The sequence below is a fragment of the Flavobacterium sp. UMI-01 genome, from assembly GCF_019656315.1.
In the GTDB taxonomy this organism is placed as follows: Bacteria; Bacteroidota; Bacteroidia; order Flavobacteriales; family Flavobacteriaceae; genus Flavobacterium.
Map to the genome: position 1 here is coordinate 57,672 of NZ_BPLU01000023.1, position 54,659 is coordinate 112,330.

Sequence of the window (54,659 nt, forward strand, 5' to 3'; positions counted from 1 at the left end):
GGAACTCCGATGCTAAAATCCAAAAACTTCACGACGAATTTATAGAAAACACGATAACTAATTTTTACATCCCACTTGGTGTTGCTCCCAATTTCTTGATAAATGGTCAATACAGCACCATTCCGATGGCTATTGAAGAAAGTTCAGTGGTAGCAGCTGCTTCTAAAGCTGCTAAATTCTGGTCCACACGTGGCGGATTTAAAACCACCGTCATTGGTACTGAAAAAATAGGTCAAGTACATTTTCTTTACCAAGGTGACGTTTCCAAACTAGATTTGTTTTTTGCTCAAACCAAAGCAAAATTTTATTCCGAAACTGAAAATTTAACGGCTAATATGCGTAAAAGAGGAGGCGGAATCCTGAATATTGAGCTCAGAGATATGACGAATGAAATGGATAATTATTTCCAATTGCATGCCACCTTTGATACAAAAGATAGCATGGGAGCTAATTTTATCAATTCGTGTTTAGAGCAATTTGCTACTACTCTAAAAAATGAAGCGCAACTTTTTGATTTATTCACTGAAACCGAAAAGAATATTCAGGTAATCATGAGCATTTTGTCTAATTATGTTCCCAATTGTATTGTTCGAGCCGAAGTTTCCTGCCCGGTGGAAGACTTGGCCGAAAAACACATACCCAATCCTCAAGAATTTGCCGAGCGTTTTGTACAAGCTGTTACCATTGCTGCAATAGAACCTTATCGCGCTGTAACCCACAACAAAGGGATTATGAACGGTATCGATGCTGTTGTTATTGCTACTGGAAATGATTTTCGTGCTGTCGAAGCTGGTATTCACGCCTATGCCGCACGTAAAGGACAATACTCGAGTTTATCACATGCCAAAATCGAAAATGGAATCTTCTCTTTTTGGTTAGAAATTCCACTGGCATTAGGAACGGTAGGAGGATTAACAAGTTTGCATCCTTTGGTCAAACTATCCCTAGAAATGCTACAAAATCCGTCTGCTGAAGAATTAATGCAATATGTAGCGGTAGCTGGACTAGCACAAAACTTTGCTGCATTGCGCTCTTTAACAACCTCAGGAATACAAGAAGGACACATGAAAATGCATTTGAATAATATATTAAACCAGTTTGAAGCAACCGAAGAAGAACGTCATGAAGTACGAAATCACTTCAAACACCATGTCGTATCGCATAGTGGTGTAGTTAATTTCATTGAAAGCTTAAGACAATAACAGTAGTAAAACATTCAGATGAAACAAACTTTTTATAGCAATGGAAAACTTTTAATCACTGGTGAATATTTAGTTTTAGATGGCGCACAAGCCTTTGCATTGCCCACACAATTAGGTCAAAACTTAATTATTGAACATGGCAACCCACAGGAAATAGCTTGGAAAAGTTATGATGCTGATGGAACAATTTGGTTTGAAGACATTATTTTATTTGAGGAAATCACCCATTACCAACCCACTGCGTCCGAGTCGGTAAGGAACACCTTAGTAACCATCTTACACCATGCTTATCTGCAAAACCCCGCTTTTGTAAAATCTGATAACGGTTATCGCATACAAACAGAACTTACTTTTTCGCGAAAATGGGGGCTTGGAACTTCATCCACCTTAATCAATAATATTGCACAATGGCTTAACATCAATGCCTTTGATTTATTAAATTCAAGTTTTGGAGGGAGTGGTTATGATATTGCCTGTGCACAAAATAACAGTCCTATTTTATACCAATTAGAAAATGGAAAACCTATTGTGCACCCCATTCCATTCCATCCTGATTTTACTAATCATATTTACTTTGTATATCTGAATAAAAAACAAAGTAGCAAAACAGCTATTGCAAACTACAACGTTAATAAAAATCAAGATTTAAACAGAAACATCAACAAAATCAACCTTATTACCACCGAACTACTGGAAGCAAACTCAATAGCTTCTTTTGCCCATGCCCTTGAAAAACACGAAGCCAAAATGAGTCTTTTATTAGAAACATGTACCGTCAAGGAATTATTATTCCCTGATTTCAAAGGGACCATAAAAAGTCTTGGTGCATGGGGAGGCGATTTTGTAATGGCTGTTTCTTCTACTAACCCCAAGGATTATTTCTTTGAAAAAGGATATAGCGTTGTCTTCACTTATGATGAATTGATACGCTCGTAATTTCCTTTTAACTCAAATAAAAAAGACCGATATTCTCATTTGAACATCGGTCTTTTTGTTGGATTAAATCTAACGAATTAGAAATTAAATTGTTTTCTATTGTCTTTTATTTCAGCAATGTCTTTAAGTGCTGGTAAAATACGGTTTGCATCACCCGCTGACTGCGCTTTTAATTTAGCTACATACGGAGCAAAATCTTTAATAGCTGGCGCTTTAGTGGTTTTGATATTTTTTACCACATATACCCCCATTGTTCCTTCTATAGGAGCCGAAAGTGCATTTGGCTTCAAAGCAAGGGCATTACCTACTACTTTAGGCTCTTGACCTACATTCTCTAACATGGGATTATCCAAAGTAACATCTGTAGCTTGCAATACTTTAGCACCTACCGCTTTTGCAACTGCTTCAATTGAGTTACCAGTCATTTTAGCTTTTAGCATTTCTGTCTTTTTCTTGTTTTTCAAAATAGACTCCACATAAGGTCTTACTTGACTTAATGGCGCTAAACCTGAATCATCTACTGATTTCACTCTAGCGATAACATGCCCTACATTGGCCACTTCAAAACGTTTCACATCACCTACTTCAGTATCACTATCAAATCCCCATCTTACAATAGCTCTTTGATTACCTAAAGCTCCAAAGTTCTCATCCATTGCTTTTACTGATATTCCAGAATTAACTGTTAATCCCATAGATTTTGCTACTTGATTGAAATCTTTATCGGCGGCACTCATTTCAAACTGAGTTGCTTTTGTAAATATTTTATCAGATGTTGCTTCAGATGGTTGAATTTTTTGAGCGATTGTAGCCAAACGAACTCCATCTTGCTTATCTGTAACTTTAATAATATGGTATCCAAAATCTGTTTCTACCAATCCAATTTTTCCAATAGCATTATTGAAAACAAAATCATTGAAAGGTTTCACCATTTGACCAGGCCCAAAATAACCCAAATCGCCACCTTGTTGAGCTGATGAATCATCCGAATTGGTATAAGCTAACATTAAGAAACTCTCCGGATTAGCATTTACTTGTGCCAATAAACTTTCTGCTTTAGCACGTGCTTGATCCTTGGATCTTTTCTCTTTTTGGTTAGGGACTTGAGTTCCTTCGTAACTAATTAAGATGTGACTAGCTTTGGCATTAACACCACTCTTTTTTCCCAATGATTTAGAAATACAGTAGTAATCTCCATTTACATAAGGACCATAAATTTCTCCTGGAGCCAAATTGTATAATTTATCAGCATCAACCGCAGGTAAACGATTTTTTGCGATATAGGTAGAATCATAAGGAACATCCGAATTTGAGTTTACAAATTCTACAATATTTTTAGTTGTTCTAAATCCTGCAACAGTATCATTTTTACCCGTTGCTTGGTTATACACTACGCTACCAGATAACAATCCTGTAATTTTAGCTTTAACCTCGTTGATATCTTCAGGAGATGGTTTGTCTTCTACTAATACGTATTCGATTTCACGAGATTCTTCTGATTTGAATTTTTTCTCGTTTTTCTTCATGTAGTCTGTAATTTCGCTATCCGTAATTTTTACATCACTGTCTTTGATAGTTGAAAACAATCCAGCCACATAAGCAAAACTTACTTTATCAGCTTCCATTTCGTATTTCAACTTTCCTTCGCTTTTAGTTGTGTAACTACCTGCTCTAACCAAAGTAGAATAGATTTGGAATTTAGCATTCAATTCCGCACTTTTTTCTCTTTCTTTTAAACTTTCAGCCAATGCAGGGTTTGATTTGAAAAACTCTTTAAATTTAGCTAAATCAAAAATTCCAGCTCCGTTTAAAAACTGTGGATTTTGACCGATATTTGGGTCTGCCTTCAACACTTCTATCAAGTGTTTTTCTCCCACTCGTAATCCTAATTTTTCAAACTCAGAAGTCAATAAGGCCACAGAAACTTCTTCTTCCCATACTCTATTAGCCGCAGCTGTAGCAGAGATTCCTTGACCGCTTTTTTCGACATTGCTTACTTTTATTCTAAAATCTTCAAATGAAATATCCTTTCCATTAACACTTCCTACATCTTTTGAAGTACTGCTAAAACTACCACTTTTGAATAAATCACCTATGATAAATGCAAATAAAGCCAATGCTATTACCGCAATCATCAATGCGGAACGTTGTCTAATTTTTGATAAAACTGCCATTTTATATTGTTGTTAATTTTATATTCAGTTTGCGAAAATACAATTATATGATTAATATTTACAATTGTGCCCTTTTATTTTGCAAAAAAATTGCAGGAATAAAAAAAATTACTCTTTTAAAGTCAATTTAACCAATTCTATTTTTTTATTTGTAGCTTCTTCAATCACAAAATGATAATCATCTATGATAATCACCTCCCCTTTTTGAGGAATATTTTTAGTAAAATCTACAATAAAACCGCCTAAGGTACCGTACGAATCACTCTCCGGAATGTCTAATTTATAGGTTTGATTCAAATATTCGACATCCAAACGGGTTGAGAACAAATATGTATTTTCGTCTAATTGTTTTTCAATCAATTCCTCATCTGAATCGTGTTCGTCTTCAATTTCACCAAAAAGCTCTTCGACAATATCCTCAATAGTAATAATCCCCGAAGTCCCTCCATATTCATCCAAGACCACAGCAACGCTTTTCCTTTTTTTGGTTAACAAATTCATTACATCTTTGATGTAAATGGTTTCCGGAACAAATTCTACAGGAATTACAATTGATTTTATATTTTTTGGTTTTTTGAACAAATCAAAAGAGTGTACATATCCCACAATATCATCTAAGGAATTTTGATACACCAAAATCTTAGAATAACCTGTTTCAATAAACAATTCTTTTAATTCATGGATAGAATCAAACAAATCGATGGCCACGATTTCGGTCCTTGGACTCATAATATCTCGTGCTTTTACACTCGAAAAATCTAGGGCATTTTGAAACATCTGTATTTCGGAGTCAATCTCTTCGTCATCTTCAACGGTACTCATTTGTTCCGTGATATAATCCCCTAATTCTACCTTGCTGAAATACATTTGAACTTGATCTCCTTCGGTTCTAAAAAATTTTCTCAAAATCAAATCCGAAACCCAAATAAAGAACGATGACAAATAATAGAACAACCAATAAAAAAAATAAGCTGGAATCGCAAAAAACTTGATTAAAGTATTGGCGTAAATTTGAAAAAAAACTTTAGGAAAAAATTCTGCCGTAATCAACACTATAATTGTTGACAACAGCGTTTGCAAAAACAAATTGGAAAAATTGGACAATGCAAAAGGGAGGGTATTTATCCAACCCATTAGTAAATCACCCATAAAAAAACCATATACTACCAGTGCGATATTGTTACCAATAAGCATGGCTGCAATAAATTTTGAGGGTTTTTCAGTAAGTTTAATTAAGATTTTAGATAAAAAATTATCTTGTTTTTTTTCTATTTCGAGGTAAATCTTATTGGAGGAAACAAATGCAATTTCCATTCCTGAAAAAAAAGCACTTAGTATTAAACACAATATTATAATACTAACTTCCATGTATTAAGATTTTTTATTTCGGTCATTCATTTTATTGGCAAAATTTCTTCTGAAGAAAAACATGAAAATTGCCATTGCGGCAATCATAAAATGCAACCAAGGTTTGTTTTCGGACACATTCCATTTCATGATACCATCATAAATAAAGTAGATGGCAAAAACAAGGTAAACGTACTGCGTATATTTTAAGTAATTCATTTTAGTGATAATTTTAATGTTTGGTTACCCCAGTTGGACAGTTGTATTATTCCGCGGATTCCACTTCTCCCGTAATTCTTTGTGAATTGATTATTTTAAAATCTTTGCTAAAATCAATTCCCTGACCATTAGAAACTCCTTTCAAATCTGTAAATTTAAACCTTTTTTCAGTAAAAAACCATTCGTTTTTTTGATCATAGAACAACTGTTCCGTTTCTAGCAATTGTCCATCTTGAGATTGAATCCTCACTTTTCCTTGCAAATCAATGATATTGGTCATTCCGTAAGAAACTGCATAATTGGCTGTAATGCGAGTAGTTTTGGCTTTAGCATCATAGACAGTCAAATCAATACCTTTGGGAAACTCAGTAAAGGGAAAATTTACATTAGAATAATCCAACATTTTAGGACTTAGCAAAATTACTTTTATCAAGCCTGAGTCAGTATACTTGAGATTTACAGCATCCGCATCACCTCCAGGAATAAACTCTGAATAATTACTCTTTTGAACCTCTTTAAAATTGCTTTCACAACCCCAAAAACATACCACAGCCAATACTGCGATAACCCAAAAGCCGTTGTTCCCTTTGTTACACATCATGATGTCCTACTGCTAAAAGCTCTCCTGATTTGGAATTAATTAAATTTACGCTTTTCAAACCATTTATCATTAAACGATAAACCAATACTTATATTAGCGTAATTTTCTTGAATCAAGCCTGAAGCTGTCGTACCTCTTTTTCCAAGTTCTAGTCCTAGATTAATATTAGAAAAAGATCCTGTGATAGGAAACCCTAACCCCATAGTAACGGCTAGATTATTGATTGACTCAGAATTGATAACCAAACCCGTTCTTTCGTATTTAAGCCCACCTCGATACACAATGCGTTTGGCATAATTAGTAAAGGAACTATACTCTGGAATATAATACCCTCCTAGACTTGCACTTCCATACGTTCCATAAGTCACATTGGCCGCTTTGTTATAACTATTAGACAAATCCGACGCTTGCTGATAAACCAATCTTCCACCAATCAACCATTTTTTTGGCTGACCAATTCCTGCACTCAAACTAATTTTGGATGCAAAAGAAATAGTTTCATCTGGCTGTTCAATTTCTGAAACCTCCGAAGCAGTCTCGATTACTCTTTCGTTTTTGGAATTCAAATCGTTGGCTATCGTATAATTCAAGCTACTATAAACACTTAGTTTTTTAGTTAACTTAGTTTGAAACATCGCCCCTACATTAAAATTCACACCTGACAATTTAGACGTATTGGTTTCACGGGTTCCGGATTCGACATTACTCTTACTTTCAGAATTGATAATTTCAATTGTTCCAAAGTTATAGTTAAAATCGGCGCCGACACTCCATTTAGGCGTAATAGCATACCCCACTCCAACAAACGCTTTATTCAAACCCCCAGAACTAGTCAAACTGGTCGTATTAGAATTTTCATCAGCTGCAATGGTTTGAATTTTGTACCCTACAGAAGAATACGGAATCAATCCAAAACCGACACCCAACTTACCTAATGGCAACCCTACTGCTAGGTAATCCAACGTAGTCCTGCTGGCTTTTTCCGATTTGGAATCATTCTTTAAAGTGGTCGAATTATAGGTTCCTCCTACAGCAAACGAAGTCAACTTCAAATTTGAAAAACTAGCTGGATTTTCTAAATTAATATGAATACTATCTTGTTCTACTGCAATTCCTCCCATAGCACGCACCTCAGCAGTCCCTTTGAATCGAACTTCACCTACACCGTAAAAAGAATAAGGAGACGAAGTCCCTTCCTGAGCAAAAGACAGTAGCCCTGTAAACAAACAAAGACAGATTAGAATTTTTTTAATCATTTTCGATTTTATATTGAAAAGTTTGGTTCAAACTCTCTAAAAGAAAATTTGAATTGGCAAATATGGTATTTTTTAATCGTTTAGCCAAAAAATCTGTATCGCCACCAGTTAAAATTATGATAAAGTTTGGGTTAATCTCCTGATATTGCTCTATAAATCCTTTTATTTCACAGACCAATCCATTGACTACACCCGAGTGTATCGAAGCCCCTGTTGATGCTCCTATAAAAGATTCAGGAGAACCCAACTCCAACAATGGCAATTTAGACGTATAATCATGCAAGGCTTTGTATCGCAATTGAATTCCGGGACTGATGGCTCCTCCTAAATAATGATCCTGCTCGTTAATAAAATCATAAGTAACACAAGTCCCTGCATCTATCACCAAACGATTGCACTTGGGGTACTTTAAAACAGCACCCGCCGCAAGAACCATACGGTCAATCCCTAAGGTTTTGGGCGTTTCGTATTTATTCACAAAAGGAAAAACATCATTAGAGGCCATAAAATGTATCGAAATTTGGTTTTCGAATGCTAAAAAGGTCTTTTTTTCGACATCTCCGACCGAAGCCACAACTAAATAAGTACAGTTTGGATATTTTTTTAAAATAAATTCAATTTTTTTTTGAAGCTCTTTTTTTTCAAAAACAAACAGCTCCAAAATAGTATCCCCCTCAAAGACAGCGCCTTTAATTCGGCTATTCCCCACATCAATTGTTAGAATCATATTTCAAAATTAGATAAGGCGAAGATACGAATAGATTTTTTTAAATAAATGTTTTGGTGAAACCAAAAAACATCCTATATTTGCACTCGCAATAAGCAAGGTACCTTAGCTCAGATGGTAGAGCAACGGACTGAAAATCCGTGTGTCCCTGGTTCGATCCCTGGAGGTACCACATAACCCACTCAAACGAGTGGGTTTTTTGTTTTTAATTCATTTCGGATGGCACACTTTCGGATCAAGTTCAAAAGTTGGGGATTAGGCAAAAAGATTGGATAATCTAAATAGGAAAAAAATAATGGATCAAGTTCAAAAGTTGGGGATTAGGCAAAAAGATTGGATAATCTAAACAGGAAAAAATCAATTTTTCTAACACCTCTAAATTGCGCTCTAAAAGCTTTGATTTTTGCCTGTGGCGGACATGTTTATGTTGAAAAACAATCCCTTAATGGTCTAAAAAAATCCCTTTTGCAGTCACAAAAGGGATTTCAATTAATAGATGATTACTATACTAAATATTCTTTAGATTGATAATTTCTTGCTCCGTTAACAATCGCCAATTACCACGAGGTAAATTCTTCTTAGTCAATCCTGCAAATGAAACGCGGTCGATACGCAATACATCATAATCCAAATGTTCAAAAATAGAACGCACCACTTTGATATTAGCCGAACGTAATTTTAATCCTATTTCGCTCTTAGGCTCGTTTTCAATATAACTCACCTCTTCCACATACACACGGTGTCCTTCAATTACCAATCCTTTGGTGATTTTTTCCAAATCCTCAAATTTTAAGTTTTTATCCAATGACACTTGGTAAATCTTGGAAGATTTTTGGTTAGGCAAACTAAACTTCCGAATCATATCGGTATCATTGGTAAACAACAACAAACCCGTTGTGTTCTTATCCATGCGACCTACAGCAGCTATTTTTGCCGTAGTTGAGCCTCTCACCAATTCCAATACATTTCGGTATTCCTGACCTTCATCAAGTGCCGTGGTGAAGTTTTTAGGTTTGTTCAATAAGATATATACTTTTTTCTCTGGTGTCAATTTCACTCCGTCAAAATTCACCTCATCACCAGGTTTCACTAAGTAACCCATCTCGGTTACAGGAACTCCATTTACTTTTACATTTCCTGATTGGATGTAAATATCCGCATCACGACGCGAACACACCCCTGAATTCGAAATGTATTTATTTAAACGCATTTCGTCTTTTGCTTTTTGTCTCTTAGGTGCTTGGTTTGGTTTTTTTGCCTTAGCCCCTTCCTCTTCAACAACTTTGGTATTTACTTTAGCTTTTTTAGGTCCTTGCGCCCTTTTTGGCATAGCGGGTTTAGTTGCACTCCGTTCGGCTCCGCCTCGGGTTGGCTTATTCGAATTCGTTCTGGAACCACCTGGTCTAGAACCGCCTCTATTACTGCCTTGCTTGTTATTCATAATCTTAATAATTTTCGCAAAGATACTATTTATATTATTGCAAACAGCTACTTCCAAGTCATTAAGTCACAACTAGTAAAACGGACTAATGAAGGAGTTACCCAATAATTTTTTCAAAATCATTTTTCTGGAGCTAATCCTGCCTTTCCTTTCAAGCTTTTAGCGCTAAAAGTTCTTAAAACCAATTAAGAAAATTCATATATTTGTTTAAAAAGCTATTCAATAGCATCATTAGAACTAGATTTACATAAATTTCCTCTATTATAAAGTGATTTAATAAAAGTTGGTCATAATTCTGAAATTGACAAAAAAAGTAAATATTTATACTAGTTATAAAAAACAATAGCTTAACATGGATGTACAAATAATTAAGAATTACTGCTCATCATGTCGAAATGAAACAAAGCACTCGGTTCTTTTCGAAAAAATACACCACGGAGAATGGGAAGAGTTTACAATATTCAAACAGGTCGTTGAATGTTTGGGGTGTGAAAATGTAAGTTTTAGAACAGAAGAACATGATTATTGGGATGTAGACCTTGAAGATGATGAAGAAATTGGTGAAAAACATAAAACTACTGTACAACTTTTTCCTCTGATTATAAAAGGACATTCTGAAATAAAAAATCTATATACAGTTCCTAGTAAAATTGCAGATGTTTACTCTCAAACAATCTTAGCTCTTAAAGGTAATAGTAATTTGTTAGCTGGAGTTGGATTTCGAGCAGTAATCGAAGCAATATGTATTCAAGAAAAAATAAAAGGAAATAATCTAGAAATTAAAATAAATAATTTAGCTAAAAACAGATTGATTACAGAAAGAGAAGCGGAACGTCTTCATACAATTAGGTTTTTAGGAAATGATTCAGTTCATGAAATGGAAATTCCGACGGAAAGCAAATTAATGTTAGTACTTGATATAATTGAAAATTTACTGAAAAATATTTACATTTTAGATAAAGAAGCTAAATCTATACTCGACACCTATATTACAGAATATTCTGAATTTGAAGATTTTTTATGGCGTTCTATACAAGCTTATCTAAAAGACGAAGAAAAAAACATAAAAGGATTTCTAGGAAAACATATAAGAAGAATTAAAATCGATTTAGAAAGTGCTGAAAAAATTCTAATAAATAAAATTAATAGTGGTAATATCGAATTTTTAAAGCTAGGCCAGATTATCAAAAATAGTGATAATACAGAAACACAATTATTCATATATACTGGCAAAGAATATGATGATTTACCGTTTTAAACTTTTATCTTTTAACGCTAAAAACTCGTCATCAAAGTTAGTAACAACTATAAGTACAGCAACTTTAGTCAATATCCTAAAATAAACATATTACAAAAATGTATTTAATTAATAGAGAAAATAACAGAATAGAAAAGCTACAAAACAAAACTTTTAGCGAATTAAAGATTACAGAAAGATATCATTTACAAGAATGGATTGCTAACAATCCATCTTCACTTGGTGAAGATTTTTTAATAATTCAGAAAGAATTTAATGGATTTAACGACACTAATGAAAGATTAGATTTATTAGCAATCGACAAATTTGGAAACTTAGTAATAATAGAAAATAAACTCGATGATTCTGGAAAAGATGTTACTTGGCAAATTATTAAATATGCATCTTACTGTTCGACTTTATCAAAGCCTGAAATAATAAAAATTTATCAAGACTATCTAGGAATAAGTGGAAAAGCAGAAGAAAAAATTTCACACTTTTTTGACAATAAAGATATTGATGAAATAAACTTAAATCAAGGAAACACTTCGCAAAGATTAATATTAATTGCAGCTAATTTCAGAAAAGAAGTAACTTCCTCTGCTCTATGGCTCATGAATTACAAAATGAGAATTCAATGCTTTAAAGTAACACCATTTTCATTGGAAGAAAAATTAATTTTAAGTGTTGAACAAATTTTACCAACTAAAGACGCCGAAGATTTCACAATAAGAATGGCATTGAAATCGCAAGAAGAATTAGTTGTTCAAGAAACGAGCAAAAACAGACATAATGTTAGAATTGAATTTTGGACTCAATTCCTAGATTATTCAAGTTCATTAAGCAATTTATTTTCAACCAATTCACCCACAAAAGAGAATTGGATAAGTAAAGGTTTAGGAATGCAGGGAGTAAATATGACAATCATAATAAGTGGAACTTATTGTGCCTCAGAAATTGGTTTTAACACTGGAAACAAAGATAATAACAAGTTTTTATTTGATAAATTATTTGAGCAAAAAGAAAAAATTGAAGAAAAATTTGGTCAAATGTTATTATGGGAAAGAATGAATGACAATGTTACAAGTCGAATAAGATTTCAAAAAAACGAAGTAAGTTATTTTGAAAAAAATGATTGGGCAAAAATGAATGAGTTTCTCTTTTCAAACGCAACAAAAATGGAAAAAACATTTGGAGAAATTGTAAAGAAAATTAACCGAGAAATTAAAAACAATTCTATTATTACACCACCCCTATAAACATTTGCACAATTAGTTGAACTACCTTTTTTTTTTCAGATTCTCATTTAGCAAAATACTTGTGGCTATAAATTACAAACGTCTAAAAATAATAAAACACTACTCCCTCTTATGCACCGTAATCACAACCGTCTTAGAAGCAGGCGTATTACTGATTCTGGCGGTAGATTTTAAAGGCACCAAAACATTGGTTTCTGGAAAATAAGTGGCGGTACACTGCCGTGGAATGCTGTACGGAATGACCAAAAATTGTTCGGCTCGGCGTTCTTGTCCTTCAAAATGACTAACCAAATCGACCAAATCATGGTGTTGTAATCCTGCGGCATTCATATCCTCTTGATTCATCAAAACCACCCGTCTTTCGTTTAGAATTCCTCTATAGCGGTCGTCTAAGCCATAGATAGTTGTATTGAATTGGTCGTGTGTACGAATGGTCATCATCAGGTATTGGTCTTTTTGCAAAACAATATCTGAGGGTTGGTTGATGGTGAAATTGGCCTTACCGGTATAGGTTTTTGTAAAATCGTTTTCACGAGCGTTGTTCGGCAAATAAAACCCAGATGGGATTCGGGCGCGTTGATTAAAATTCTCAAACCCAGGGATAGTCGCTTCGATAGCGTCCCGAATCAAATCGTAATTGCCTGCAATAGCCGTCCAATCCACATTTGAATTTTGTAAAGTAGCTGTGGCGATACCCGCCACGATAGCCGTTTCGCTCTTTAAATATGCTGACAAGGGTTCTAAATTTCCCACGGATTTAGACACCACGCCCATCGAATTTTCGACCGTCACAAACTGTTCGCCACTGGCTTGAATATCTTTTTCAGTGCGTCCTAAACAGGGCAAAATCAAAGCTTCTTTTCCATGAATCAAATGAGAACGATTGATTTTGGTCGAAATATGAACCGTTAAATCACAGTTGCGCAAGGCATCGGCTGTTAGTTCCGTATCAGGAGTAGCGGAGATGAAATTCCCGCCCATTCCTAAGAAAAATTTAGCCTTGCCTTGATGCATGGCTTCAATAGCATCGACAACATCCAAACCGTGTTTTCGTGGTGATTTGAAATCAAAATGAGAATCCAGCGTATCCAAAAAGGCTTCGGAAGGTTTTTCGTAAATCCCCATCGTTCTATCGCCTTGCACATTGGAATGTCCACGCACAGGACAAGTGCCCGCTCCGGGTTTGCCAATGCTTCCCATCAACAGTAATAGATTGACAATTTCTCGAATGTTATCGACTCCGTTTTTATGTTGGGTCAATCCCATCGCCCAGCAAACAATGATTTTTTTATTTTGCGCAATCATTTCGGCAGCGGTTTCGATTTCAGCAAAAGTCAACCCCGTTTGCCCCACCAAATCCACAATGTCATATCGCTCTAAATCCGCAATAAAAGCATCATAACCAAGGGTTTGTTTTTGAATAAATTCGGCATCAAACACTGTTCCTGGATGTAATTTTTCTTTTTGATGTAACAAAATCAAAATAGCTTTCAACAACGCCACATCACCGTTGATTTTTACTTGCAAAAACAAATCGGACAAATCATTCCCTTTCCCTAACCATTTCAAAGGATTTTGGGGATGAATATAGTTCTTCAAACCTACTTCAGGCAACGGATTCACACTGATAATTTTTCCACCGTGCTCTTTGGTTTCGCCCAAAGCGGTTAACATACGAGGATGATTCGTACCTGGATTTTGCCCCATCACAATCACCAAATCAGCTTTTTTAAAATCATCTAAAATCACCGAGCCTTTCCCAATTCCTAAAGTTTCCACCAGCGCCGAACCACTGGATTCGTGGCACATATTGGAACAATCCGGTAAATTATTCGTTCCGTATTGGCGCACAAACAATTGATACAAATAAGCCGCTTCGTTGCTTGTACGACCCGAAGTATAAAAAATCGCTTCGTCAGGTGAATGCAATCCATTTAAGGTTTTGCCTATCTTTTGGAAAGCTTCGTCCCATTCGATTGGTTCATAATGCGTGCCGCCTTCTCGCAAATACATGGGCTGGGTTACGCGTCCTTTTTTACCCAATTCAAAATCAGACAATAAACCTAATTCTTGAATGCTATGTGTAGCAAAAAACAAAGGCGAAACTCTATTTCTAGTAGCTTCTTCGGCAACTGCTTTGGCACCATTCTCACAATATTCAGCCAAGAAAGAACGTTTTTCGTCAGGATCAGGCCAAGCACAACCTGGACAATCAAAACCACCTTTTTGGTTTAGTTTTGCCAATAGACCAACACTATCAACAAGTCCAACTTCGGTAATCATGTGTTTCAATGCCGACTTGACGGCTTTGAACCCAACAGCTGACTGAGGAATATCCGTTTCTTTAATTCCAGTGAATTTTACAGGCGGTTGTGCAATTGTTTTTTTAGTCATGATTGTTTACTATATTTTTTTAGTCTGTGCGATAAAAAGTTAGCCACGAATTCACGAATTATTTCGTTTAATGCTAAATTTCAATTCATGAATTCGGGGCGAAACTAACAGCTAAACTTATCTTAATTTCATTAATTAGTTGAATAAATCGTTGCTTTGTTGTCTCTCGAAAAACCAATCAAACAAATCCCAAATTCCTTGGCATAATCCACCGCCAAAGACGAACAAGCCGAAACTGCGACAATGGTACTGATTTTGGCAAAAAAAGCTTTGGTGATAATCTCATAAGAAACTCTGCCACTCACCAACATAAAAGTAGCAAGTTTCAACCTATCCGATTGAATTAAATCGCCAATACATTTGTCCACAGCATTATGCCTGCCGATGTCTTCTTTCAAAGTTAAAAATTCATAACTTTCACTGAATACAACAGCGGCATGTGAACCTCCAGTCAAACTAAAGGTTTGTTGATGCTCACTCATTATTGCAAACATTTCAGGAAGTTTCTCTAAATCGATTTGGTGTTGGTTTCTTAATTTGGCATTAGGAACTTTAAAATCATCTAGTTGCTGTTTCCCGCAAATCCCACAGGAAGAAACTGACAATAAAGATCGTTTGTTCATATAACCATTCCCTAATTGTTCTTTAGGAATGGTCACTTCGATTTTAGTGAAAGCATTTGGAGTATGGGAAACAACTTCCATTTTAGGATGCTCTTTAGAACGATATATATCCTCGGCATGAAGTAACCCCCGAATCAATTCAAAATCATTTCCCGGTGTACGCATCACTACCGTAAACGAACTTTGATTGATACTGATTTCCAAAGGAGCTTCGACTACCAAAAAATCATTGATTTTTGTAGTGGTAGCATCCGTTCTCTTTAAACCTTCGTATAAGATAGACTGCATAAAATTGGGTTTTCGAATAGCAAAAATAAGAAATTGAGAACCTACTAAATTAATCAATTTGATTAAACCTATAATGCATTCTATCAACTATTGGTTTTACAAAATCACATTTTCATCAACCAATTTTCGCCATTTGACAATACTGTAGGATCAATCAAAACAATACAAAAAACTCCTGTTACAATCAAAATTTTTAATACGTTATGAAGGATTACAAATTGCTCTTTAGTGGAGGATTTCCAGAGATAAAGCAAAAAGAAAATCAAAACAATTAGAGCCAAATAGAAATACATATCCATATACCCAATGTCATAAATAGAAACTAAGATATACACCGGAAAAATCGTTAAAAAGGTCAATAGGGTAATTATTTTCTTTGACACTAACTCACCAAATCGTACAGGAATTGTCCTGTAATTATTCACAAAATCCCCTTTGATGTTTTCTAGATCTTTTATCATCTCCCGTATTAAAAGTAGTAAAGACAAAAATGCAGCATGCGCAAATATGACCGCAAAATGGGATTTATAACTGATTACTTCTTCAAAAGTTAAACTGTAATAAAAATGTAGCGTAATGGCAAAAAAAGGAATGACTGCCATTAAGGTGGCTGTCAAATTTCCGATGAGGGCAAATTTTTTAATTTTATGAGAATACAACCAAATTAAGAAAATATAAGCCGAAAAGAATACAAACACTCGCCAAGAAACTAAAACAGCCATGATAACTGCCAAGAAATTCAAACTAAAATACACCTTCAATTTGGTGGACTGACTCACCAACCGATCCAGCATAGACTTAGTTGGACGATTGATCAAATCTTTTTGACTGTCGTAAAAATTATTGATAATATAGCCCGAAGCAATAGTGATTGCAGAAGCAAAAACAATTAAAAAAAAATCGCCATCAAACAAAATATCCAAAGCCCTTTTTTCAGGAGCCAAAATAAATATCGCTGATAAGTATTGTGCTAAAATAATAATGGGAATATTGTATCCTCTTACTACGGAGAACAAACTCACTATTTTCAGCATTAAATGTTTTTGTTTTCTATTTAGCATTGTAAAAAGGAAAAACGTTTGCATTGTGAAACACAAACGTTATTTTACTATTTATATTTGAATGAAAAAATTAAAACTGATATACGACCTCTAGTTTGTAATCTTTCAAAGAAGCTTTGGCTCGTTCTAAATCCTCAGTAAACCCAAGAATATAACCTCCTCCACCTGAACCACACAATTTTAAATAATAATCATTGGTATCAATTCCTTGCTGCCAAAGGGCGTGAAATTGCTCTGGTATCATGGGTTTAAAATGATTTAAAACAACTTTAGATAATTTTTTAGTATTGGCAAATAATGATTTTATATCGCCACCTAAGAAATCTTCCACGCAGGCATCTGTATATTTTACAAATTGATTTTTAAGCATGGCTCTAAATCCTTTGTCTTTTAAGTTTTCCATGAAAATATTCACCATCGGAGCGGTTTCACCTACAATACCTGAATCCAACAAAAACACGGCTCCTTTACCTTCCAAACTTTGCGTAGGAATACCTGTCGCTTCAATATTGTCTTTCGAATTAATTAAAATTGGGATACTCAAATAACTATTCAATGGGTCCAATCCTGAACTTTTACCATGGAAAAAACTTTCCATTTGAGAAAATATGTTTTTCAGTTGTAATAATTTTTCACGAGTTAAATTCTCTAAAACTGTGATTTTATCTTGTGCATATTTATCATAAATAGCTGCTACAAGCGCACCACTACTTCCTACTCCATATCCTTGCGGAATACTCGAATCAAAATACATGCCCGTAACCACATCGGTTTTTAAGGCTTCCAAGTTGAAAGTCACTAAATCTGGTTGCTCAATCTGTAATTTTTCGAGGTAGTCTGCAAATCGTTTCAAACTTTCATTAGATGCAATTGCTTCTGCAGAAGGATTTTCATTTCTTTTCAAAGCTCCGTTATAAAAATTATACGGAATCGAAAGTCCTTTAGAGTCACGGATAATTCCGTATTCTCCAAAGAGTAATATTTTTGAGTAAAATAAAGGTCCTTTCATATTTTGATTGAGAATTATTTTATTTTATTAATCTTATTTGGGTCTTGTCTAGTGTCGAAAAGGGACAAAATAACAATGTGTTTATCGTTAAATTTATAAAATAACATACATTGGTTGCTTATAACACACCTTCTAATATTTCTTGATTTATTAGATACTGGAAACATTTCAGGATTTTCAGCAATCAAATTAATGATACCGTGTAACTTATTTGAAAATTTTGTTTTTACTTGATGATTCCATTTCAAAATTAAAAATTCAAATAAATTTTCGATTTCACAAAAAGCTAATGGCGTAATTACCACCTCTCTTTTCATTTTTTCAAATGTGGCTTAATAAACTCATCAAAAGAACTGTATTCTCCTCTTTCATATTGCGCCTCTGATTCGTTAATTGTATGTTGCTGTTCCTGCGTCAATTCATCCCAGAAATCTTTTTTTTCTTTTTTGAAAATGGATTTGATAGACGCAATAATTGACTCGTCATTGGTTTCAGCCAATAATTTCATCAATTCTTTTTTTTCTAATTCAATATTCATAATCTTATCCTTAAAGCATAAAGATACAAAAATTACAATAGCACTGCACCAATTCCAATTTCGTCACAAATGTACTGACCATTTTGACAATAGCCAACTAATTCGTCCTGAATAAATTGCAATACTTTTTCTTTGACAGTTTCTGGATACAAAACATGCACATTAGCACCCGCATCTAAGGTAAAACAAACTGGAATTTGAGTTTCAGAGCGGAATTTCCAAATGGCGTTTATTATTTGCAGCGTATTGGGCTTCATCAAAATAAAATACGGCATTGAAGTCATCATCATAGCGTGTAAAGTCAAGGCTTCGCTTTCAACCACTTTTATGAATTCTTCTAAATTTCCTTCTCTAAAAACAGTAATTAGTTTGTCTAAATTTTCATGTGCTTGAGCAAATCGCCTTTCGGCAAAAGGATGCCCAAACATCAAATCATGTCCTAAAGTACTCGAAACTTGTTTCTCTCCTTTGTCAACTAATAAAATGGTATCTTGAAATACTTTGAAATTGTCGTGAATCGCAAACGGATATTCCACACCAAACAAATCTGAACTCCCATCGATATTTGCCTGATTTCCCCAAACGACCACTTCTCCTTTCACGCTACGGCAGGCACTCCCTGAACCCAAACGTGCTAAAAAAGAGGCTTTTTGATAAAAATACTCATCCGTCATTTCAGGATACAATTCTTTTTCCAAACTCATTAAATTCATCGCCAAAGCAGCCATCCCTGAAGCCGAAGAAGCAATTCCTGAACTATGCGGAAAAGTGTTTTGTGTATCAATCGTAAAATGATAGTCTTTCAAAAACGGCAAATACACTTCAATTCGCTCCAAAAACTTATGGATTTTAGGTTTAAAATCTTCTTTTGGTTTTCCTTCAAATAGCAAATCAAAAGAGAAACCAGAATCTATCACATTGAGCGCAGTCGAAATGTCTTTTTTAGCAAAAGCCAATTTGGTAATCGTTTTACAATTATTCAAAGTAAAACTCACCGATGGATTTGCTGGCACTTGATTTTCTTTTTTTCCCCAATATTTCACTAGCGCAATATTACTGGGTGCACTCCATTGAAATTCTCCTTTTTCAACAGAATGCGTATAATTTGAAGGTATGAAATCGTTGATTGAAAACATCTAAATAGCTTTTTGCGCAAAGATACTTTTTTTAAAGAAATCGTGGTGTAACGAGATACATTAAAACAACCGCTAATTCGCTAATTTTTTTCAATAAATTTGATTATAAAAATAGAATTAGCACAAATTTATTATTCACTTATAACAAAACACACCTTTTAAAGAAATAATCTGCGTATTGGCGGTTATTTTTAACTTATGTATTAGTCTCGGAAAGTTTTTAAGTACATTTGGATTCTCAAATTTTTAATCTCATGAATAAGCTTACTAAAATCCTTTGTATCGTCGTCACTTGTTTAGCGATTGGCTATTTTTCGGGCAAAGTAACACAATCTAGCATCGAAACTTGGTACCCAACACTTATAAAACCGAGCTTCAATCCACCCAATTGGATTTTTGCCCCTGTATGGAGTATGTTGTATATTATGATGGGTATTGCAGCGGGACTGGTGTGGGACCGTATGGATTTTGAAAAAGAAAAAACCACCAAAGCCTTAACCGTTTTTGCAATCCAACTTGCTTTAAACGCCTTATGGTCTTATTTATTCTTTGGGCTAAAAAATCCATTTTTGGCAGGAATCGAAATTATTTTACTTTGGTTATTCATTTATGAAACCTATATCCAGTTTTCTAAAATCAACAAACTAGCGGGTTATTTATTTTTACCATACTTGGCTTGGGTAAGTTTTGCGATGGTATTGAATATTAGTATTTGGTGGTTGAATCGATAGTCATCAGTGTTCTGTTTTATAGTGAACAGACTCTAAAATAGTGCTCAGTCAATGAATCCGATAGTAACTAACATAAAGCCCAGACTGATTACTTAAAAAACAGAACACTGAACACTACTATTAAATAGCATTGGCCAATATAAAGCCACTCGTCCAAGCATTTTGAAAATTAAAACCGCCTGTAATAGCATCAATGTTGACAATTTCACCAGCAAAATAGAGATTTTTATGAAGCTTGCTTTCCATAGTTTTAAAATTGATTTCTTTTAGATTGATTCCACCAGCCGTTACAAATTCTTCTTTGAAAGTGCTTTTACCGTTAACTTGAAAGGTTCCTTTAGTCAATTGACTAACTAACTGCTGCATTTGGTTCTTAGAAAGATCAGCCCATTTGGTTTCGGATTGGATTCCAGAAGCTAGTACCAAACTTTCCCACAAACGATTGGTCAATTCAAATGGCGATTTTTTAGACACCATTTTCTTAGCCTGTTCTTGTTTGAGGTTCTTTAATCGTTTCTCAACTTCTTCTGCATCCAAATCATTGAGCCAATTCACAAATATTGTAAACTGATAATTTTTGTCATGCAAGATTCGTGCTCCCCAAGCTGAAAGTTTCAAAATCGCAGGCCCACTCATTCCCCAATGCGTAATTAACAAAGGCCCAGTTGAACTCAATTTTGTATCCTTGACAGTAACAGTTGCCAAAGCCGAAACACCGGGCAATTCTTTTATTCGACCATCTTTGATATTGAATGTAAACAACGATGGAACTGGAGATACAATGGCGTGACCTTGCGCTTGAAGCATTTCCCAAATTTTAGGATTACTCCCCGTGGCAAGCACTAATTTAGTGGCTATGTATTGTGCATTTTGCGTTTCGACTTTCCAAAAATCTTCTTTCTTAAAAATAGATTGTACGCTTTGACCTGTCAAAACTGTGATTCCTAATTTTTGAGTAGCTGTAATGAAACAATCAATAATAGTTTGTGAAGAATTGGACACGGGAAACATTCGAGCATCGTCTTCTACTTTAAGTTCGACACCGTGTTTTTCAAACCATTCAATCGTATCACCAGAACAAAACTGATGAAAAGGACCTCGTAATTCTTTTTCACCTCGAGGATAAAACTTCACTAATTCATTGGGTTCAAAACAGGCGTGTGTCACATTACAACGTCCGCCACCTGAAACACGCACTTTGGACAAAACTTCTTTGCCTCGCTCTAGAATAGCAATTTTTGTTTTGGGATGTTTTTCGGCAATATTTATAGCCGTAAAAAAACCGGCTGCTCCACCACCTACAATTAGGATGTCAAAATTTTGATTCATTATTTTTATTTCGCTTTCGCAAAAGTATTACAATCTATCTGGATAATCCGAAATAATCCCATCTACTTTCCACTTTTTCATTTTGGCAATAGCCTCAAACTCATTGACAGTCCACGGAAAAAGCTGAAACCCTTCTTGTTGAATTCGGGCTACATTATCAGCATGAAGCAATTGATAATCAGGATTGATGGCATTTGCTTTTATTTTTTTGGCGAAAGCCAATGCTTTTTCAATAGCCTCTTCAGTTAAAACAGCAATTGGGATATAAGTATTTCTTTGTTGTGCTTGTACTAACATTTCCCAATCAAAACTTGAAATTATAAAATCATGATAACTCCACTGGTGATTCGATACGTATTTTTGAATCAAATCAACTACAGGAATTGCTGTTCCTTTTCCTTTGAGTTCAATGTTTACCAAACATTTTTTATCAATTACATCAAGCACTTCTATCAAGCTAGGGATTCGTGCTTTGTCCTCTATGGTAAGCTTTTGTAAGTTGGTCAGCGTCATTTGGTTTACAAAACCATTCCCATTAGTTGTTCTATCAACTGTTTCATCGTGAATGACCACAATTTCGCCATCAAGTGAAAGATGCACATCCAACTCAACAGCATCAACTCCCAGCTCTAATGCCTTCTGAAAACCAATTACTGTATTTTCAGGCGCATGCCCTTTTGCTCCACGATGTCCTATTTTTAGCATCTCGTTTCCCTTTAAAATGTTGATTTTATGGTATCAATTCAATGATTAAAAATGATTTCCCGTCCATTTGGATTGGATCATGCATTTGGATTACAGCATCTAGAAAGACCGCTTTACCTTTAGAATAATTTTCCAAATTCTCCTTAAATCGAGCTGTCGTAACAACTCTTGACTCAGGATTGTTGTTAATAACCACCATCACAGACTCTTTTGTATTGTATCGAAAATAAACATATATATTATCCTGAGGAATATAATGCGTAGTTTTTCCAAAATGGATTACGGACTTGGTTTTACGCCATTGAAACAATTGGGAAGTAAAATCATAATAGGCTTTTTGACCTTCTGTTCTTCCTTCATTAGTAAACGCATTAATAGGGTCATTGAGCCATCCACCTGGAAAATCTTGACGAATATCAGCATCGCCTTTGTATTGATCTCCTGCCATACCTATCTCCGAACCGTAATACAATTGCGGAATCCCACGAACGGTTGCCAAAATCACCATTGCTAATTTATATTTTTGCAAATCGATATTGTAACAATAATTGAGTCGTTTCGAATCGTGATTTTCGGCAAAAATCATCAAGTTATTGGCATTAGGATACAAAAAATCAAAAGTAAGCGAATCATAAATTCGAGTCATGCCTCTGTCCCAACTTCCGTCGTCTTCATTAAAAACAATTTGCAAAGCATCGCAAAGTGAGAAATCCATAACCGAAGGCAAATTGGAATTGTAATTATGAATTTGTCCCGTTTTACTGTCTTTTTGCCAATAGGCTAAAATTCCGTGATTACGTTGCGTAATTTCGCCTACCATATTAAACTTAGGATATTCATTCATAATAGCTTTAGTCCATTTTGCCATTTGCAACGGTTCAGCATAATTGAAAGTATCCACCCTAAGTCCGTCAAGATTAGCATATTCAATCCACCAAATGGCATTTTGAGTCAGATAGCGCAACACCAAAGGATTGGCACTATTCAAATCAGGCATAGTAGGCACAAACCAACCTTCAATGCATTGTTTTCTATCAACTTTCGCAGCATTTACATCTAATACTGTTGTGCGTTTGTGATTGGTTTCGGTGTAGTGTTCAAAGGTATTAATCCAGTCCACCGTTGGAGGATCTTGAACCATCCAGTGATGCAAACCCCAGTGATTGGTTACATAATCATGAATTAATTTCATATCCCGCTTATGCAGCTCTTCAGACAAACAAACATAATCTTCATTTGTTCCAAATCGTGGGTCAATTTTATACACATCAGACTGGGCATAAGAATGATAGGAATATTCCAATTCATTATCTTCACAAACGGGAGTACTCCATATAGCGGTAACACCTAACGATTGAATATAATCCAAGTGCTTGATAATTCCATTCAAATCCCCTCCATGACGTCCACCTGGGAGCGCACGATTGTACTTTTCATTTGTAGTTGCGTCGTTTGTATTGTCCCCATTTCCATTAGCAAAACGATCGGGCATGAGTAAATAAATAACATCTGATGAATCAAATCCTTTTCGTTCTGACGAATTTTCTCGACGCTGTTTGATGTGGTATTTTTGAGTAAAAACAATTTTATTATGCTTTTTGAACACAAAAACAATCTCTTTGGCATGATTCCATTTTACATTTATAGTTACAAACAAATAGTTGCAATTCTGTGGTTTTGTAACTTTTGTAATCACCCCTGACTCCGCTGTGTCAACAAAAAAACGACCAATTTCTTTGCCGTAAAACATAATTTGCAACTCTTTGTTATGCATTCCTGCATACCAAAAAGGCGGTTCTATTCTTTGTAACGGTAACTGTATTTTTGGATTCATGTATGGCACTTTCGACGATTAGCGGGCAAAATCAAAAATACGATTTTAAAAAAGAAGAATCATCGCTACCCTCGCTTTTGTAGTAAAATTTTAAAAAACTCGTTTTTAATCTAAATTCGCCCTGCATCCTACTGCTATTACCCGCTTTTAAGTATCTTTGAAACCAATCCAAATTTTAGCAACTCCACCATGAACTGGGAACAACTTTTATCATTGAAACGCCAAGGCGACAAGGGAAAACGACTACGCATAGAACAAGACGATACCCGATTAGGATTTGAAGTCGATTATGACCGTATTATTTTTTCAGCTGCTTTTCGCAGTTTACAAGACAAAACACAAGTCATCCCGCTTTCAAAAACTGATTTTGTTCACACGCGTTTGACCCATAGCTTAGAAGTTTCGGTTGTAGGAAGGTCATTAGGACGATTAGTTGGTAAAAAAGTTATTGAAAAACATCCCTATCTAAAAGAAATTCATGGTTTTCACATGAATGATTTTGGGGCCATTGTTGCTGCGGCTTCTTTGGCACATGATATAGGAAATCCGCCTTTTGGTCATTCAGGAGAAAAAGCCATTGGAGAATATTTTTCTATTGGTAACGGACAACAATACAAAGACCAACTGACCCCAAAACAATGGCAAGATTTAATTGATTTTGAAGGCAATGCCAATGGTTTTTCGGTACTTACTGGTAGTCGTCCAGGTATTGAAGGAGGACTACGTATTTCCTATGCTACTCTTGGGGCTTTTACCAAATACCCAAAAGAAAGTTTACCTAAAAAACCTACCAAAAATATCGCCGACAAAAAATATGGTTTTTTTCAAAACGACAAATCTTTCTTCCAAGAAGTCGCTACTGACTTGGGTTTGATTCCAAACAAAACTGGAGATGCTATTGGATTTGAACGTCATCCTCTAGCTTATTTAGTTGAAGCTGCTGATGATATTTGCTACACCATTATTGACTTTGAAGACGGTATCAATCTTGGTCTGGTTTCCGAAGATTTTGCATTAGAATATCTTATCAAACTAGTCAAGGACAGTATTGGCACCTCTAAATACAAGAGTCTTGAAACTAAGGAAGACCGCATCAGTTATTTGCGTGCACTTGCCATCGGAAGTCTGATTAACGACGCTGTAAATGTGTTTATCGAAAATGAAGAAGCCATCTTAGCCGGTAAATTTCCTTTTGCCTTAATGGATAAAAGCAAATACAAAGCACAAATGGACGATATTATAAAAATAAGTATTGACAAGATTTATCAAAGTCGTGAAGTCATCGAGAAAGAAATTGTAGGTTACCAAATCATCCAAAATTTACTCGATAAATTTATCACGGCATTCAACAATCATTTTGAAGGTAAAGCGTCAAATTACGACCAACTTTTACTGAAATTATTACCCGAAAAACACCATTTGGACAAAGACAATTTGTATGAGCGTTTATTGCATATTTGCCATTACATTTCGCTTTTGACAGACGGAAACGCATTGGAATTATTCAATACCATCAACGGTAAAAAAGGAATCTAGAACCAAATCAAGGTTTAAAAAGTTAGCCACGAATTCACGAATTAAATTTACTAATTCGATATTCGTGGCTTTTTAGACTAATACTTTAGTTCCTTTAACCCAAAATCAACATCTAGGATTTTATTTTTTTGGTTTACGCAGATTTTCGCAAATTTTATGTTATAAAACTGTGTAAATCCGTTTGATCTGTGTTATCTGTGTTCCAATGCATTTACAAAAAATCCTAAAAAGAATAAGTCATTCCTACACCAAAAACTTGTTTCAACTGAGCTTTCGGCCCTACAGTGACCTGGGTTCCGTTGATTTCTTCTTTGGCTTTGATATCATCGTCATAAATAACATGCAAACCAATATTAGTCCTTACATATTGATTGACGACTAAAGCCAAAACCAAATCATAATCAATATCTACGTTCCCATACTTATTGATATAATCCGAATACAAACTCAAACGATTTTCAAAATTGATATTTTTAGCAATTTGTTTTTTATAAAAAGCAGTAATTAAAGTACCCAATTCTGATTTTACTTTTTTTCCATGTTCCACTAAATTTCCTTCGCTATCATAAACCGCTTTAGTAACACCAAAAGCGCCACTATCAGCCAGCCTTTGAATACCTACATAGGTCAGCTTAGAGGTAAAAGGTGAAAAATAAAATAATTTATCTTTTTTCTTAGAAGCATATTCCGCACCAACCCCTAAAAAAGAATAAACGGGAGCAAAAGGTCCTGAAACTGCTACATCTGTATTAGGATATTTGTACCCATTAGTAAATTGGGTATTTAAATTAAACTTCGCACTATGATACCAATTAGATTGCTCGTTTTCACGATAGCCAAAAGTAGAGCTAAACAAAAAAGCATCATCTGTTTTTCTTAACTCCGTTCCATCCTGCTTGTTCAACCCATAACGCATGATAAGTTCGTTTGCCCAACGCACATTTTCAGTGGTATAATTTCGGTTGAACTGAGTCCTTAACAATCCTGAAATAGAATTAGTTCCTCCAGCGTTCCAATTGAGAAATAAAATTTCTGAAATCGAGAAATCTATTTTATTTTTTTTCTCCCAATGAGAAACACTGTCTGTAATTTGTGGTTCAGGTTCAAGAGTAGTGATGATTTTCTGAGAAAAGACAGTTGAACTTATCATTAAAACAAGAAGAACAAAATGGAATCGTTTCATTATGAGCGTTTTTTTTATTTGAAAATAGATGCTATTTTGACACCTCTTTAAAAAGCATAGCCAAACTAGTAACGTCAATTCCACACAATTGTTGCAATTCACTCACTGTACCTTGCTCAATAAACACATCGGGGATTCCTAATTTTTGTACAGGAACCGCATATTTATTTTGTGAACCAAAGTCCAAAATAGCCGCCCCAAACCCACCAATTATTGTGCCATCTTCTATTGTTATTATTTTTTTAAATGTTTTAAAAATAAAATGTAAGACTTTTTCATCCAAAGGTTTAACAAATGGAAAATCATAATGTGCAATAGCAGTAGGATTACTAATTGTATCTATTGCTTCACTAACATTTCTCCCAATGGTACCATTGGATAATACAGCCACCTTTGTCCCTTCTTTTAAGCATTTTGACCGACCTATTTCAATAGGTCTGTATTGACCAAAATGATTGGATTGCCAATTAACCGTCACACCACGTCCTCGTGGGTAACGTATGGCTATCGGAAAATCAATCCCTAATTGAACCGTGTAAAGAATATTTTGCAATTCAATTTCATTCAATGGAGAATAGATTACCATATTAGGAATACAACGCAAATAAGCTATATCAAATACTCCATGATGCGTAGCCCCGTCTTCACCCACTAATCCTGCTCTGTCCAAACAAAATATAACGGGCAAGTTTTGCAAAGCCACATCGTGAATCAACTGATCGTAAGCCCTTTGTAAAAAAGTAGAGTAAATATTGCAATAAACCACCATCCCTTGCGTAGCCATTCCAGCGGCTAAAGTTACAGCGTGTTGCTCCGCAATCCCCACATCAAAGGCTCGTTCAGGCAAGGCTTCCATCATGAACTTCAACGAACTCCCTGATGGCATCGCGGGTGTGATTCCAATAATCTTTTCATTTTTTTGCGCCAAATCCAATACCGTTAGCCCAAAAACATCTTGGTATTTTGGCGGTAAATTTTCTTCAGATTTCAAATGAATTTCACCTGAAAGAGCATCAAATTTCCCTGGTGCATGGTATTTCACTTGATCTTCTTCGGCTTGCTTGAGTCCTTTCCCTTTGGTGGTAATAATATGCAGAAACTTAGGTCCTTTTATTTTTTGCAATCGTTTCAATTCTTTGACTACTGCAAAAATATCATTCCCATCAATTGGTCCCGAATAATCAAAATTGAGAGACTTAATGATATTATTTTGACGTGGATTTTTTCCTGTTTTAACCGCAGTTAAATATTGTTTCAAAGCCCCTACACTGGGATCAATCCCAATGGCGTTGTCATTTAGAATAACTAACAAATTAGCATCTGTAACACCTGCATGATTCAAACCTTCAAAAGCCATCCCTGAAGCAATTGATGCGTCGCCAATCACTGCAATATGTTGTTTTTCGAACTCCCCTTTCAAATTAGAAGCAATCGCCATTCCCAAAGCTGCTGAAATTGAAGTGGAAGAATGGCCTACGCCAAAAGCATCATACACACTTTCACTCCTTTTAGGAAAACCTGAAATGCCTCCAAATTGTCTGTTGGTCTCAAATCGTTCTCTTCTCTCGGTTAGAATTTTATGCCCATAAGCTTGATGACCGACATCCCAAATCAAAACATCGTCCGGTGTATTAAATACATAATGTAGGGCAACCGTTAATTCGACCACACCTAAACTCGCTCCTAAATGCCCCTCCTTTACCGCTACGACTCCAATGATAAAATCACGAAGTTCCTGTGCCAATTGGGGCAATTGCGATTCGCTTAGAAGACGCAAATCAGTTGGGTTTTGAATGTTTTGAAGGAGATTCTTGGTCATTGCACAAATGTACAAATTGAATTCTTATTTTTCGAAGATTGAAAAATCCTTTCCTTGCTGAAAATTTCTTAACTTTGATTTAAATCTGGAAATCATGAACTTAGAAGCACAACGTAGAAATATTGTACATAAAATATTGGATATTGAAAATGTGCAATTACTTGACAAAATAGAAGCATTACTTAATAATGACATATACACTTTTACCACTGATGGAAAAGCATTAACCACCAAAGATTACAAAGAACACCTACAACAGATAATGAACGTATCAGATGCAGGAGAAAGCGGCTATACGACTGAAGAGGCTAGAAAAAAAATTATCAAAAAATGAAAACGGTAATCTGGTCTCCCAATTCAATAGAATCTATTCAAAACATTTACAACTTTATCTTTACTCAAAGCCCACAAAATGCAGAATTAGTGATTGAAACCCTATTTAACATTGGTGAAAACTAAATTTGTTTCCTGAAAAAAATCCAATTGACCCCTTATTCAACTCAAATGAAATTCGTTTTTTCCCGAAATGGAATTTTAAAATTGTTTACAAGATTGAAAAAGACCGAATTTGTATACTAGATGTTTTCTCGACTTCTCAAAATCCTAAAAATTACAAATTGTAATTTTAATCTAGAAAATGAATGATTAAACTTTTTACTATTCAGGATTTTTCATTTTCACCTGATTTGAACACTATAACATTATCAAAAACAAGTTCAAAACTGTACTTTTGCGTCATGATAAACCCTTTCACCGACGAATATTTCATGAAACGCGCCTTGCAAGAAGCCGAAATGGCTTTTGAAAAGGGGGAAATTCCTGTAGGTGCCATCGTTGTGGTTGACAACAAAATCATTGCCCGCTCCCACAACCTAACCGAATTACTCAATGACGTAACCGCTCATGCCGAAATGCAAGCCATTACAGCGGCAGCTAATTTCCTTGGTGGAAAATATTTAAAAGATTGCACACTGTATGTCACCTTAGAGCCCTGCCAAATGTGTGCGGGTGCTTTGTATTGGAGTCAGATTTCAAAAGTGGTCTTTGGCGCTAGTGATACACATCGGGGGTTTGAAAAAATGGGCGGACAACTGCATCCTAAAACTACCGTTATTCGAGGAATTCTCGCTGATGAAGCCGCTACTTTAATGAAACGTTTTTTTGCTGAAAGAAGAAAATAATTGGACTTCCATCCGCTTAAAAATGCAAAGCCGTACTATTCTTGATTTCCCCCATTACAAAAATGGTTTGGGTATTCCCAATATTTTCAATGGTCGATAATTTGTTCATGACAAAATCTTGATAGCTCGCCACGTCTTCGACTAGAATTTTCAGCATAAAATCATAATCTCCTGCGATATTGTAACACTCAATAATTTCAGGTAAAGCAACAATATCTTTTACAAAATTGGCTCCTACATTTCGAGCATGTTCTTTTAATCTTACATTACAGAAAACTGTCATCCCTAATTTCAGTTTCTTTTTATCTAATAAAGCCACATATTTCATAATATAGCCTTCGCGTTCGAGTCTTTTGATGCGCTCATAAACAGGAGTTGTGGTCAAGAATAATTCGGCAGCTAGCTCTTTTATGTTGATATTCGAGTCGGCTTGTAATCGTTTTAGGATTTGAATGTCGGTAGCATCTAGATTTTCCATAGGATAATTTACGGCAAAAGTTAATTTAAAAGATGTGTTTTAGTCTAAAAACCTTCAAAAATACACTTTTACAGTTCAATTTACTTAATAAACTTCAATAATTCAGTATTAATTACCAAGACAATACATTTGTAAAGTAAAAAACACTAAGACATGAAAACAAATAATTTAGGCTATCCCAGAATTGGAAACCAAAGAGAATTAAAAAAAGCAAACGAATTGTATTGGTCAGGAAAAATCCCTGCTGATGAACTTTTGAAAGTGGGTAAAAACATCCGTGAAACCAACTGGAAACTACAATCAGAAATAGGGATTGACTATATTCCATCGAATGATTTTTCGTTTTACGACCAAGTATTGGATTTGAGTCTAACTGTGGGCGCCATTCCTAAACGTTACCATGAATTTGCTGAAACCAATACCTTCTTAGACTTGTATTTTGCGATGGCTCGTGGCGCACAAAAAAACAATCAAGACGTAGTTGCGATGGAAATGACCAAATGGTTTGACACTAACTACCACTATATCGTTCCTGAATTCACCAAAGACCAAGAATTTTATTTGTTTTCGGAAAAAATTATTGAAGAATTCAAAGAAGCCAAAGCAATCGGAATTGTTACCAAACCCGTTTTGATTGGTCCCGTTTCTTACTTGCTTTTAGGAAAAGAAAAAGAAGCGGGTTTCCACAGAATTGACTTACTAGAGAAACTTCTTCCTGTTTACTTCGAAATCCTAACCAAATTAGAAAATGAAGGTGCGACTTTCATTCAATTTGACGAACCCTTTTTAGCCCTAAACCTTACCGATAAAGAACGCCAAGCATTGGTTTACACCTACAACCAAATCCATACGCAATTCCCTAATATCAAAATCAATCTAGCGAATTATTTTGATTGTTTTGGCGAAAATTTGGCGACAGCCTTATCCTTGCCCATTGATACTTTTCATTTGGATTTAGTGCGTTGTCCATTGCAATTGGACGATATTTTAGATTCAAAATTATTAGCGCCTACTGCTAAACTTTCGTTAGGAGTGATTGATGGTAGAAACATTTGGAAAAATGATTTCAAAAAATCCTTAGCCTTGATTCAAAAAGCGATTGATGCTTTAGGAACGGATCGTGTTTTGATAGCTCCTTCTTGTTCATTGATTCATTCGCCTTGCGATTTGGATTTGGAAACAAATGAAGCAAATCTAAGTGCAGAAGTAAAACAGTGGTTGGCTTTCGCCAAACAAAAAATTGAAGAAGTCATAGTGCTTCGCAATTTGGCTTCAGACGAAATTACAGAGCATGACCAAGCACAATTTGAAGCCAATACTTTGGCGAATGCCAAACGAAAAACAGCTACCATCATTCACAATGAAGCCGTCAAAAACAGAGTAGCTTCTATTGAAGAAAATGACTCTAAAAGAAACAGCATCTTTGCTATTCGAAGAGAAAAACAAGCCAAAGCTTTGCAATTGCCGTTGTTCCCAACGACAACTATTGGTTCGTTCCCACAAACGCCAGAAGTGCGTAGCTGGAGAGCCAAGTTCAAAAAAGGCGACTTATCTCCAAAAGAATATGATGCTTTATTGAAAAAAGAAACTGAAGAAACGATTCGTTTTCAGGAAAAATCAGGAATTGACGTTTTGGTTCACGGTGAATTTGAACGCAATGATATGGTAGAATACTTTGGCGAACAATTAGACGGATTTGCGTTTACCAAAAACGGTTGGGTTCAAAGTTACGGTAGCCGTTGTGTAAAACCACCTGTTATTTATGGTGATGTTTCTCGTCCTTCTCCGATGACAGTTAAATGGGCTGAATATGCGCAATCATTGACTCCTAAATGGGTCAAAGGAATGTTGACGGGACCTGTTACCATCTTGCAATGGTCGTTTGTCCGTGATGACCAACCAAGGTCGGAAACTTGTACGCAAATCGCTTTGGCTATTCGTGATGAAGTAGTGGATTTAGAAGCTGCTGGTATCAAAATTATTCAAATTGATGAACCTGCTATCCGTGAAGGATTGCCTTTACGCAAAGAAGAATGGGCAAAGTATTTAGACTGGGCAATTAAAGCTTTTAGAATTTCAGCTAGTGGCGTTGCCGATGATACACAAATCCACACGCACATGTGTTATAGCGAATTTAACGACATCATTCAAAACATTGCCGATATGGATGCCGATGTGATTACGATTGAATGCTCGCGTTCGCAAATGGAATTACTAGATGCTTTTGCTGATTTTAACTATCCTAACGAAATTGGACCAGGCGTTTATGACATTCACTCGCCACGTGTGCCTTCTCATGAAGAAATGATTCATTTGCTAGAAAAAGCCGCTGCGGTGATACCAGCCAACCAACTTTGGGTAAATCCAGATTGTGGTTTAAAAACACGTCACTGGGACGAAACTAAAAAAGCCTTAATCGAAATGGTGAATGCTGCTAAAAAAATGCGTTTGGCTGTGGAGAAATTGGAGACGGTTTAAAAAAGGAAAAACACAGATTTCACAGATTATCACGGATGTTTTCTGTTACAAATAAGAATCTGTATCAACCTGCTATTACACAACTCTTTTAAATTTCATTTATTTAATCTGCCTCATCTGCAAAAATCTGCGTGAAAAATAAGCACGCAGATTAGGCAGATTTTTGCAGATAATACTGCTGCCTTATTATATATTAAGCAAACTATTAATTGAAACTATAAACAAAAAAAACAGCTATCCAAAATGGATAGCTGTTTTCATTTTTTCATTAAAAGATAAATTAGTTGACACAATTTTCATCTTTTATCTCTAAAATAACATATCTATTATTAAAGTAGGATGTCAATTCTTTAAAATCTTCATAATGCTCATGCTCTATGTTTTCTATACTTAGATCACAACCTCCATTGTTGCATTTTGAAACCACTACATTTAAATGTTTTCCTGTTTTAGTTTCTTTCACTAAATAGGCATTATATCCACATTCAGGACAATCAATTTCTAATTTCATTTTAAAAACTAGTTAAGACCCACACATTTCACAATCCTCAGGACCGCCTGCTTGGGCTTGTAGAATCATTTTTTTGTACTCTTCAATATCAATTGCTTCTGTTTTTACTTCTTCAGCAACTGGTTGTGCTTTTTTGTCATTATTAAGGGTAAACTTAATGGCATCAACCGCGGCTTTGGTGCGCAAGTAATACATTCCAGTTTTCAATCCTGACTGCCAAGCGTAGAAATGCATTGAAGTCAATTTTGAATAGTTGGCATCTTGCATAAACAAGTTCAACGATTGTGATTGATCAATAAAGTAACCACGTTGACGAGACATATCAATAATGTCTTTCATAGACATTTCCCAAACCGTTTTGTACAGGTCTTTCAAGTCTTGTGGTATCACATCAATATGTTGCACTGATCCGTTGTGACGCATGATTTCTTGTTTCAAAGTTTCATTCCACAATCCACGCTCCACTAAATCGTGAAGCAAGTGTTTGTTCACAACGATAAACTCCCCAGACAATACACGACGGGTGTAGATATTAGAAGTATAAGGTTCAAACGCCTCATTGTTTCCTAAGATTTGAGAAGTAGAAGCGGTAGGCATAGGCGCCACTAACAAAGAGTTACGAACACCGTGCTCCATTACTTCTTTTCTTAACGAAGCCCAGTCCCAACGTCCTGATAATTCTTCGTCTTTCATTCCCCATAAATTATGTTGGAATTCTCCTTGAGAAATTGGAGATCCTTTGAAAGTAGAATATGGACCTTCCTCTTTCGCCATTTCCATAGATGCGGTTACAGCAGCAAAGTACAAGGTTTCAAAAATTTCTTGATTCAATTTCTTAGCCCCTTCTGAAGTAAAAGGCAAACGCAACATGATAAAAGCATCAGCTAAACCTTGCACTCCAAGACCAATTGGTCTGTGGCGCATATTGGAGTTTTCAGCCTCTGGTACTGGATAATAGTTTCTGTCAATTACTTTGTTCAAGTTTCTAGTCACTCGTTTTGTGACATTAAACAAAGCTTGGTGATCAAATTTTCCGTTATCAACAAACATTGGCAATGATAACGAAGCCAAGTTACACACGGCAATTTCATCCTTAGAAGTGTACTCCATAATCTCAGTACATAAGTTCGATGAACGAATAGTACCTAGATTTTTTTGATTTGATTTACGGTTCGCTGCATCTTTATACAACATATAAGGTGTTCCAGTCTCAATTTGTGATTCTAGAATTTTCTCCCATAGTTCACGCGCTTTGATGGTTTTTCGACCTTTTCCTTGCGCCTCATAACTCTCGTATAACTTTTCGAATTCTTCTCCATATACGTCATACAGACCAGGACATTCATTAGGACACATCAAAGTCCAAGCTCCGTCCTCTTGCACACGTTTCATGAATAAATCCGAAGTCCACATGGCAAAGAACAAGTCTCTAGCACGCATCTCTTCTTTTCCTGTATTCTTTTTCAAATCCAAGAAATCAAATATATCCGCATGCCAAGTTTCGATATAAATTGCAAAACTACCTTTACGTTTTCCACCACCTTGATCTACATAACGCGCTGTATCATTAAAAACACGTAGCATTGGAACAATTCCGTTAGAAGTACCGTTAGTCCCTCGAATATAAGAACCTGTTGCACGCACATTGTGAATTGACAATCCAATTCCACCAGCTGATTGCGAAATCTTAGCAGTTTGTTTTAATGTATCGTAAATTCCATCAATACTATCATCTTGCATAGCCAAAAGGAAGCAAGAAGACATTTGAGGTTTTGGAGTACCAGAGTTGAACAAGGTTGGAGTGGCATGTGTAAAGAACTTTTTAGACATCAAGTCATACGTTTCTAAAACAGACTCTAAGTCATCCAAATGAATCCCTACCGATACACGCATCAACATGTGTTGTGGACGCTCAACAATTTTTCCGTTTATTTTAAGCAAATACGAACGCTCTAAAGTTTTAAAACCAAAGTAATCGTAGTTGAAATCTCGATTATAAATAATATGCGAGTTTAAGAACTCCGCATTGGCCTGAATCACATTATGCACTTCCTCTGAAAGCAACGGTGCTTTTTGTCCGTTTCTTGGATTCACATAGTGATACATTTCATTCATCGTTTCAGAGAATGATTTTTTAGTATTCGAGTGCAAGTTCGAAATCGCAATTCGAGCAGCTAATTGTGCATAATCAGGATGCGCAATAGTCATAGAAGCAGCAGTTTCGGCCGCTAAGTTATCTAATTCAGAAGTAGCCACTCCATCATACAAACCTTCAATAACACGCATGGCAACCTTCACCGGGTCCACTAATTCGTTCAACCCATAACATAGCATTTTTATTCTGTCCGTAATCTTATCAAACATTACAGGCTCCTTACGACCGTCTCTCTTTACTACATACATACGCTTACTATTTTTAATTATTATGAAAAGTAAACCATCAAAATCAGTGCTTTGATGGTTATACAGGGCTATTTTATTTTTTGGAGCTACTCCTCATCCGTTTCAACCATCCTGTTAGTGGTCTAACTGTGGTGAATAAAAAAATTCAATCACTTGGAGCTAAGCTTATCTCTAGTTTTGACACTTTAAGGCACTTTTACCAAAAGCCAAATTTGTGTTGATTTAAGAATTTTGAGCTAATTAGAAATCGGCATCAAAAGATATTTTTTGCGAATCCGTATCGTTGTTCATCACACCAGCTTTTTGGTATTCAGCAACCCTCTTTTCAAAGAAATTGGTTTTTCCTTGTAACGAAATCATGTCCATAAAATCAAATGGATTTGGTGTATTGTACACTCTTTCACATTCTAATTCCACCAACAATCTATCAGCAACAAACTCTAAGTATTGAGTCATCAAGCCTGCATTCATACCAATCAAACTTACTGGCAAAGACTCTGTAATAAATTCTCTTTCAATATCTAAAGCATTTACAATAATTTCTTTGATACGTTCTTTAGACACTTTATTCACTAAGTGATTGTTATGCAAATGCACAGCAAAGTCACAGTGAACTCCTTCGTCACGAGAAATCAATTCATTAGAAAAAGTCAAACCTGGCATTAAACCACGTTTTTTCAACCAGTAAATAGAACAAAATGCTCCTGAGAAGAAAATCCCTTCTACCGCAGCAAAAGCAATCAAACGTTCTGCAAAAGAATCTGATTCAATCCATTTCAATGCCCAGTCTGCCTTCTTTTTGATAGCTGGAAAAACCTCTAATGCATTGAATAATTCTGACTTTTCAGCCTCATCCTTCACATAAGTATCAATCAATAGTGAATAGGTTTCACTATGAATATTCTCCATCATGATTTGGAAACCATAAAAGAATTTTGCCTCCGCATACTGCACTTCATTAACAAAATTTTCTGCTAAGTTCTCATTTACAATCCCGTCTGAAGCGGCAAAAAAGGCTAATATATGTTTGATAAAAAAACGTTCATCATCATTCAATTTATTATTCCAATCGGATAAATCTTGATGCAAGTCAATCTCTTCAGCAGTCCAAAAACTAGCTTCCATTGTCTTGTATCGCTCCCAAATATCTTGGTGCTTGATAGGAAAAATTACGAAACGATTTTTATTCTCTTGTAAAATAGGTTCTACTTGCGACATTACTATTAGGTGTTTTTTTATTGAATTTTTAGCAGAAATCGATGCTTTCTGTGAACTACAAAGATTGAAAAATATTGTGACTATAAAAAGTCAAACTTATTCACAAAAAGCCCTAGTTTTTAACAACGACGTAAATAAACCGCACTTTTCATACAATTTACAACACGTTATTTATCAACACATTAACTTTATAACAATTCCAAATAATTGCTTAAAACATACGGTTCAATACAGCAAAAACAAAGGGTTTTAACGTTTTCTTGAACCTTGTTTTTTCCATTCTTGAGCAACCAAATCCAACTCCGCATACCAGTCCTCTCCAAATCGTCTTACCAACGCTTCTTTGACAAATTTATACACCGGAACTTCCAATTCCTGGCCCAACGAACACGCATCATCACAGATGTCCCATTTGTCATAATTCACCGCAGCAAACTCGGTAAAATCTTTAATGCGTATGGGATACAAATGACAAGATACTGGCTTTTTCCAATCCACAATTCCTTGATTGTAGGCCTGCTCAATACCACATAAAGCTGTTTTACCATCAAAAATTACATACGCGCAATCTTTGTTATCAATAAGTGGCGTTTCTAAATCACCGTCTGTTCCAGTAGTCCAAGCCCCTTGAGCCTCAATAGCAGCAATTCCTTCTTGACGAAGAAATGGTTTCACCTTAGGATAAAGAGCTTCCAAAATCTTAGCTTCTTCCTTACTCAAAGGTGCTCCCGCATCACCATCCACACAACAAGCCCCTTTACAAGCCGATAAATTACAAACAAATTCTTTTTCTAAAATATCTTCAGAAACAATGGTTTTCCCTAACTGAAACATGGATTACAATTACTTTATTTATTAAAGTACAAAGGTAGTCAAACAAAAACATATCGAAGAAACAAAACAAAGCTATTAACATTTTTCAAGGACAAATTACCCTACTTTACCCTGGAAATCAATATCATTTCTAATCCATTAAAAACGCAGTCATGCTATACCAACTCCCTTATCATTCTTTGTCATAGTTTTCCAAAAAACAAAAAAACACTGTAGCGTTGCGCTGTTAAAAAATTTGCAGTTAATGTTAAAGCGCTATCGGGTTCCATATTTTTTTTATAATTTTACCCCCTAATTTAATCTGTAAAGGTCTTAAAAAGGCCACAATAACTAGCACAACACCCCTATTTAAGTCTTTACTCCAAAACAAATTAACTTCTTATGAAAATCTTTATCAACATATTAGTGTTTTTAGCTGTCGCACTAATAATTTTCAACATCACAATGTTAGATTTTAAAGATCCTTTCCACGGCGATAGCGCCGTAGCATTCATTGGAATTGCAGCTTCGTTTTGCGCCGTTTTAATTCTTTTAATTTTTAAGATGTCCAAAAAAATTGAAGAAAAAACTAACGACAAATAAACATGAAATTTGATGTTTTAATTATTGGTGGCGGTGTTTCTAGTGTTTCTTGCGCATTGGTTTTAGGGTCAGCACAATACAAAGCATTTGCAAAAAGCAAAAAAATAGGCATCATCACTCACCAAAAAACATCAGCACTTCAGGATGCTATTTTTTACAACGCCTACGGAATTGCTCCAGGAACTTTAGGCTCAGAATTGCTCAACAGCTCTACCGAACATTTAGCGGAGACTTATCCGCACGTCACGCAAATACCGAACGAAAAAGTACTATCGGTTGAAGGCACTGCACCTCATTTTAAAATCACAACTAACAAAAACACTTATACTGCTGAAATAGTGGTTATAGGTATTGGCTCTGCCAACACTTTTGCTATCGAAGGTTTAATGCCTTATGTTATACCTCATCAAAAGGCACTTCCTATAAAAAACCGCATTCAATTGCAAAACACAGACCATAAAGTTACCGATGGAATTTATGTTATAGGCACTTTGGCAGGATGGAGAAGCCAACTCGCTATTGCTGCAGGTAGTGGCGCCGCTGTGGCGACGGATATATTAACACTTTGGAATGAAGGAGAACAAACCCATTCTCACGACAGCATCCGTGTAAAATAACATTTATTTCCCCATCAACACTCTTTGAATCATCTTATCTTCTTTTAAAAGCAGTTCGTAATACGCATTATCTCCATACAATTGACGAGCCATTTCGGCATGTAAATAACGCTTAACAACCCCTTGACTACCTGAAAGATTGAGCGCCAACCTATTTTTATAGATATATTCTTGGAAGCGTTTGTAATAGACCTCTTCTTGCTCCATTTGAGTCAAAAATTTCCGAAAAGCCATCTGTTTAAAATCGTTACGATGTTTATCTAATTGTTCAAAAACAAAGTTCCCTACAATCCCCGATTGCAAGAGGTAATTCACATTGGGATTATCTGTTTCGAGAGGTACAAAAATATCCGGAACGATTCCTCCACCCCCAAAGACGATTCGCCCTTTTGGCGTTTTAAATTGCAAACTATCTGCTATTTTTATACTATCTTTAGCATACAATTCTCCCGACAAAAATCGAGACTCTGCTTCTTTAAAATAAGATTCATTTCCTTTTTTATATGATTTTTGAATCGAACGACCAGTAGGCGTATAATACCTCGCTACCGTCAATCTTACTGCCGATCCATCTTGGAAATTCATTTCGCGTTGCACCAAGCCTTTCCCAAAAGACCGCCTACCTACCACCACTCCGCGATCATTATCTTGAATAGCCCCTGCTAAAATTTCGCTAGCAGAAGCACTATTTTCATTGATTAAAATTATTACTTTACCTTCTTTAAAAACGCCATTCCCTGTCGCAAATGTCTTTTCAACCATGTCTTTTTTATTTTTAGTAAAAACAATGAGTTGGTCTTTTTTCAAAAAAACATCAGCAATCGCTATCGCTTGCTCCATATAGCCTCCACCATTATCTCTAACATCAATAATTACTGAGGTCATTCCTGCTTTTTTCAATTGCAACAAAGCGGATTTGAATTCCTTAAACGTAGTTTCAGCAAAACGGTTGATTTTTATATATCCTTTGTGAGGTTTCAACAGCAAGGCAACATCTACACTTTTTAAAGGTATCACTTCTCGTTCCAAATTGAAACGCATTAATTTGCGTTGTGATTTTCTATAAACCACCAACTGAACCGATGAACCACGAGTGCCTTTTAACTGAGAAAACAAACTGTCATTAGGCAATTTACGTCCAAACAATTTAGTGTTGTTAGCATACAAAATTCGGTCGCCCGCTTTTATTCCCGCTTTGGCCGAAGGACCGTTTTCTATAGGGCGAATAACTGCCAAGCTATCTTTGTACATGTAAAAACTAATCCCGATACCTACAAAATCACCTCGCATATTTTCTTCAACCCGCATTTGTTCCTCTGTAGGCACATATACAGAATGAGGATCGAGTTGTTTCATGATTTTATCCACAGTGAGATTAACAATCGAATCCGTATTAACATCATCGATATAATCATTTTCAATAAAATCAATTAATTGACTAAGCTTGTCTTTAGCACTATTGGTAGCCAAAAAAGGCGTTTGGGTAGAAGTTTGCATCCATTCGCCCAACACCACACCTACAGCTAAAGTAACTCCAAATAAAAAGGGCAAATATTTTGAATGGATTTTCATCTAATCTTCTAAGTCCTCAATGTGGTCCACAATCACCCCCGCTTTTTTCAGAAATTCAATTCCTGAATTATCTCGGTATCCATTATGATACACCACTCTTTTAATCCCCGATTGATGAATCAACTTACTACATTCTTTACATGGCGAAAGCGTAATATACAAAGTAGCCCCTTCACATGATTGGGTCGAGCGTGCCACCTTCAAGATGGCATTGGCTTCTGCATGCAACACATCCCATCGCGTTAATCCTGTTTCGTCTTCGCAACAGTTATCAAAACCCGATGGAGTTCCATTATAACCATCAGAAATTATCATTCTATCTTTGACAATAATTGCCCCTACCTTTTTGCGTTGGCAATACGACAACAACCCCCACTCAGTGGCAATCCTCAGGTATGCCTTATCGTATTTATTTAATTTTAATTTTTCCATTTTACTTTAACCACATTTCGTTTTCCAATACCATTGGTATTACAACTCCAATTATAAACGCAGACATCACCAAGGTCCAATCTCTTTTTGAAAATCTAAAAAAAGTTTGCACTATATAGGATAGAATCAACATAACAAAAACAACCACTAATTGTCCTACTTCAATACCCAATGAAAACTCACTCAAAGGCAATAATTTTCCAACTGTATTCCCAGAAAGAATAGATTTAAAATAGCTTGAAAAACCTAAACCATGTATAATTCCAAAAAACAAAGTTACAAACACAATCAAATTAATGCTTTCCTTCTTATTGCTTTTGCCAGCTGTAAAAAGATTAAATAATGCCACTATTAATATGGTCACTGGAATCAACATCTCCACCACACTGACTTTTATTGCAACAATCCCAAAAATAACCAACAACAAGGACATGGTATGCCCTAAGGTAAATAAGGTAACCAGTAACAAGATTTGTTTCCAGTCCTTGAAACTAAAGGGAACCGATAATGCGATTAAAAACAAAATATGGTCATAAGAATAAACATCCAAGATATGTTTAAATCCTAATTGAAAATACATTAAAAATTCTGACATAGGTTTTTATATTATTAATAAGATATGGGATTGTAAACTTACAATTTATTTTGAAAAGGAACATTCCCTTCAATTGAAAACGACAAAAGCCCTTCTAAATTGCTCCAAACCACCTCTATTCTCCATCTCAAGAACCGCTTTTAATTCTACCTCACTGGCTAAAACAGGTCTCAAACACACGACCTGAACCGTTTTTGAACGCATAGAATTTAATTTAAACTAGTGGTCTTTTTTTCTATATTAAAAATTTAACAATTAGAATTTAAAAAAATAAAAATTGAATTATCTTTGCCCAATATAAAAACAATAATTATGTCATTTTCAGATTTATTTGATAGCGAATTCAAGCAAAGAAACAAAGGTCACTTTTCTGCAATTGTTCGTGTTGCTCTAGCTGACGGTGTTGTAGCGCCAGAAGAAAAAAACTTTTTGGACAAATTAGCTACGAAACTTGAAATTTCGGCTACAGAATACGAAGAAATTTTAGAAAATCCTGCCATTTACCCCATAAACCCTCCTTACTTGTACAGCCAACGCCTTGAGCGTTTGTACGACTTAGTGAGAATGGTTCATGTAGATCACCAATTAGGTGACAAACAAGAAACGGTTTTAAAGAAAATTGCCATTGGTTTAGGATTCACGCCTAGCAATGTGAATTACATCGTTGCTAAAGCATTATCACTTGTTGACAAAAAAGTTGATTTTGATACGTTTGCTTATGAAATGCAAAACATGTACAAATAATACCTTTTTATACCATAAAAAAAGCTCTTGAATTGTTTCAAGAGCTTTTTTATTTTACAGCCGTTGCAGTTTGAATTATTGATTTGCTTTACGCATAAACTCCTCCGCTTTTTCCACCATATTATAACTACCACAGAAAAAGGGCACTCTTTCATGAAGTTCTTTAGGCTTAATTTCCATAATACGCTTAAAACCGTCCGAAGCCTTACCTCCAGCTTGTTCCGCAATAAAAGCCATAGGATTACACTCATACAACAAGCGCAATTTACCATTAGGAGCTTTAGAACTCGTAGGATAAATATAAATTCCTCCTTTAATCATATTTCTATGAATATCCGAAACCAAACTTCCTATATAGCGTGACGTATAAGGACGATCACCTTCTTCAGACTGGCAATATTTGATGTAGTCTTTTACCCCTTGCGGAAATTGAATATAATTCCCTTCGTTAATCGAATAAATATGTCCGTCTTTTGAAAACTGCATATTAGGATGTGACAAATAAAATGTTCCAATGGCAGGATTCAATGTAAAACCGTTCACTCCATGTCCTGTAGTGTACACTAACATAGTAGAAGTACCATAAATTACATAACCTGCTGCCACTTGACAAGTTCCAGGCTGTAAAAAATCTTCCAAAGTTACAGGTGTCCCAATAGGAGTGATTCTGCGGTACACTGAAAAAACAGTTCCCACCGACACGTTTACATCGATATTTGACGAACCATCAAGAGGATCCATCAAAACGATGTACTTGTTAGCGTGCTTGTTGTCATTTCCTCTCACCGTAATAAAATCATCATTCTCCTCCGATGCGATACCACATACAATCTCACGATTGATTAGCGTTTGGATGAAAATTTCATTAGCATAGACATCTAATTTTTGCTGGTCTTCTCCCTGAATGTTCTGCTCTCCAGCAGCTCCTGTAATATCAACCAATCCTGCTTTATTCACCTTGTAACTGACCACTTTGGCAGCCAAGCGAATGGAATTGATGATTCTGGACAATTCTCCAGACGAATATTGAAACGCTTTTTGGTTTTCAATAATAAATTCTCCGAGTGTTTTGTTGCGTTCTTCCATTTAAGAAATCGTTGTAGTTAGTTTGAAGTCACAAATATCGTTTTTTTTGTGAAAAGGAAAATAATAAAACAAACCTAATTTGTTAGTATTGTATATTTGCTGAAATAATTATTTAACAGATTGTTATAAAAATACAAACCCCATTGCTATGATCATCCGAAAAGGCATTCCACAAGACATGCAAGCCGTTCTGGAATTGATTCAGGAATTGGCCCATTTTGAAAAAGAACCTCAAGCGGTTGAACTTACGACTGATCAATTGCTTCAGGATGGTTTTGGTAAGAATCCTTTGTTTGAGGTATTTGTTGCTGAGCAAAACGGTAAAATCATTGGAATGGCGTTGTATTATTACAAATATTCCACTTGGAAAGGCAAAAGCATCCATTTAGAAGATTTGATTGTAACAGCTAGCGAAAGAGGTAATGGCGTAGGCCAAAAACTATTGGAAACCATGGTTGCTTTGGCTCAAAAAGAAAAAGTAAAACGTCTGGAATGGAATGTTTTAGACTGGAACACACCTGCCATTGATTTTTACCAACAATCAGGAGCTGAAATTTTAAAAGAATGGCAGCTGGTTAGGCTAGATGAATCGAGAATTATTAATTTTGCCAAAAAAAATTAAATTAAAAAAAATAAATCACAATTAAGAACATGAGAGTATTTAAGTTTGGTGGAGCCTCTGTCAAAGACGCGGAAGGAATCAAGAATGTTTACGATGTTTTACAAAAAGTAGGTTATGAAGATGTATTACTTGTTGTTTCAGCTATGGGAAAAACCACCAATGCGCTGGAACTTGTAATCAAAGATTATTTTGACAAATCACCTTCGCTACAATCATCTGTTCAGGAAGTTAAAAAATACCACAATCAAATCCTTTTGGATTTATTTGAAGATGAAAATCACGAAGTTTTTCAAGCAGTAAACAATCAATTTACGGAGTTGGAATACTTTTTATCACACAACAAATCACCTAACTACAACTTTGTTTACGACCAGATTGTAAGTTATGGGGAGTTGATTTCGACTACTGTTTTAAGTCATTTCATGACCTTTATGGGAATCCAAACACAGTGGATTGATGTACGTAATTTTGTAAAAACGAATGCCAACTATCGTGATGCCGAAGTGGATTGGGAGTTGACACAAAAGAACATTGCCAACAATGTAAAAAGAAAAACATTGAACATTACTCAAGGTTTCTTAGGTTCAGATGAAAATGGATTTACCACTACTTTAGGTCGTGAAGGTTCAGATTATACGGCTGCTATTTTTGCTTATTGCTTGAATGCAGAAAGTGTAACCATCTGGAAAGATGTTCCTGGCGTTATGAATGCTGACCCAAGATATTTTGAAAATGCGAGTTTGTTAAATCAAATTTCGTACAGAGAAGCTATCGAATTAGCCTTTTACGGAGCAACGGTTATTCACCCAAAAACCTTACAACCGCTACAAAAAAAGGAAATCCCCTTGTATGTTAAGTCTTTTATCAACCCTTTACTCAAAGGTACGGTAGTTTCTAAAGGTATGGCATTAGAGCCTTATTTGCCTTGTTTTATTGTCAAAAGAGACCAAACCTTAATTTCTCTTTCTTCTATCGATTTCTCATTTATCATGGAAGAACACATCAGCGAAATTTTTGCTTTGTTCCATGAGTTTAAAATAAAAGTGAACTTAATCCAAAATTCTGCTATTAGTTTCTCTGTTTGTGTTGAAGATAAATTTGGTAATTTCCAAGATTTAAATGCGGTTCTTTCTAAAAAATTCAAAGTAGATTATAACGAACACGTTACTTTATATACCATCAGACACTTTAACGATCAAGCAGCTGAAATGGTGGAAAAAGACAAAACGGTAATCTTGAAACAAGTAAGTACAGAAACCATGCAAATTATTACTAGCGAAAAACAATAATTGCAGCAAATACATACGATTCAATTACGAATTGAATACTAACAGAAAGGGCTATCATCTTAACCGATTGTAGCCCTTTCTTATTCAAGCCAAATTTGCCGTCAAAAGTGGTGCTAGAGAAACATTAATTCTACAGAATACACTACTTTTGAACTATTGACGTTATACACGCTATGTTAAGAAAGTTTCTGTTTATATTGTTGCTTTCCTTTTCTTGCGCTTTTGCACAAGAAACCCATTCTTTGTACAAAACCAAAAAAATCAAACCCTCTAGCAACACTATCCAACTTGAACCCTTCAGCATCAATCCCAACCATTTCAAAATAACAGACCATCTTAACCAGCCTCTCGACAGTATTTACTATAAGGTGAATTTTGAAAATGGCACCTTAATTTTTAATGAAAACCTATGGCGCACACAAAAAGATTCACTGGTCGTGCATTATTTAAACTACCCCGACTTTCTCACTAAAAAATATCAAATCTATGATGCTAGTAGCGTTGTTGATAATGCCGCTTCCAACCAGCCTTTGTATAAAACGGAATCTAAAAACAGGAGTAACAACACTCCCTTTGATGGCTTAAACACCTCGGGAAGTATTACCAGAGGAGTCACTATAGGCACGAACCAAAATGCCGTTTTAAACTCCAATCTGGACCTACAAATTACAGGAAAGATTTCGAATACCGTAAGTTTGCGAGCCTCTCTACAAGACAGCAATATCCCGATACAAAATGGTGGCTATTCTCAAAAACTAGATCAGTTTGATAATATTTTTATGGAACTTTTTAGTGACAAATGGAACATTCGGGCAGGCGATATTTTTCTAGAGAATCGGCAATCCCAATTTTTGAATTTCACCAAAAAAGTACAAGGATTAGCTGCTCATTTTGATTTTGGAACCGATGAAAACAAAACCAGTATTTTTGCCTCAGCAGCTTTGGTACGAGGACAATACGCCAAAAGTAATTTTAATGGAATCGAGGGCAATCAAGGCCCTTATAAATTAAAAGGCCAAAATGGCGAATTGTACGTATTAGTCATTTCAGGTTCAGAACGTGTGTATGTAAACGGACGGCAATTAAAAAGAGGGGAAAACAATGATTACACCATCGATTACAATGCAGGAGAAATCACCTTTACTTCGCTTTTTACTATCACTTCTGAAATGCGTATTGCTGTAGAATACCAATACACCGACCAAAATTACACCCGTTTTATCACCTACGCAGGAGCTTCCCATGAAAATAAAAATTGGCGTTTAGCAGGGTATTTGTATTCGGAAAACGATGTAAAAAACCAACCCGTGCAACAAAGTCTAACCACTGAACAGGTTCAAATTTTAGCAGAAGCAGGCGACAATCCTTCCTTGATGACCGCTCCCTCTGCCTATGTTGATTCGTATGCTGAAAACAAAATTTTATACGCTCAAAGAACTACCAACAATACAATCTATTACGAATATTCTAACAACCCAGATGAAACCCTTTACAACGTACGTTTTAGTTTAGTAGGTGTAAACCAAGGCAATTATATTATCCAAAACAATTCGAGCATTACTAAAATTTACACGTATGTTGCTCCTGTAAATAATATTCCGCAAGGGAATTACGAACCTATTACACAACTGGTTGCCCCCACTAAAATACAGGTTGCTACATTTTTGGGTAAATACAACCCCTCAGAAAAAACTGTTGTCGATTTTGAAATTGGCATGAGTAATGCCGATAAAAATCTTTTTTCTTCGCTTGACGATAACAACAACCAAGGCTTAAGCGGTAAAATAAACGCCAAACAACGTTTGTATTCTAACCAATGGAATATTGATGTATTTGGTAAATACCAATATATTCAAAAAGATTTTAGTTCCGTAGAGCGCCTCTATTCCATAGAGTTTGACCGAGATTGGAATATCGATACCACCTATCAGGGAGACCAAAGTTTGTTGACGACGGGAATACAATTTAATTTGAATCCGAAACAAGAAATTCCCAAAAAGGCTTTGTTTACCTATCAATTTGAAAAACTTGATTTTTCGAGTATTTTTTCAGGAAACCGCCATCTTATCAACGGACTAGCACAACTCAACCAGTGGACTTTTACCACACAGGGAAGTTATCTCAATAGTGAATCTACGACAAGTAAATCTACTTTTTTACGCAATCAAGCCCAGCTGCGGTATCATTTCGGCAAAAATTGGATAGGAAACAGCCACCGAATCGAAGACAATCAATCAAAAAACAAAAACAGTCAAACTTTGGCTCCTTACAGCCAAAGGTTCAATGAATGGGGATTTGTCATGGGACGTGGTGACAGTACGAAAGTATTTGTTGAAGTAGGCCTTTTAAAAAGAACCAACGACAGCATTCAAAATGCTATTTTACAAAGAGTAAATCATTCCAATTCATACTTCTTAAAATCGAAAGTCATCCAAACCAACACACGCGATTTGACCGTGTATGCCAACTACAGAACCTTGCATTATGAAAACACCTCTCAAAGAAAAGAATCGACACTGAACTCAAGGCTCATTTACAACGACCGTTTTTTGAATCAACTCCTACAAACGACCTCAACTTACGAAACCAACTCTGGCTCATTGCCTCAACAAGAATACACATTTCTCGAAGTCGAAGCGGGTCAAGGAGTGTACATGTGGAATGACTACAACAATAATGGTATCCAAGAATTACAAGAATTTGAAATTGCCCCCTTTTTAGACCAAGCAAAATATATTCAAGTTTTTTTACCCAATTTGGTTTATATCAAAACCCATCAAACCAAATTTGCACAATCCTTAATTATCAATCCAGCACAATGGCAAAATCAAACTGGATTTTTAAAATGGGCTTCTTATTTCTACAATCAAACGAATTTCATCATCAATAGAAAAACAAAAAATGAAGGCGCAAATTTTGAACTCAATCCGTTTACCAATTCTTCAGAAAATGTATTGGGTTTGAGTTCCAATTTTCGCAACAGTTTATTTTATAATCGAGGCAAACAAGACCATTCTGTAACCTATACTTATCTCGAAAACAAGGCTAAAAATTTACTATCTAATGGGACACAAGAAACCGCTAATCACTCCCACCAATTGCAATACAACCATCTGTATCGTAAAAGTTGGTTGTTTGGTTTTTTCACCAAATCTATAGCTACAAGTGTATCGTCTGAAAATTATCCTTTAAAAAACTATACGATTACAGGATACCAATTGGCTCCTAAAATCAGTTACTTATTTTCAAAAAATACCAGTTGGGATATTTTCTATGAACTACAACAGAAGAAAAACCAAATAGGCGATTTAGAAACTTTAATTCAGAATAGATTTGGAACTTCCATTTCTTATTCGGGAACCAAAAACATTACGCTAAATGGAGAAGTTTCGTTTTACCAAAATAAATTTGACGGCAATGAATTTTCTTCTGTGGGCTTTCAGATGCTAGAGGGATTGCAAACGGGTCAAAATATCGTTTGGAAATTACTGTTACAAAAAAACATCACTCAATTTCTAGACATCAATTTCAACTACTTAGGTCGAAAAAGCGAAACCAGTAAAACCATTCATACAGGTACTATTCAATTGAGAGCTTATTTTTAATATTCTCTGAACAAAACCGAGAGGGTTCCGCACTATCTTTGAATATATCTGGCAGGGTTAGAAAACAAAAATGGAGCATCACTTATGCGACACTCCATTTTACCCACAATCAAATATAAACCTAACTAATTTATTTCATTGAAATTATGACAAACTCACTTCGTCTATTGGCCTGATGTTCCTCTTCGGTACATTCTACACCATCAGCACATTTATTTACTAACTGTGATTCTCCATATCCTTTGGCTGTAAGACGAGAACTATCGATTCCATTTTGAATCAACCAATTTTTGGTTGAATCGGCTCTTCTTTCAGATAATTTCTTATTATAAGCCTCCGTCTGACGACTATCAGTATGAGAGCGAATATCAATTTTAATAGTAGGATTTTGCATCATTACATCCAAAATTTTAGATAATTCTAATGCCGCGTCAGGACGAATATCAGCTTTGTTCAAATCAAAATAAATAATTTTTATTCCAAAAGCTTTGGCTAAATCATCCCCAATTGTTACTTTTTTAAGTGTTTTTTCGATTGAAATAGGCACCACTGTTTTACCTGTATTATCTGCAGTCGAAATTGAAATTTCGTCGGTATTATAGGCTTCTTTTTCAGTTTTAATATAATACTTCGTATCACAGTCCACTTGCCCAAAATCAAATTTACCATCAGTATTGCTTGTCACTGTTTTCAATAATTTGTAACTACTATCAAACAAACTGACTTTGGCACCTGAAACTGCTTCTTTGGTTTCAACATCCGTAACCAAACCTTCCATCGTTTGTTCACACGGATACTCAATGGGTTTAATTTCTTTAACTTTATAAATATCATCACCTCCAGCCCCTCCTTCTCTGTTAGAGGTTACGTAGCCCATTTTTGTTTTAAAGTCAATAATAAATCCAAAATCATCTTTCGAACTATTGAGAGGTTCTCCCACATTTAGAACGTCTTTAAAAGTTCCGTCTTGTTTTGCTTTAACCACAAAAACATCCAATCCACCTAGTCCAGGATGTCCATCAGAAGCAAAATACAATTCATTTTTTTCAGTTATAAAAGGAAAGGTTTCACGCCCTTCGGTATTGATGCTACTTCCTAAATTTTCGGGAGTTCCAAAACTCCCATCATCATTAATCGCCACTTTATAAATATCCGATTGCCCTATAGTACCTGGTCTATCCGAAACAAAATACATTGTTTTTTCATCCACGCTCAAAGCTGGGTGAGCGGTACTATAATTATCACTATTAAATGGCAACTCTTTACAATTTTTCCATTTATCACCCTCTAATTCGGCTGAATAAATTTTCAACAATGTCGTTTCATTAAGGTCCTTCCCTCGCTTTCCGTCCAAATAATTATTACGGGTAAAATAAACCCTCTTACCGTCTTTTGTAAAAACGGGTGTTGCTTCATGAAACTTAGTATTAAGGTTTCTCGAAAGTTGTTTGGCTAATTCGAGGCTGCCATCGGTAGTGACGCTAGATTCATATAAATTGGTAAATCCTTCACCAGTCCAAGGATCCATTCGTTTCACGAAACCACTAGTGTCTCTAGCGGTAGCAAACACAATCTTGTTTTTGTAATAAGACGGGCCATAATCAGAATAGGGAGAATTAATTCCTGCATCAGCAATAGTATATCTCCCTGAATTTTTTTTGATAACAGCCAGATAATCTTTTTGACTCGCTGCCAATTTTGCTCTTATATCATTTCCATTTTCCTTATTAAACTTTGCCATCATTTCATCAGCCAAAGCATATTCTTTAATGGATTTAAGCGATTGTGCAAAACGATAGTAACATTCAGGAGAAACCTCTTTGGTCATTGCAAAAAGCTCTTTATAATATTTAGCCGCATTTTCTAAATCCCCATTAAAATAATAGGCATTAGCTAATTTTAAAAGCATATCTTGCGATTTATATCCTTTTTCAAACATACGCTCGTATGTTTTTATAGCATCGATATAAGCATAGCTATCGTACTCTTTATCTGCTTTATTATCCTTATTTTGTGCTGAAAGTGGCCCTAATAAGCAACTAAGCAACATCATTAAAACATAATTCTTTTTCATAAGCTTTTCTTTTAGAAGAATCTTGGAGTTATCACTTTCTTTTGAATGGTAAACAATTCAAACCTTAAAAATAGTTCGTGGGAGCCTGAATTGTAATTTGCTAATTTGGTCGTTTCAAAATCATAACTATATCCTACGAAGAGTCCATTGCTTACTTGAAATCCAGCCATTGCTGTTGCTGCAGCATCCCATCTCCAAGCGAGTCCAAGGGTAACTTTTTCTTGCAAAAGCACATTTGCTGAAACATCAACCTGTAACGGAGCACCTGAAACCATTTTTGTTAAAAAAGCAGGTTTGAATTTTACATTTGGGCTAAAATCAAACACATAACCTCCTATCAAGTAATAATGCAAACGCTCTACTACTGCATCCGAAATATTATCATCAAAATGCCTTACGTTAAAAAAGTTGGGCACCGAAAAACCGAGATACATTTTATCAGAATGCAAATAAAGTCCAGCTCCAATATTGGGAGAAAACACATTGTCAATATTGTTTTGAAATTTAGGGTCATTGGTATGGTATCGATCCAGTTTTGTATAATCCACATTCAACAAATCAGCAGTTGCTTTAATTCCAAACGACAAATCAAATGTTTCCGATGTAGGAATAGTATAAGACACATCTGCCGAAATACTGTTTTGATCCGAAGCTCCAATTTTATCATTTACAAATGACAATCCCACTCCTACTCTCGAATTTAGGATTGGGGAATGAATTGACACCGCGTTAGTAACTGGAGCTCCATCTAAACCTACCCACTGTGTTCTGTGTAAACCAAAAATACTAGTTACACCTCTACTTCCAGCATAAGCGGGATTGATGGTCATTGTGTTATACATATAATGTGTGTACTGTGAATCCTGTTGAGCAAAACCAGACACCATTACCAACAATAGAAGAAGTATGATAGAATTTGTTTTCATAAGTTGATATTTATTGTTTTTCATCTGTCTTTTTCCGTTGTCATTATTAGTAACAACCAGCCAAAGACACCTTACATAGTTTATTATTATTCTAAAAGAACATTTCTTTCCCTTGTTATTAATGGATACTAATCGTTTATTAAATGCAAGTACCCTGTTTTATCAAAACCTTTACCGTCTTTATCTATATATTTAATCACATAGAAATACGTACCACTAGGTAATTTTTGAGACTGATTAACCGTAACTCTTCCTTCAGAAATTCCTCTAAAAGCTTTTCCTGCATTATCATATCCTCGAACATCATAGACTTTAACTCCCCAGCGGTCAAAAATCTGAACGGAATTATCGGGGTAGCAATCCATCCCTCTCACATAAAAGAAATCATTTAGACCATCATCATCAGGTGAAACTGCGTTAAATGCTCTCACTTCACAACCATTGGCATCTACAACTGTACCGTCATCTTCCAATGGGCTATTGTCGTCTGACAAATCTTGAACGATTACTCCTAATGGACTCCTACCGCTTACTCTAGATTGATTCCAAACCATTCCTCTTATGATGTCTTCTTGAGTAATAGAATAGACCGAGGTAAATGAAGTAGTATCAACCCCTCCAATTGGCAAGCTAATTGTTCCATCATTTTCATCATGACCCGTCATGGTATCCTCTATCCATACATTAGAAAGCGGTACATTACCCATATTCATAACTGTATAGTTGTAGTAAATCGTTTCTCCTATTTGAGCCTGACCATCACCATTCTCATCTTGAAAAGTTCCCTTCATAATCAAGGCAATTTTAGGCGATTGTGCTAGCAATGTCACTGTACAATTAGGACACGACGGGTTATTAAATTCTACAGGATAAGGTATTGGGTAAGTCGATTCAGCGGTGATAGTTGGCAACCCAATGACTGGTGTAGTTGCTGTAATTGTTGCTAAATTATATACCACTCCCGCATTTATATCCGCTTGTGTAATCACATATTCTGCAGTGTAAGCAGTACTATTAGTACTACCTACTGCTAGAACGGGAATAACACTACCTTGAACCATTGCCTTGGTATCAGTTATAGTAACATTTGTTAAGGCCGTATTTCCTACATTCTTGATTTCGAAAGCATATTGGATTTTATCTCCCACACTTGTCATACCGTCCCCATTGGTATCTTGATAAGTTCCAATTTTAGTAAAACTAATTGACGGACTTTGAAGCAATGGTGTCGTAGTTGGAGTGTCATTTGTCACTGTTGTACCCGAAATATCCCTTACCTCATTATCATTAACATCTTTACCAACAGCTAAGGCTGAATTCACTACCTGACCTGCATCAATATCAGATTGCTTAACACTATAAGTACCCGTAATCATAGTATTTGTTTGGCCAGATGCCAAAGTTGCAATAGTAGCAACAGGAATAGTCAATCCTACCATAGGATCAGTGACAACTATGTTTTTTACAGTTCCATTACCAGTATTGGTTACTGAGAAAGTATATGTAATTGTAGCCCCAGCCGCAACAGATCCCGAAAGCACTGCTGTTTTTACTAATGCGATACTAAAGACAGTCGGTACAGTAGTAACCGTACTATCATCATTGTCAACTGCAGTACCTGAGGTATCTTCTACATCAGCACCACTTGGGTCTTGCCCTTTGGCAATGGCGGTATTGGTCACTTGACCCGCATCAATATCTACCTGTGTGATGGTATAATCTTGTGTAGCCACTCCTACTGCATTTGGTGCTAATACATTGGGTACTAAAACCATGTTGGCAACACCTAATTTGGCATCGTTTATCACGATATTATTCACTGTAACATTCCCTGTGTTAGTTACTGTAAACGTGTAAGTGATTTTATCTCCTACTTTTGCCTTCGTTGGGTCACCATTGTAAACGGCTGTTTTAACAAAAGCTAACTTCCCTTGTGTCGGTACAGTAGTAACCGTACTATCATCATTGTCAACTGCGGTACCGGAGATATCTTCTACATCAGTACCACTTGGATCTTTACCTTTGGCAATAGCCGTATTGGTAACCATTTTTGCATCAATGTCGGCTTGAGTAATCGCATATTCTTGTGTAGCAACACCAACGCCATTTGGCAACAAAGTACTTGGGGTCAAAGCTAAATTAGTAAGACCTAGTTTGGCATCATTAATTCCAATATTGTTTACAGTAACATTACCCGTATTGGTTACTGTAAAGGTATAAGTGATTTTATCTCCTACTTTTGCCTTCGTTGGGTCGCCATTGTAAACAGCTGTTTTAACAAAAGCTAACTTCTCTTGTGTCGGTAAAGTAGTAACCGTACTATCATCATTGTCAACTGCCGTACCTGAGGTATCTTCTATATCATTACCACTTGGGTCTTTACCTTTGGCAATAGCCGTATTGGTAACCATTTTAGCATCAATATCGGCTTGTGTAATGGTATAATCTTGTGTAGCAACACCAACGCCATTTGGTAATAAAGTACTTGGGGTTAAAGCCAAATTAGTAAGACCTAGTTTGGCATCATTAATTCCAATATTGCTTACTGTAACATTACCCATATTGGTTACTGTAAAGGTATAAGTGATTTTATCTCCTACTTTAGCTTTCATTGGATCACCATTGTAAACGGCTGTTTTAACAAAAGCTAACTTCCCTTGTGTCGGTAAAGTAGTAACCGTACTATCATCATTTGCAATGGATGTTCCTGATACATCTTGTACATTGTTTCCATCTGGATCTTGACCCATGGCAAGTGCTGAATTGGTCACTTTTCCGGCATCAATATCTGCTTGTGTAATGGTGTAATCTCTAGTAGCGACGCCTA

Annotated in this window: 48 protein-coding genes, 1 tRNA gene and 1 pseudogene (1 of these 50 only partly in view); 17 read left to right on the plus strand and 33 right to left on the minus strand. The window is 35.6% G+C overall.

The window, feature by feature from the left end; translation table 11 throughout:
- Both K5R64_RS09365 and K5R64_RS09370 read left to right on the plus strand, forming a co-directional pair.
- A protein-coding gene (locus K5R64_RS09365) for a hydroxymethylglutaryl-CoA reductase, degradative (RefSeq protein WP_220762939.1) crosses the window boundary here: on the plus strand, positions 1–1,202 show its 3' portion. 115 nt of this gene lie to the left of the window's left edge; only the last 1,202 of its 1,317 coding nucleotides appear in the window; its start codon lies off the left edge, out of view; the stop codon is at positions 1,200–1,202.
- A gap of 18 nt (positions 1,203–1,220) precedes the next feature.
- Positions 1,221–2,138 (plus strand): GYDIA family GHMP kinase, encoded by a 918-nt coding sequence (locus K5R64_RS09370; RefSeq protein WP_220762940.1) that lies wholly within the window; start codon positions 1,221–1,223, stop codon positions 2,136–2,138.
- Positions 2,139–2,215: 77 nt separating this feature from the next.
- Here K5R64_RS09370 and K5R64_RS09375 read toward each other — a convergent pair whose 3' ends face one another.
- The 6 genes from K5R64_RS09375 to K5R64_RS09400 form a co-directional block, all read right to left on the minus strand.
- Positions 2,216–4,312: a peptidylprolyl isomerase gene (locus tag K5R64_RS09375; protein ID WP_220762942.1), complete on the minus strand. Its 2,097-nt coding sequence runs from the start codon at positions 4,310–4,312 to the stop codon at positions 2,216–2,218.
- Between the two features lie 108 nt (positions 4,313–4,420).
- Complete coding sequence (locus tag K5R64_RS09380; RefSeq protein WP_220762944.1) at positions 4,421–5,680, minus strand: hemolysin family protein; 1,260 nt, start codon at positions 5,678–5,680, stop codon at positions 4,421–4,423.
- A gap of 3 nt (positions 5,681–5,683) precedes the next feature.
- Positions 5,684–5,878, minus strand: a complete 195-nt coding sequence (locus tag K5R64_RS09385) for a hypothetical protein (protein WP_220762946.1) — start codon at positions 5,876–5,878, stop codon at positions 5,684–5,686.
- Between the two features lie 46 nt (positions 5,879–5,924).
- Positions 5,925–6,476, minus strand: a complete 552-nt coding sequence (gene lptC, locus K5R64_RS09390; protein ID WP_220763014.1) for an LPS export ABC transporter periplasmic protein LptC — start codon at positions 6,474–6,476, stop codon at positions 5,925–5,927.
- Between the two features lie 38 nt (positions 6,477–6,514).
- The gene (locus K5R64_RS09395) at positions 6,515–7,735 is read right to left on the minus strand and encodes a hypothetical protein (protein ID WP_220762947.1); all 1,221 of its coding nucleotides are present in this window, start codon (positions 7,733–7,735) and stop codon (positions 6,515–6,517) included.
- Positions 7,728–8,462 (minus strand): type III pantothenate kinase, encoded by a 735-nt coding sequence (locus K5R64_RS09400; protein WP_220762948.1) that lies wholly within the window; start codon positions 8,460–8,462, stop codon positions 7,728–7,730. Before K5R64_RS09400 ends, K5R64_RS09395 begins: the two co-directional genes overlap by 8 nt.
- 99 nt (positions 8,463–8,561) lie before the next feature.
- Between K5R64_RS09400 and K5R64_RS09405 the strand changes: the two genes are divergently transcribed.
- Positions 8,562–8,634 (plus strand) — tRNA-Phe (locus K5R64_RS09405).
- A 148-nt stretch (positions 8,635–8,782) separates the two neighbouring features.
- Here the strand turns inward: K5R64_RS09405 and K5R64_RS17290 are convergent.
- Positions 8,783–8,869, minus strand: a pseudogene (locus K5R64_RS17290) (DDE transposase); the annotation flags it as partial.
- Positions 8,870–8,970: 101 nt separating this feature from the next.
- Entirely contained in the window at positions 8,971–9,903 is a 933-nt protein-coding gene (locus K5R64_RS09410) for a pseudouridine synthase (protein ID WP_220762949.1), read from the minus strand.
- A gap of 352 nt (positions 9,904–10,255) precedes the next feature.
- On the opposite strand from K5R64_RS09410, the gene K5R64_RS09415 reads away from it, so the two are divergent.
- Both K5R64_RS09415 and K5R64_RS09420 read left to right on the plus strand, forming a co-directional pair.
- On the plus strand, positions 10,256–11,161 hold the full coding sequence (locus K5R64_RS09415; RefSeq protein WP_220762950.1) for a DUF4145 domain-containing protein: 906 nt from the start codon (positions 10,256–10,258) through the stop codon (positions 11,159–11,161).
- Between the two features lie 98 nt (positions 11,162–11,259).
- On the plus strand, positions 11,260–12,399 hold the full coding sequence (locus K5R64_RS09420) for a DUF4268 domain-containing protein (RefSeq protein WP_220762951.1): 1,140 nt from the start codon (positions 11,260–11,262) through the stop codon (positions 12,397–12,399).
- Positions 12,400–12,498: 99 nt separating this feature from the next.
- On the opposite strand, the gene K5R64_RS09425 is transcribed toward K5R64_RS09420, so the two are convergent.
- The 7 genes from K5R64_RS09425 to K5R64_RS09455 all read right to left on the minus strand — a co-directional run bounded on the left by K5R64_RS09425 (position 12,499) and on the right by K5R64_RS09455 (position 19,448).
- Positions 12,499–14,793 carry an FdhF/YdeP family oxidoreductase gene (locus tag K5R64_RS09425; RefSeq protein ID WP_220762952.1) on the minus strand — a complete coding sequence of 765 codons (2,295 nt, stop codon included), beginning with the start codon at positions 14,791–14,793 and terminating at the stop codon, positions 12,499–12,501.
- A gap of 131 nt (positions 14,794–14,924) precedes the next feature.
- The gene (gene fdhD / locus K5R64_RS09430) at positions 14,925–15,704 is read right to left on the minus strand and encodes a formate dehydrogenase accessory sulfurtransferase FdhD (protein ID WP_220762954.1); all 780 of its coding nucleotides are present in this window, start codon (positions 15,702–15,704) and stop codon (positions 14,925–14,927) included.
- A 104-nt stretch (positions 15,705–15,808) separates the two neighbouring features.
- Positions 15,809–16,765: a geranylgeranylglycerol-phosphate geranylgeranyltransferase gene (locus K5R64_RS09435; protein ID WP_220762956.1), complete on the minus strand. Its 957-nt coding sequence runs from the start codon at positions 16,763–16,765 to the stop codon at positions 15,809–15,811.
- A gap of 70 nt (positions 16,766–16,835) precedes the next feature.
- A complete protein-coding gene (locus tag K5R64_RS09440) occupies positions 16,836–17,774 on the minus strand; it encodes a mevalonate kinase (RefSeq protein WP_220762958.1) in 939 nt (312 codons plus the stop codon).
- A 14-nt stretch (positions 17,775–17,788) separates the two neighbouring features.
- Positions 17,789–18,091, minus strand: a complete 303-nt coding sequence (locus tag K5R64_RS17310) for a type II toxin-antitoxin system RelE/ParE family toxin (RefSeq protein ID WP_220762960.1) — start codon at positions 18,089–18,091, stop codon at positions 17,789–17,791.
- The gene (locus tag K5R64_RS09450; RefSeq protein ID WP_220762962.1) at positions 18,088–18,312 is read right to left on the minus strand and encodes a hypothetical protein; all 225 of its coding nucleotides are present in this window, start codon (positions 18,310–18,312) and stop codon (positions 18,088–18,090) included. The genes K5R64_RS17310 and K5R64_RS09450 overlap by 4 nt, the downstream gene beginning before the upstream one ends.
- 32 nt (positions 18,313–18,344) lie before the next feature.
- Entirely contained in the window at positions 18,345–19,448 is a 1,104-nt protein-coding gene (locus tag K5R64_RS09455) for a diphosphomevalonate/mevalonate 3,5-bisphosphate decarboxylase family protein (RefSeq protein ID WP_220762964.1), read from the minus strand.
- A 254-nt stretch (positions 19,449–19,702) separates the two neighbouring features.
- Between K5R64_RS09455 and K5R64_RS09460 the strand changes: the two genes are divergently transcribed.
- Positions 19,703–20,179: a TspO/MBR family protein gene (locus K5R64_RS09460; RefSeq protein ID WP_220762966.1), complete on the plus strand. Its 477-nt coding sequence runs from the start codon at positions 19,703–19,705 to the stop codon at positions 20,177–20,179.
- Positions 20,180–20,299: 120 nt separating this feature from the next.
- Here K5R64_RS09460 and K5R64_RS09465 read toward each other — a convergent pair whose 3' ends face one another.
- The 3 genes from K5R64_RS09465 to K5R64_RS09475 are packed head-to-tail and all read right to left on the minus strand — an operon-like array spanning position 20,300 to position 24,047.
- On the minus strand, positions 20,300–21,508 hold the full coding sequence (locus tag K5R64_RS09465; RefSeq protein ID WP_220762968.1) for an NAD(P)/FAD-dependent oxidoreductase: 1,209 nt from the start codon (positions 21,506–21,508) through the stop codon (positions 20,300–20,302).
- Positions 21,509–21,535: 27 nt separating this feature from the next.
- Positions 21,536–22,213: a glycerophosphodiester phosphodiesterase family protein gene (locus K5R64_RS09470; RefSeq protein WP_220762970.1), complete on the minus strand. Its 678-nt coding sequence runs from the start codon at positions 22,211–22,213 to the stop codon at positions 21,536–21,538.
- A gap of 25 nt (positions 22,214–22,238) precedes the next feature.
- A complete protein-coding gene (locus tag K5R64_RS09475) occupies positions 22,239–24,047 on the minus strand; it encodes a glycoside hydrolase family 13 protein (RefSeq protein WP_220762971.1) in 1,809 nt (602 codons plus the stop codon).
- A gap of 189 nt (positions 24,048–24,236) precedes the next feature.
- On the opposite strand from K5R64_RS09475, the gene K5R64_RS09480 reads away from it, so the two are divergent.
- Entirely contained in the window at positions 24,237–25,583 is a 1,347-nt protein-coding gene (locus K5R64_RS09480) for a deoxyguanosinetriphosphate triphosphohydrolase (RefSeq protein WP_220762973.1), read from the plus strand.
- A gap of 223 nt (positions 25,584–25,806) precedes the next feature.
- Here K5R64_RS09480 and K5R64_RS09485 read toward each other — a convergent pair whose 3' ends face one another.
- Positions 25,807–26,766 carry a DUF3078 domain-containing protein gene (locus K5R64_RS09485; RefSeq protein WP_220762975.1) on the minus strand — a complete coding sequence of 320 codons (960 nt, stop codon included), beginning with the start codon at positions 26,764–26,766 and terminating at the stop codon, positions 25,807–25,809.
- Positions 26,767–26,797: 31 nt separating this feature from the next.
- Positions 26,798–28,585, minus strand: coding sequence for a 1-deoxy-D-xylulose-5-phosphate synthase (locus K5R64_RS09490; RefSeq protein WP_220762977.1), 1,788 nt, complete (start codon positions 28,583–28,585; stop codon positions 26,798–26,800).
- Between the two features lie 94 nt (positions 28,586–28,679).
- Between K5R64_RS09490 and K5R64_RS09495 the strand changes: the two genes are divergently transcribed.
- From K5R64_RS09495 to K5R64_RS09500, 3 genes are all read left to right on the plus strand, one after another.
- Positions 28,680–28,919 carry a hypothetical protein gene (locus K5R64_RS09495; RefSeq protein WP_220762979.1) on the plus strand — a complete coding sequence of 80 codons (240 nt, stop codon included), beginning with the start codon at positions 28,680–28,682 and terminating at the stop codon, positions 28,917–28,919.
- Positions 28,916–29,044: a hypothetical protein gene (locus K5R64_RS17190; RefSeq protein WP_255580336.1), complete on the plus strand. Its 129-nt coding sequence runs from the start codon at positions 28,916–28,918 to the stop codon at positions 29,042–29,044. Before K5R64_RS09495 ends, K5R64_RS17190 begins: the two co-directional genes overlap by 4 nt.
- Before the next feature lie 278 nt (positions 29,045–29,322).
- Entirely contained in the window at positions 29,323–29,766 is a 444-nt protein-coding gene (locus K5R64_RS09500) for a nucleoside deaminase (RefSeq protein WP_220762981.1), read from the plus strand.
- Positions 29,767–29,782: 16 nt separating this feature from the next.
- On the opposite strand, the gene K5R64_RS09505 is transcribed toward K5R64_RS09500, so the two are convergent.
- Positions 29,783–30,244 carry an Lrp/AsnC family transcriptional regulator gene (locus K5R64_RS09505; RefSeq protein WP_220762983.1) on the minus strand — a complete coding sequence of 154 codons (462 nt, stop codon included), beginning with the start codon at positions 30,242–30,244 and terminating at the stop codon, positions 29,783–29,785.
- A gap of 153 nt (positions 30,245–30,397) precedes the next feature.
- Between K5R64_RS09505 and metE the strand changes: the two genes are divergently transcribed.
- Entirely contained in the window at positions 30,398–32,722 is a 2,325-nt protein-coding gene (metE, locus tag K5R64_RS09510) for a 5-methyltetrahydropteroyltriglutamate--homocysteine S-methyltransferase (protein WP_220762985.1), read from the plus strand.
- Positions 32,723–33,002: 280 nt separating this feature from the next.
- Here metE and K5R64_RS09515 read toward each other — a convergent pair whose 3' ends face one another.
- The 4 genes from K5R64_RS09515 to K5R64_RS09530 all read right to left on the minus strand — a co-directional run bounded on the left by K5R64_RS09515 (position 33,003) and on the right by K5R64_RS09530 (position 37,688).
- Positions 33,003–33,233: a hypothetical protein gene (locus K5R64_RS09515; RefSeq protein ID WP_220762987.1), complete on the minus strand. Its 231-nt coding sequence runs from the start codon at positions 33,231–33,233 to the stop codon at positions 33,003–33,005.
- Between the two features lie 12 nt (positions 33,234–33,245).
- Positions 33,246–35,636, minus strand: a complete 2,391-nt coding sequence (locus K5R64_RS09520; protein ID WP_220762989.1) for a ribonucleoside-diphosphate reductase subunit alpha — start codon at positions 35,634–35,636, stop codon at positions 33,246–33,248.
- 240 nt (positions 35,637–35,876) lie between these two features.
- The gene (locus tag K5R64_RS09525; protein WP_220762991.1) at positions 35,877–36,854 is read right to left on the minus strand and encodes a ribonucleotide-diphosphate reductase subunit beta; all 978 of its coding nucleotides are present in this window, start codon (positions 36,852–36,854) and stop codon (positions 35,877–35,879) included.
- Positions 36,855–37,103: 249 nt separating this feature from the next.
- A complete protein-coding gene (locus K5R64_RS09530; RefSeq protein WP_220762993.1) occupies positions 37,104–37,688 on the minus strand; it encodes a DUF3109 family protein in 585 nt (194 codons plus the stop codon).
- 381 nt (positions 37,689–38,069) lie between these two features.
- Here K5R64_RS09530 and K5R64_RS09535 point away from each other — a divergent pair, with 381 nt between their 5' ends.
- Positions 38,070–38,270 carry a hypothetical protein gene (locus K5R64_RS09535; RefSeq protein ID WP_220762994.1) on the plus strand — a complete coding sequence of 67 codons (201 nt, stop codon included), beginning with the start codon at positions 38,070–38,072 and terminating at the stop codon, positions 38,268–38,270.
- A 2-nt stretch (positions 38,271–38,272) separates the two neighbouring features.
- Positions 38,273–38,887 carry an FAD-dependent oxidoreductase gene (locus tag K5R64_RS09540; RefSeq protein WP_220762996.1) on the plus strand — a complete coding sequence of 205 codons (615 nt, stop codon included), beginning with the start codon at positions 38,273–38,275 and terminating at the stop codon, positions 38,885–38,887.
- A 3-nt stretch (positions 38,888–38,890) separates the two neighbouring features.
- Here the strand turns inward: K5R64_RS09540 and K5R64_RS09545 are convergent, their stop codons facing one another.
- The 4 genes from K5R64_RS09545 to K5R64_RS17195 form a co-directional block, all read right to left on the minus strand.
- Positions 38,891–40,459: a S41 family peptidase gene (locus tag K5R64_RS09545; protein WP_220762998.1), complete on the minus strand. Its 1,569-nt coding sequence runs from the start codon at positions 40,457–40,459 to the stop codon at positions 38,891–38,893.
- Positions 40,460–40,891, minus strand: coding sequence for a dCMP deaminase family protein (locus tag K5R64_RS09550; protein WP_220763000.1), 432 nt, complete (start codon positions 40,889–40,891; stop codon positions 40,460–40,462).
- Position 40,892: 1 nt separating this feature from the next.
- Positions 40,893–41,486, minus strand: coding sequence for a HupE/UreJ family protein (locus K5R64_RS09555; RefSeq protein ID WP_220763001.1), 594 nt, complete (start codon positions 41,484–41,486; stop codon positions 40,893–40,895).
- A 69-nt stretch (positions 41,487–41,555) separates the two neighbouring features.
- The gene (locus K5R64_RS17195; RefSeq protein ID WP_255580337.1) at positions 41,556–41,690 is read right to left on the minus strand and encodes a hypothetical protein; all 135 of its coding nucleotides are present in this window, start codon (positions 41,688–41,690) and stop codon (positions 41,556–41,558) included.
- A gap of 108 nt (positions 41,691–41,798) precedes the next feature.
- Here K5R64_RS17195 and K5R64_RS09560 point away from each other — a divergent pair, with 108 nt between their 5' ends.
- The gene (locus tag K5R64_RS09560; RefSeq protein WP_220763003.1) at positions 41,799–42,230 is read left to right on the plus strand and encodes a TerB family tellurite resistance protein; all 432 of its coding nucleotides are present in this window, start codon (positions 41,799–41,801) and stop codon (positions 42,228–42,230) included.
- 75 nt (positions 42,231–42,305) lie between these two features.
- Here K5R64_RS09560 and fbp read toward each other — a convergent pair whose 3' ends face one another.
- On the minus strand, positions 42,306–43,316 hold the full coding sequence (gene fbp, locus K5R64_RS09565; protein ID WP_220763005.1) for a class 1 fructose-bisphosphatase: 1,011 nt from the start codon (positions 43,314–43,316) through the stop codon (positions 42,306–42,308).
- A gap of 148 nt (positions 43,317–43,464) precedes the next feature.
- Between fbp and K5R64_RS09570 the strand changes: the two genes are divergently transcribed.
- The 3 genes from K5R64_RS09570 to K5R64_RS09580 all read left to right on the plus strand — a co-directional run bounded on the left by K5R64_RS09570 (position 43,465) and on the right by K5R64_RS09580 (position 48,832).
- Entirely contained in the window at positions 43,465–43,938 is a 474-nt protein-coding gene (locus K5R64_RS09570; protein WP_220763007.1) for a GNAT family N-acetyltransferase, read from the plus strand.
- A gap of 29 nt (positions 43,939–43,967) precedes the next feature.
- On the plus strand, positions 43,968–45,227 hold the full coding sequence (locus tag K5R64_RS09575) for an aspartate kinase (RefSeq protein WP_220763008.1): 1,260 nt from the start codon (positions 43,968–43,970) through the stop codon (positions 45,225–45,227).
- 173 nt (positions 45,228–45,400) lie between these two features.
- The gene (locus K5R64_RS09580) at positions 45,401–48,832 is read left to right on the plus strand and encodes a hypothetical protein (protein WP_220763009.1); all 3,432 of its coding nucleotides are present in this window, start codon (positions 45,401–45,403) and stop codon (positions 48,830–48,832) included.
- A 130-nt stretch (positions 48,833–48,962) separates the two neighbouring features.
- Here the strand turns inward: K5R64_RS09580 and K5R64_RS09585 are convergent, their stop codons facing one another.
- From K5R64_RS09585 to K5R64_RS09595, 3 genes are all read right to left on the minus strand, one after another.
- Complete coding sequence (locus tag K5R64_RS09585) at positions 48,963–50,906, minus strand: OmpA family protein (protein WP_220763010.1); 1,944 nt, start codon at positions 50,904–50,906, stop codon at positions 48,963–48,965.
- Between the two features lie 11 nt (positions 50,907–50,917).
- Complete coding sequence (locus K5R64_RS09590; RefSeq protein ID WP_255580338.1) at positions 50,918–51,832, minus strand: type IX secretion system membrane protein PorP/SprF; 915 nt, start codon at positions 51,830–51,832, stop codon at positions 50,918–50,920.
- Positions 51,833–51,960: 128 nt separating this feature from the next.
- A partial coding sequence (locus tag K5R64_RS09595) for a gliding motility-associated C-terminal domain-containing protein (protein ID WP_220763012.1) occupies positions 51,961–54,659 on the minus strand: 2,699 nt, incomplete at its 5' end.

Coding starts and splice junctions, on each gene's coding strand:
- K5R64_RS09535 (WP_220762994.1), top strand. CDS start 38,070: ATGAAAATCTTTATCAACATATTAGTGTTTTTAGCTGTCGCACTAATA.
- K5R64_RS09475 (WP_220762971.1), bottom strand. CDS start 24,047: ATGAATCCAAAAATACAGTTACCGTTACAAAGAATAGAACCGCCTTTT.
- K5R64_RS09505 (WP_220762983.1), bottom strand. CDS start 30,244: ATGGAAAATCTAGATGCTACCGACATTCAAATCCTAAAACGATTACAA.
- K5R64_RS09575 (WP_220763008.1), top strand. CDS start 43,968: ATGAGAGTATTTAAGTTTGGTGGAGCCTCTGTCAAAGACGCGGAAGGA.
- K5R64_RS09590 (WP_255580338.1), bottom strand. CDS start 51,832: ATGAAAACAAATTCTATCATACTTCTTCTATTGTTGGTAATGGTGTCT.
- K5R64_RS09420 (WP_220762951.1), top strand. CDS start 11,260: ATGTATTTAATTAATAGAGAAAATAACAGAATAGAAAAGCTACAAAAC.
- K5R64_RS09540 (WP_220762996.1), top strand. CDS start 38,273: ATGAAATTTGATGTTTTAATTATTGGTGGCGGTGTTTCTAGTGTTTCT.
- K5R64_RS09395 (WP_220762947.1), bottom strand. CDS start 7,735: ATGATTAAAAAAATTCTAATCTGTCTTTGTTTGTTTACAGGGCTACTG.
- K5R64_RS09435 (WP_220762956.1), bottom strand. CDS start 16,765: ATGCTAAATAGAAAACAAAAACATTTAATGCTGAAAATAGTGAGTTTG.
- K5R64_RS09440 (WP_220762958.1), bottom strand. CDS start 17,774: ATGAAAGGACCTTTATTTTACTCAAAAATATTACTCTTTGGAGAATAC.
- K5R64_RS09415 (WP_220762950.1), top strand. CDS start 10,256: ATGGATGTACAAATAATTAAGAATTACTGCTCATCATGTCGAAATGAA.
- K5R64_RS09545 (WP_220762998.1), bottom strand. CDS start 40,459: ATGAAAATCCATTCAAAATATTTGCCCTTTTTATTTGGAGTTACTTTA.
- K5R64_RS09375 (WP_220762942.1), bottom strand. CDS start 4,312: ATGGCAGTTTTATCAAAAATTAGACAACGTTCCGCATTGATGATTGCG.
- K5R64_RS09450 (WP_220762962.1), bottom strand. CDS start 18,312: ATGAATATTGAATTAGAAAAAAAAGAATTGATGAAATTATTGGCTGAA.
- K5R64_RS09570 (WP_220763007.1), top strand. CDS start 43,465: ATGATCATCCGAAAAGGCATTCCACAAGACATGCAAGCCGTTCTGGAA.
- K5R64_RS09520 (WP_220762989.1), bottom strand. CDS start 35,636: ATGTATGTAGTAAAGAGAGACGGTCGTAAGGAGCCTGTAATGTTTGAT.
- K5R64_RS09495 (WP_220762979.1), top strand. CDS start 28,680: ATGAACTTAGAAGCACAACGTAGAAATATTGTACATAAAATATTGGAT.
- K5R64_RS09550 (WP_220763000.1), bottom strand. CDS start 40,891: ATGGAAAAATTAAAATTAAATAAATACGATAAGGCATACCTGAGGATT.
- K5R64_RS09385 (WP_220762946.1), bottom strand. CDS start 5,878: ATGAATTACTTAAAATATACGCAGTACGTTTACCTTGTTTTTGCCATC.
- K5R64_RS09500 (WP_220762981.1), top strand. CDS start 29,323: ATGATAAACCCTTTCACCGACGAATATTTCATGAAACGCGCCTTGCAA.
- K5R64_RS09555 (WP_220763001.1), bottom strand. CDS start 41,486: ATGTCAGAATTTTTAATGTATTTTCAATTAGGATTTAAACATATCTTG.
- K5R64_RS09585 (WP_220763010.1), bottom strand. CDS start 50,906: ATGAAAAAGAATTATGTTTTAATGATGTTGCTTAGTTGCTTATTAGGG.
- fbp (WP_220763005.1), bottom strand. CDS start 43,316: ATGGAAGAACGCAACAAAACACTCGGAGAATTTATTATTGAAAACCAA.
- K5R64_RS09530 (WP_220762993.1), bottom strand. CDS start 37,688: ATGTTTCAGTTAGGGAAAACCATTGTTTCTGAAGATATTTTAGAAAAA.
- lptC (WP_220763014.1), bottom strand. CDS start 6,476: ATGTGTAACAAAGGGAACAACGGCTTTTGGGTTATCGCAGTATTGGCT.
- K5R64_RS09370 (WP_220762940.1), top strand. CDS start 1,221: ATGAAACAAACTTTTTATAGCAATGGAAAACTTTTAATCACTGGTGAA.
- K5R64_RS09455 (WP_220762964.1), bottom strand. CDS start 19,448: ATGTTTTCAATCAACGATTTCATACCTTCAAATTATACGCATTCTGTT.
- K5R64_RS09485 (WP_220762975.1), bottom strand. CDS start 26,766: ATGAAACGATTCCATTTTGTTCTTCTTGTTTTAATGATAAGTTCAACT.
- K5R64_RS17310 (WP_220762960.1), bottom strand. CDS start 18,091: ATGAAAAGAGAGGTGGTAATTACGCCATTAGCTTTTTGTGAAATCGAA.
- K5R64_RS09460 (WP_220762966.1), top strand. CDS start 19,703: ATGAATAAGCTTACTAAAATCCTTTGTATCGTCGTCACTTGTTTAGCG.
- K5R64_RS09465 (WP_220762968.1), bottom strand. CDS start 21,508: ATGAATCAAAATTTTGACATCCTAATTGTAGGTGGTGGAGCAGCCGGT.
- K5R64_RS09525 (WP_220762991.1), bottom strand. CDS start 36,854: ATGTCGCAAGTAGAACCTATTTTACAAGAGAATAAAAATCGTTTCGTA.
- K5R64_RS09580 (WP_220763009.1), top strand. CDS start 45,401: ATGTTAAGAAAGTTTCTGTTTATATTGTTGCTTTCCTTTTCTTGCGCT.
- K5R64_RS09470 (WP_220762970.1), bottom strand. CDS start 22,213: ATGCTAAAAATAGGACATCGTGGAGCAAAAGGGCATGCGCCTGAAAAT.
- K5R64_RS17190 (WP_255580336.1), top strand. CDS start 28,916: ATGAAAACGGTAATCTGGTCTCCCAATTCAATAGAATCTATTCAAAAC.
- K5R64_RS09490 (WP_220762977.1), bottom strand. CDS start 28,585: ATGACCAAGAATCTCCTTCAAAACATTCAAAACCCAACTGATTTGCGT.
- K5R64_RS09560 (WP_220763003.1), top strand. CDS start 41,799: ATGTCATTTTCAGATTTATTTGATAGCGAATTCAAGCAAAGAAACAAA.
- K5R64_RS09380 (WP_220762944.1), bottom strand. CDS start 5,680: ATGGAAGTTAGTATTATAATATTGTGTTTAATACTAAGTGCTTTTTTT.
- K5R64_RS09400 (WP_220762948.1), bottom strand. CDS start 8,462: ATGATTCTAACAATTGATGTGGGGAATAGCCGAATTAAAGGCGCTGTC.
- K5R64_RS09515 (WP_220762987.1), bottom strand. CDS start 33,233: ATGAAATTAGAAATTGATTGTCCTGAATGTGGATATAATGCCTATTTA.
- K5R64_RS09410 (WP_220762949.1), bottom strand. CDS start 9,903: ATGAATAACAAGCAAGGCAGTAATAGAGGCGGTTCTAGACCAGGTGGT.
- K5R64_RS17195 (WP_255580337.1), bottom strand. CDS start 41,690: ATGCGTTCAAAAACGGTTCAGGTCGTGTGTTTGAGACCTGTTTTAGCC.
- fdhD (WP_220762954.1), bottom strand. CDS start 15,704: ATGCAGTCTATCTTATACGAAGGTTTAAAGAGAACGGATGCTACCACT.
- K5R64_RS09480 (WP_220762973.1), top strand. CDS start 24,237: ATGAACTGGGAACAACTTTTATCATTGAAACGCCAAGGCGACAAGGGA.
- metE (WP_220762985.1), top strand. CDS start 30,398: ATGAAAACAAATAATTTAGGCTATCCCAGAATTGGAAACCAAAGAGAA.
- K5R64_RS09425 (WP_220762952.1), bottom strand. CDS start 14,793: ATGACTAAAAAAACAATTGCACAACCGCCTGTAAAATTCACTGGAATT.